Source organism: Microbacterium yannicii, assembly GCF_024055635.1.
Lineage (GTDB): Bacteria > Actinomycetota > Actinomycetes > Actinomycetales > Microbacteriaceae > Microbacterium > Microbacterium yannicii.
Window position 1 is genome coordinate 55,918 of the sequence record NZ_JAMXMB010000010.1, and the last position, 55,766, is coordinate 111,683.

At 69.1% G+C, this 55,766-nt stretch carries 56 protein-coding genes, 1 tRNA gene and 1 other RNA gene (2 of these 58 only partly in view); 29 read left to right on the forward strand and 29 right to left on the reverse strand.

What is annotated here, in order from left to right:
* Together NCG93_RS05110 and NCG93_RS05115 are read right to left on the reverse strand one after the other, a co-directional pair.
* Positions 1-128 carry the beginning of an RNA polymerase sigma-70 factor gene (locus NCG93_RS05110; RefSeq protein ID WP_194415116.1) on the reverse strand. The gene continues 781 nt to the left of window position 1, outside the view, so 128 of the gene's 909 nt are visible here — the first part of the coding sequence; its start codon is at positions 126-128; its stop codon lies off the left edge, out of view.
* 22 nt (positions 129-150) lie between these two features.
* On the reverse strand, positions 151-948 hold the full coding sequence (locus NCG93_RS05115) for an SDR family oxidoreductase (RefSeq protein ID WP_194415115.1): 798 nt from the start codon (positions 946-948) through the stop codon (positions 151-153).
* A 180-nt stretch (positions 949-1,128) separates the two neighbouring features.
* On the opposite strand from NCG93_RS05115, the gene NCG93_RS05120 reads away from it, so the two are divergent.
* Positions 1,129-1,869: an alpha/beta fold hydrolase gene (locus NCG93_RS05120; RefSeq protein ID WP_194415114.1), complete on the forward strand. Its 741-nt coding sequence runs from the start codon at positions 1,129-1,131 to the stop codon at positions 1,867-1,869.
* Between the two features lie 63 nt (positions 1,870-1,932).
* Entirely contained in the window at positions 1,933-2,865 is a 933-nt protein-coding gene (locus NCG93_RS05125) for an alpha/beta fold hydrolase (protein WP_206687818.1), read from the forward strand.
* 67 nt (positions 2,866-2,932) lie between these two features.
* Here NCG93_RS05125 and NCG93_RS05130 read toward each other — a convergent pair whose 3' ends face one another.
* Positions 2,933-4,012, reverse strand: coding sequence for a ScyD/ScyE family protein (locus NCG93_RS05130; RefSeq protein ID WP_194415112.1), 1,080 nt, complete (start codon positions 4,010-4,012; stop codon positions 2,933-2,935).
* Positions 4,013-4,201: 189 nt separating this feature from the next.
* Between NCG93_RS05130 and NCG93_RS05135 the strand changes: the two genes are divergently transcribed.
* Both NCG93_RS05135 and NCG93_RS05140 read left to right on the forward strand, forming a co-directional pair.
* Positions 4,202-4,723, forward strand: a complete 522-nt coding sequence (locus NCG93_RS05135) for a DUF1697 domain-containing protein (RefSeq protein ID WP_194415111.1) — start codon at positions 4,202-4,204, stop codon at positions 4,721-4,723.
* A gap of 100 nt (positions 4,724-4,823) precedes the next feature.
* Positions 4,824-6,023 (forward strand): saccharopine dehydrogenase family protein, encoded by a 1,200-nt coding sequence (locus tag NCG93_RS05140; protein WP_194415110.1) that lies wholly within the window; start codon positions 4,824-4,826, stop codon positions 6,021-6,023.
* Positions 6,024-6,075: 52 nt separating this feature from the next.
* On the opposite strand, the gene NCG93_RS05145 is transcribed toward NCG93_RS05140, so the two are convergent.
* The gene (locus tag NCG93_RS05145) at positions 6,076-7,743 is read right to left on the reverse strand and encodes an ABC-F family ATP-binding cassette domain-containing protein (RefSeq protein ID WP_194415109.1); all 1,668 of its coding nucleotides are present in this window, start codon (positions 7,741-7,743) and stop codon (positions 6,076-6,078) included.
* A gap of 138 nt (positions 7,744-7,881) precedes the next feature.
* Between NCG93_RS05145 and NCG93_RS05150 the strand changes: the two genes are divergently transcribed.
* The 6 genes from NCG93_RS05150 to NCG93_RS05175 all read left to right on the forward strand — a co-directional run bounded on the left by NCG93_RS05150 (position 7,882) and on the right by NCG93_RS05175 (position 10,633).
* On the forward strand, positions 7,882-8,103 hold the full coding sequence (locus NCG93_RS05150) for a hypothetical protein (RefSeq protein WP_194415108.1): 222 nt from the start codon (positions 7,882-7,884) through the stop codon (positions 8,101-8,103).
* A gap of 213 nt (positions 8,104-8,316) precedes the next feature.
* Complete coding sequence (locus NCG93_RS05155) at positions 8,317-8,463, forward strand: response regulator transcription factor (protein ID WP_194415107.1); 147 nt, start codon at positions 8,317-8,319, stop codon at positions 8,461-8,463.
* A 221-nt stretch (positions 8,464-8,684) separates the two neighbouring features.
* Complete coding sequence (locus NCG93_RS05160; protein WP_194415106.1) at positions 8,685-9,107, forward strand: DUF6855 family protein; 423 nt, start codon at positions 8,685-8,687, stop codon at positions 9,105-9,107.
* A gap of 135 nt (positions 9,108-9,242) precedes the next feature.
* A complete protein-coding gene (locus NCG93_RS05165; protein WP_206687811.1) occupies positions 9,243-9,632 on the forward strand; it encodes a P-loop nucleotide/nucleoside kinase family protein in 390 nt (129 codons plus the stop codon).
* A gap of 264 nt (positions 9,633-9,896) precedes the next feature.
* Positions 9,897-10,277 carry a RidA family protein gene (locus tag NCG93_RS05170; protein WP_194415105.1) on the forward strand — a complete coding sequence of 127 codons (381 nt, stop codon included), beginning with the start codon at positions 9,897-9,899 and terminating at the stop codon, positions 10,275-10,277.
* A gap of 98 nt (positions 10,278-10,375) precedes the next feature.
* Complete coding sequence (locus NCG93_RS05175; protein WP_194415104.1) at positions 10,376-10,633, forward strand: hypothetical protein; 258 nt, start codon at positions 10,376-10,378, stop codon at positions 10,631-10,633.
* A gap of 105 nt (positions 10,634-10,738) precedes the next feature.
* Here the strand turns inward: NCG93_RS05175 and NCG93_RS05180 are convergent, their stop codons facing one another.
* Complete coding sequence (locus NCG93_RS05180; protein ID WP_194415103.1) at positions 10,739-11,356, reverse strand: TetR/AcrR family transcriptional regulator; 618 nt, start codon at positions 11,354-11,356, stop codon at positions 10,739-10,741.
* Positions 11,357-11,452: 96 nt separating this feature from the next.
* On the opposite strand from NCG93_RS05180, the gene NCG93_RS05185 reads away from it, so the two are divergent.
* Complete coding sequence (locus tag NCG93_RS05185) at positions 11,453-12,922, forward strand: FAD-dependent monooxygenase (protein WP_194415102.1); 1,470 nt, start codon at positions 11,453-11,455, stop codon at positions 12,920-12,922.
* Positions 12,923-13,325: 403 nt separating this feature from the next.
* Here the strand turns inward: NCG93_RS05185 and NCG93_RS05190 are convergent, their stop codons facing one another.
* Positions 13,326-13,844 carry a TetR/AcrR family transcriptional regulator gene (locus NCG93_RS05190; protein WP_252787452.1) on the reverse strand — a complete coding sequence of 173 codons (519 nt, stop codon included), beginning with the start codon at positions 13,842-13,844 and terminating at the stop codon, positions 13,326-13,328.
* Between the two features lie 209 nt (positions 13,845-14,053).
* On the opposite strand from NCG93_RS05190, the gene NCG93_RS05195 reads away from it, so the two are divergent.
* On the forward strand, positions 14,054-14,788 hold the full coding sequence (locus NCG93_RS05195) for a GOLPH3/VPS74 family protein (protein WP_194415101.1): 735 nt from the start codon (positions 14,054-14,056) through the stop codon (positions 14,786-14,788).
* An 11-nt stretch (positions 14,789-14,799) separates the two neighbouring features.
* Positions 14,800-15,387 carry a small multidrug efflux protein gene (locus NCG93_RS05200; protein WP_194415100.1) on the forward strand — a complete coding sequence of 196 codons (588 nt, stop codon included), beginning with the start codon at positions 14,800-14,802 and terminating at the stop codon, positions 15,385-15,387.
* 195 nt (positions 15,388-15,582) lie between these two features.
* Here the strand turns inward: NCG93_RS05200 and NCG93_RS05205 are convergent, their stop codons facing one another.
* A complete protein-coding gene (locus NCG93_RS05205; protein ID WP_194415099.1) occupies positions 15,583-16,464 on the reverse strand; it encodes an aldo/keto reductase in 882 nt (293 codons plus the stop codon).
* A 319-nt stretch (positions 16,465-16,783) separates the two neighbouring features.
* On the opposite strand from NCG93_RS05205, the gene NCG93_RS05210 reads away from it, so the two are divergent.
* From NCG93_RS05210 to NCG93_RS05220, 3 genes are all read left to right on the forward strand, one after another.
* Positions 16,784-17,122: a DoxX family protein gene (locus NCG93_RS05210; protein WP_308212114.1), complete on the forward strand. Its 339-nt coding sequence runs from the start codon at positions 16,784-16,786 to the stop codon at positions 17,120-17,122.
* 96 nt (positions 17,123-17,218) lie between these two features.
* Positions 17,219-18,055: an SDR family NAD(P)-dependent oxidoreductase gene (locus tag NCG93_RS05215; RefSeq protein ID WP_308212115.1), complete on the forward strand. Its 837-nt coding sequence runs from the start codon at positions 17,219-17,221 to the stop codon at positions 18,053-18,055.
* Positions 18,056-18,129: 74 nt separating this feature from the next.
* The gene (locus NCG93_RS05220) at positions 18,130-18,744 is read left to right on the forward strand and encodes a TetR/AcrR family transcriptional regulator (RefSeq protein WP_194415096.1); all 615 of its coding nucleotides are present in this window, start codon (positions 18,130-18,132) and stop codon (positions 18,742-18,744) included.
* A gap of 324 nt (positions 18,745-19,068) precedes the next feature.
* On the opposite strand, the gene ssrA is transcribed toward NCG93_RS05220, so the two are convergent.
* Positions 19,069-19,439, reverse strand: a transfer-messenger RNA (tmRNA) gene (gene ssrA / locus NCG93_RS05225).
* Positions 19,440-19,734: 295 nt separating this feature from the next.
* Between ssrA and NCG93_RS05230 the strand changes: the two genes are divergently transcribed.
* On the forward strand, positions 19,735-20,244 hold the full coding sequence (locus tag NCG93_RS05230; RefSeq protein WP_194415095.1) for a DUF2231 domain-containing protein: 510 nt from the start codon (positions 19,735-19,737) through the stop codon (positions 20,242-20,244).
* Positions 20,245-20,265: 21 nt separating this feature from the next.
* Here the strand turns inward: NCG93_RS05230 and NCG93_RS05235 are convergent, their stop codons facing one another.
* The 3 genes from NCG93_RS05235 to NCG93_RS20300 form a co-directional block, all read right to left on the reverse strand.
* The gene (locus tag NCG93_RS05235; protein WP_194415094.1) at positions 20,266-20,550 is read right to left on the reverse strand and encodes a hypothetical protein; all 285 of its coding nucleotides are present in this window, start codon (positions 20,548-20,550) and stop codon (positions 20,266-20,268) included.
* Positions 20,551-20,624: 74 nt separating this feature from the next.
* Entirely contained in the window at positions 20,625-22,115 is a 1,491-nt protein-coding gene (locus NCG93_RS05240) for a phytoene desaturase family protein (protein ID WP_194415093.1), read from the reverse strand.
* A complete protein-coding gene (locus tag NCG93_RS20300) occupies positions 22,112-23,158 on the reverse strand; it encodes an SRPBCC family protein (protein ID WP_308212112.1) in 1,047 nt (348 codons plus the stop codon). The genes NCG93_RS05240 and NCG93_RS20300 overlap by 4 nt, the downstream gene beginning before the upstream one ends.
* Positions 23,159-23,331: 173 nt before the next feature.
* Between NCG93_RS20300 and NCG93_RS05250 the strand changes: the two genes are divergently transcribed.
* The 3 genes from NCG93_RS05250 to NCG93_RS05260 all read left to right on the forward strand — a co-directional run bounded on the left by NCG93_RS05250 (position 23,332) and on the right by NCG93_RS05260 (position 26,947).
* A complete protein-coding gene (locus NCG93_RS05250; RefSeq protein WP_194415092.1) occupies positions 23,332-24,009 on the forward strand; it encodes an SIMPL domain-containing protein in 678 nt (225 codons plus the stop codon).
* A gap of 38 nt (positions 24,010-24,047) precedes the next feature.
* Positions 24,048-25,379 (forward strand): M20/M25/M40 family metallo-hydrolase, encoded by a 1,332-nt coding sequence (locus NCG93_RS05255; RefSeq protein WP_252787453.1) that lies wholly within the window; start codon positions 24,048-24,050, stop codon positions 25,377-25,379.
* 80 nt (positions 25,380-25,459) lie between these two features.
* A complete protein-coding gene (locus NCG93_RS05260; protein WP_241742175.1) occupies positions 25,460-26,947 on the forward strand; it encodes an MFS transporter in 1,488 nt (495 codons plus the stop codon).
* 253 nt (positions 26,948-27,200) lie between these two features.
* Here NCG93_RS05260 and smpB read toward each other — a convergent pair whose 3' ends face one another.
* From smpB to prfB, 4 genes are all read right to left on the reverse strand, one after another.
* Entirely contained in the window at positions 27,201-27,677 is a 477-nt protein-coding gene (gene smpB / locus NCG93_RS05265) for an SsrA-binding protein SmpB (protein ID WP_194415090.1), read from the reverse strand.
* 129 nt (positions 27,678-27,806) lie between these two features.
* On the reverse strand, positions 27,807-28,721 hold the full coding sequence (gene ftsX / locus NCG93_RS05270) for a permease-like cell division protein FtsX (protein ID WP_194415089.1): 915 nt from the start codon (positions 28,719-28,721) through the stop codon (positions 27,807-27,809).
* Positions 28,718-29,929: a cell division ATP-binding protein FtsE gene (gene ftsE, locus NCG93_RS05275; protein WP_194415088.1), complete on the reverse strand. Its 1,212-nt coding sequence runs from the start codon at positions 29,927-29,929 to the stop codon at positions 28,718-28,720. Before ftsE ends, ftsX begins: the two co-directional genes overlap by 4 nt.
* A 128-nt stretch (positions 29,930-30,057) precedes the next feature.
* On the reverse strand, positions 30,058-31,170 hold the full coding sequence (gene prfB, locus NCG93_RS05280; RefSeq protein ID WP_194415087.1) for a peptide chain release factor 2: 1,113 nt from the start codon (positions 31,168-31,170) through the stop codon (positions 30,058-30,060).
* Between the two features lie 25 nt (positions 31,171-31,195).
* On the opposite strand from prfB, the gene NCG93_RS05285 reads away from it, so the two are divergent.
* Both NCG93_RS05285 and NCG93_RS05290 read left to right on the forward strand, forming a co-directional pair.
* Entirely contained in the window at positions 31,196-32,539 is a 1,344-nt protein-coding gene (locus NCG93_RS05285; protein ID WP_194415086.1) for an MFS transporter, read from the forward strand.
* Positions 32,536-32,880 (forward strand): hypothetical protein, encoded by a 345-nt coding sequence (locus NCG93_RS05290; protein WP_194415085.1) that lies wholly within the window; start codon positions 32,536-32,538, stop codon positions 32,878-32,880. The genes NCG93_RS05285 and NCG93_RS05290 overlap by 4 nt, the downstream gene beginning before the upstream one ends.
* A gap of 34 nt (positions 32,881-32,914) precedes the next feature.
* Here the strand turns inward: NCG93_RS05290 and NCG93_RS05295 are convergent, their stop codons facing one another.
* Complete coding sequence (locus tag NCG93_RS05295) at positions 32,915-33,889, reverse strand: MarR family transcriptional regulator (RefSeq protein WP_206687810.1); 975 nt, start codon at positions 33,887-33,889, stop codon at positions 32,915-32,917.
* Positions 33,890-34,010: 121 nt separating this feature from the next.
* Between NCG93_RS05295 and NCG93_RS05300 the strand changes: the two genes are divergently transcribed.
* From NCG93_RS05300 to NCG93_RS05310, 3 genes are all read left to right on the forward strand, one after another.
* A complete protein-coding gene (locus NCG93_RS05300; protein ID WP_194415084.1) occupies positions 34,011-37,853 on the forward strand; it encodes a S8 family serine peptidase in 3,843 nt (1,280 codons plus the stop codon).
* A gap of 210 nt (positions 37,854-38,063) precedes the next feature.
* Positions 38,064-41,153: an NPCBM/NEW2 domain-containing protein gene (locus tag NCG93_RS05305; protein WP_194415083.1), complete on the forward strand. Its 3,090-nt coding sequence runs from the start codon at positions 38,064-38,066 to the stop codon at positions 41,151-41,153.
* 113 nt (positions 41,154-41,266) lie between these two features.
* On the forward strand, positions 41,267-42,337 hold the full coding sequence (locus NCG93_RS05310) for a LacI family DNA-binding transcriptional regulator (RefSeq protein WP_194415082.1): 1,071 nt from the start codon (positions 41,267-41,269) through the stop codon (positions 42,335-42,337).
* Positions 42,338-42,358: 21 nt separating this feature from the next.
* Here the strand turns inward: NCG93_RS05310 and NCG93_RS05315 are convergent, their stop codons facing one another.
* The 8 genes from NCG93_RS05315 to NCG93_RS05350 all read right to left on the reverse strand — a co-directional run bounded on the left by NCG93_RS05315 (position 42,359) and on the right by NCG93_RS05350 (position 47,947).
* Positions 42,359-43,048 carry a serine protein kinase RIO gene (locus NCG93_RS05315; RefSeq protein ID WP_252787454.1) on the reverse strand — a complete coding sequence of 230 codons (690 nt, stop codon included), beginning with the start codon at positions 43,046-43,048 and terminating at the stop codon, positions 42,359-42,361.
* Positions 43,049-43,393: 345 nt separating this feature from the next.
* The gene (locus tag NCG93_RS05320; RefSeq protein WP_252787455.1) at positions 43,394-43,777 is read right to left on the reverse strand and encodes a pilus assembly protein TadG-related protein; all 384 of its coding nucleotides are present in this window, start codon (positions 43,775-43,777) and stop codon (positions 43,394-43,396) included.
* A gap of 62 nt (positions 43,778-43,839) precedes the next feature.
* Positions 43,840-44,382: a TadE/TadG family type IV pilus assembly protein gene (locus NCG93_RS05325; RefSeq protein WP_241742173.1), complete on the reverse strand. Its 543-nt coding sequence runs from the start codon at positions 44,380-44,382 to the stop codon at positions 43,840-43,842.
* Positions 44,357-44,791 carry a TadE/TadG family type IV pilus assembly protein gene (locus tag NCG93_RS05330; RefSeq protein ID WP_194415080.1) on the reverse strand — a complete coding sequence of 145 codons (435 nt, stop codon included), beginning with the start codon at positions 44,789-44,791 and terminating at the stop codon, positions 44,357-44,359. Before NCG93_RS05330 ends, NCG93_RS05325 begins: the two co-directional genes overlap by 26 nt.
* Before the next feature lie 4 nt (positions 44,792-44,795).
* Positions 44,796-44,984 (reverse strand): hypothetical protein, encoded by a 189-nt coding sequence (locus tag NCG93_RS05335; RefSeq protein ID WP_194415982.1) that lies wholly within the window; start codon positions 44,982-44,984, stop codon positions 44,796-44,798.
* Positions 44,985-45,015: 31 nt separating this feature from the next.
* The gene (locus NCG93_RS05340; RefSeq protein WP_241742172.1) at positions 45,016-45,930 is read right to left on the reverse strand and encodes a type II secretion system F family protein; all 915 of its coding nucleotides are present in this window, start codon (positions 45,928-45,930) and stop codon (positions 45,016-45,018) included.
* Positions 45,931-45,941: 11 nt separating this feature from the next.
* A complete protein-coding gene (locus NCG93_RS05345; RefSeq protein ID WP_194415078.1) occupies positions 45,942-46,802 on the reverse strand; it encodes a type II secretion system F family protein in 861 nt (286 codons plus the stop codon).
* Positions 46,799-47,947 (reverse strand): TadA family conjugal transfer-associated ATPase, encoded by a 1,149-nt coding sequence (locus tag NCG93_RS05350; RefSeq protein WP_194415077.1) that lies wholly within the window; start codon positions 47,945-47,947, stop codon positions 46,799-46,801. Before NCG93_RS05350 ends, NCG93_RS05345 begins: the two co-directional genes overlap by 4 nt.
* Positions 47,948-48,052: 105 nt before the next feature.
* Between NCG93_RS05350 and NCG93_RS05355 the strand changes: the two genes are divergently transcribed.
* The 3 genes from NCG93_RS05355 to NCG93_RS05365 all read left to right on the forward strand — a co-directional run bounded on the left by NCG93_RS05355 (position 48,053) and on the right by NCG93_RS05365 (position 49,248).
* A complete protein-coding gene (locus NCG93_RS05355; RefSeq protein ID WP_194415076.1) occupies positions 48,053-48,268 on the forward strand; it encodes a PLDc N-terminal domain-containing protein in 216 nt (71 codons plus the stop codon).
* A gap of 67 nt (positions 48,269-48,335) precedes the next feature.
* Positions 48,336-48,417: transfer RNA gene (locus NCG93_RS05360), tRNA-Leu, on the forward strand.
* Between the two features lie 45 nt (positions 48,418-48,462).
* A complete protein-coding gene (locus tag NCG93_RS05365) occupies positions 48,463-49,248 on the forward strand; it encodes a DedA family protein (RefSeq protein WP_194415075.1) in 786 nt (261 codons plus the stop codon).
* A 27-nt stretch (positions 49,249-49,275) separates the two neighbouring features.
* On the opposite strand, the gene ku is transcribed toward NCG93_RS05365, so the two are convergent.
* Positions 49,276-50,202 (reverse strand): non-homologous end joining protein Ku, encoded by a 927-nt coding sequence (ku, locus tag NCG93_RS05370; RefSeq protein WP_194415074.1) that lies wholly within the window; start codon positions 50,200-50,202, stop codon positions 49,276-49,278.
* A 68-nt stretch (positions 50,203-50,270) separates the two neighbouring features.
* Between ku and NCG93_RS05375 the strand changes: the two genes are divergently transcribed.
* Positions 50,271-52,799, forward strand: coding sequence for an ATP-dependent DNA ligase (locus NCG93_RS05375; protein WP_194415073.1), 2,529 nt, complete (start codon positions 50,271-50,273; stop codon positions 52,797-52,799).
* 27 nt (positions 52,800-52,826) lie between these two features.
* Here NCG93_RS05375 and NCG93_RS05380 read toward each other — a convergent pair whose 3' ends face one another.
* From NCG93_RS05380 to murI, 4 genes are all read right to left on the reverse strand, one after another.
* Entirely contained in the window at positions 52,827-53,738 is a 912-nt protein-coding gene (locus NCG93_RS05380; RefSeq protein ID WP_194415072.1) for a cation diffusion facilitator family transporter, read from the reverse strand.
* Positions 53,739-53,831: 93 nt separating this feature from the next.
* Positions 53,832-54,434, reverse strand: a complete 603-nt coding sequence (rdgB, locus tag NCG93_RS05385) for an RdgB/HAM1 family non-canonical purine NTP pyrophosphatase (RefSeq protein ID WP_252787462.1) — start codon at positions 54,432-54,434, stop codon at positions 53,832-53,834.
* Positions 54,435-54,517: 83 nt separating this feature from the next.
* Positions 54,518-55,273 (reverse strand): ribonuclease PH, encoded by a 756-nt coding sequence (gene rph / locus NCG93_RS05390; protein ID WP_194415071.1) that lies wholly within the window; start codon positions 55,271-55,273, stop codon positions 54,518-54,520.
* 102 nt (positions 55,274-55,375) lie between these two features.
* Positions 55,376-55,766, reverse strand: partial view of a glutamate racemase gene (gene murI, locus NCG93_RS05395; RefSeq protein WP_194415070.1) — the final stretch only. The gene runs 437 nt beyond the window's last position; the window shows 391 of its 828 coding nt (coding positions 438-828); its start codon lies off the right edge, out of view; the stop codon is at positions 55,376-55,378.

Genomic DNA, 55,766 nt, shown 5'->3' on the forward strand with positions numbered 1-55,766 from the left:
GCGTCGGCCACCGTGCCGAGCATCCGATACGCGATGCCGAAGATCCGGCGGCGGTGCTGGTCGAAGACAGCCACCGCCTGCACGATGTCGTCGACCTGCTGTTCCGTCCCGGACGCTTGCTCGGTCATGCCGCCGCTCCTCTCGCCGCGCTCAGCGTACGCCCGCGGCGACCGGCAGCAAGAGGTCGTCCCGCCTCCCGCTCGCCGCCACCTGCCAGTCGTGGAAGCGGGTGGGCGCGATCGCCGCGTCGTTGCCGGGCAGCAGCTCCCAGCGATCGAGCTGCGCACCGAAGTAGGTCGCGAGCGGGTCTGCGACCACCTCTCGCTCGTCACGACGGAACCGCAGCTCACGCTGGGCGAGATAGCCGAGCTCGAACACCTCCGGGCCGGCGTGCTCCGCGACCTCGCCGGTCGGCCGAGCAAGGGCGGCGCGTGCCACCGCCGCGGCGACATCGTCGGCGGCCATCGGCTGGATGAGTGCGTCGGCGACATGTGCGATCCCACTGCGGGTCGCGGCATCCGTGATGCTGCGGATGAATTCGAAGAACTGCGTCGCGTGCACGATCGAGAACGGGCGACCGGATGCCGCCAGCAGACGTTCCTGCTCCGCCTTGGCCCGGAAGTATCCCCCCTCCGAACGCGCGAGGCGGTCGGTGCCGACGACCGACAGCACGACATGGTGGCGGACGCCGGCTGCGGCGCCGTAGGTGAGCAGATTGAGGGTCGAGCCGGAGAAGAACTCGCGAGCGCCTTCCTCATCGGTGTACGACGAGTTGGAGACGTCGACGATGGTCTCGGCTCCGGCGAGCGCGTCCGCGAGGCCCTCGCCCGTGAAGGAGTTCACGCCGGCAGCTCTCGCGACGACGACGACATCGTGCCCGGTCGCCTGCAGTCGGGCCACCACTCGTGAGCCGATCAGCCCTGTTCCCCCGATGACAGCGATCCTCATGTCGAACCCTCTCTGTTCATCGCGCGCGGGAACGCGCACGTTCACAGCTGAGACCGGATGCCACGGCCAGTTGTGACAGGTCTGCTGTGTTTCGCCGGATTTCGGTTCCGCGGTCACAACCACGGACGGCGGTTGGTCTTCGCTGACAACACCGCACGTCCACCCTCGAAAGGAACAGACATGTCCGAGCAGAAGCCCACCATCGTCCTCGTCCACGGCGCGTTCGCCGAGTCCTCGTCGTGGAACGGCGTCATCGCCCAGCTGCAGCAGCACGAGGTCACCGCGGTCGCGGTCGCCAACCCGCTCCGCAGCCTGGCCGGCGACGCCGCCTACGTGCGCGATGTCATGGCGTCGATCGAGGGCCCGATCATCCTCGTCGGCCACTCGTACGGCGGACTCGTCATCAGCGAGGCGGCCGCGGACAATGACGCCGTCGTCGGCCTCGTCTACGCCGGGGCATTCGTGCCCGAGACCGGTCAGAGTGCGTTCGACCTGTCGGGCAGCGCGCCCGGCAGCACGCTGGGTGACGCCCTCGCCGCGTACCCGGTGTCGAGCGGAGGCGACGAGTTCGTCATCCGTCCGGAGCTCTTCCATCACCAGTTCGCGGCCGACGTCTCCGCGGAGGTTGCCGCTCTGATGGCTGCCACGCAGCGCCCGGTCACCCAGGCCGCACTGACGGAGGGCCTGCCCACCGAGCGCCCGGCCTGGCGCGACATCCCCTCGTGGCACGTCTTCGGCGAGAAGGACCTCAACATCCCCGTCGCCGTGCACCGCGCCGGTGCCGAGCGCGCGGCATCGAGGGGCACACACGAGATCGCCGGCGCGTCGCACGCGATCTCGGTGTCGGAGCCGGCTGCGGTCGCTGGGACGATCGCCGAGGCGGCCAAGGCCTACGTCGCGAGCCTCGTCGCGGCAGCGTGACCGACCGCGGCGCCCCGGATGACCGTCGGTCTCCGGGGCGCCGCCTCATCCGAGAGGCCCCACATGCTCACCTCATTCCGCACTCCCCTCCGAACCGTCGACGCCGGCGAGCTCAGCGTCGGCTACATCGACGCCGGTGATCCCTCCGCCGAGCCGGTGGTACTGCTCCACGGTTTCCCGTACGACATCCACAGCTACGTGGACGTCGTGCCGCTGCTGACGGACGCCGGCTACCGGGTGCTCGTCCCCTTTCTCCGCGGGCACGGTCCGACGTCGTTCCGCGAGGCGCGCACCATCCGCTCCGGCCAGCAGGCGGCGCTCGGGTCCGACCTGCTCGCCTTCATCGGCGCGCTCGATCTGGAGCAGCCGATCCTCGCCGGCTACGACTGGGGCGCCCGTGCCGCCTGCGTCGTCGCCGCGCTCTGGCCCGAGCGTGTGGCAGGGCTGGTGTCGGTCAACGGCTACCTGATCCAAGACATCTCGACAGCCGGCATCCCGCTCCCGCCCGGTCTCGAAGCCGGGTTCTGGTACTTCTGGTACTTCGCGACCGAGCGCGGCCGCGCGGGCCTCTCACAGGACCCGAAGGGGATCGCCGACGTCATCTGGCGCCGCAACTCCCCCGCCTGGACTTTCGACGACGCCGACCTGGCCCGCGCCGCCGCAGCGTTCGACAATCCCGACTATGTCGACGTGGTCATCCACTCGTACCGTCACCGGCTCGGTCTCGAACCCGGGGCACCTCAGCATGTCGACCTGGAGCGTCGCCTCGCCGCGTTGCCGCCGATCACGGTGCCCACCATCACGCTCGACGGCACCGCCGACGGCAACTTCCCCGCAACGGACGGCACGCAGCACGACCGGTTCTTCACCGGCCCGCGCAGGCATCGGCAGATCCCGGGGGCGGGACACCATTTGCCCGCCGAAGCACCGCACGCATTCGCCGAAGCGGTCCTCGACGTCGCCGAGCCGCCCGGCGACGGCGCCGGAACCCCCTGAACCGCGATCATACGAACGGTGCCCCGGCCGGCTGCTGCTCGATCGACAGCCGGCCGTCGGCCCGATGTCACCAGTCGCCGAAGTAGCCGTTCGCGAAGCAGCCGCTCCCGCGGTGATGCCTGCCTGCACTGGACACGTCGTCGATCTTCCAGACCTCGCCGTTGAGCGTGAGCACATACGCCGTGTCCCGCTTGAAGGCCACCGAGGTCGGGAGGTCGAGTCCCTGGGCCACGACGGCGAATGTGCCGTCGTGGTTGACCTTGAGCAGCTCGCCGCTGTCAGGAAGGGCGGGCGAACCTGGGGGCACCTCACCGGGCGAGTCACCCTGGGACACCGCGTAGAGCCCGCACGCTCCGAAGGCGACGTCCGTGATGACGCTGTAGCCCGACGCGACATCCCTGGGCTGGGGGTTCCAGAGGCCGAATGCGACGACCTTGCCGGTAGCCGGATCGTGCGGCACCGGGCCCGCCTCGGCCATGAAGACCAGCGGTCCGAGAGCCGTGATACCTGTCGGCACGACGTTGCCGAACTGCTCGACCTCGCTGATGTCGCCGGACATCGAGACCTTGAGGACGCGGTTGTGGTGCCCGTCGGTGACGAGGAATCCACCCCAGATCGGTTGCATCGCGTACTGCACCCCGCGGGCGAGGAAGAAGTCGATGTCGGGCGGCGGCGGGTTCTCCATCGACCAATCGCCGAGATTCGCGATGACAGTGAAGCTGTCGATGTCGTCGACGCGGTAGATGCCGTCGACGTCGTTGGTCGTATCACCCGGGATGTCGTCGCCGACCGTGGTGACGAGGACGTAAGCCGTACGGCCGACGAAGGCGACGTCGATTGCTCCGCCCAACGGCAGCAGAGTGATCGGCAGACCCGTCGCGAAGGCGGACTTCTCACCAGTGCGGACGTCGACCCGCGTGATCTGGCCGATCTTGCCCTCAGCGACGTAGAGCGCGCCGTCCGGGCCGATCGTACTGCCGATGGTTCCCTGCATCCCCGACGCAAGAAGCGCCGCGACCGGTCCCTCACCGCCCGGTCCGTGCCCGCCGGCGGGCGTGCTCGCGCTCGCCGCTGCGGGGGCGGAAAGTATCGATAGCGCGAGAGCGGCTGCCGTGGCACCCGCGAGCAGCGTCTTTCTGATTCTCATGAGAGTTTCCTCCGGTCGACCTTCGTAGGTCCCGGTCGCTCGCCATGCGTCACTCAGGTGCGGCCGGCGTGGGGCCGTCATGACAGATCAGAACACCGCTGCATGCTCCATCGTCATCGCGGCTGCGCTGCACCTTCCTCCCCGATGGTGGCGAGGTCAAGGGCCAGCGTCGGGCCCTATGCTCGGTCCATGCGCTGCGTCGCGTTCATGCGGAACGTCAATCAGGGTCAGCGCGGCCATCCCTCGACGAGCGACATCGTGGCGGGGTTCGCCGACGGCGGTTGCCCCCGCGTCCAGACCTTCCAGAGCAACGGCACCATCCTGTTCGACTCCGACGAGCCGGCTTCGGTGGTCGAACAGGCGATGGACGCCGTGGCGGCGCGGTCGGGCCATGAGCGGCAGATCCTCTGGATCCCGCTGTCCGAGCTGGCCGCGATCGTCGACGAGTACGGAGCCACGCCGGAACCCCGCCGGTTCGAGTTCACGCTGCACAGCGGCGCGATCATCGACGCTGACGATGCCGAGGTGATCAGCCGCGCCACGGACCATCGCTGCTCCATCGTCGATGCCGGCGAAGGGTGGGCTCTCGTCCGCAACCAGGTCGAGGGGGAAGGCCACGCCACCCCCGTGCTCGAGAGCCTCACCGGGCGGCCGGCGACTTCTCGCGGACTGCCGACGGTGATCCGGCTGGTGTCCCGCTTCGGTCGGTGAGGCGCATTCGCGCGACGCGGCATCTGAGGGTCGTAGGCGGTTCGTCGGGCGGACGCAACCCGGTGTCGACGCCGCTGGAGCGCACCTAGGCTCGCGTGACATGAGCGAGAACGCGCGCGACCACGACATCGTCCTGCTCGGCGCGACGGGGTTCGTCGGAGCGTTCACCGCCCGGCACCTGGCCCGATCGGCGCCGGACGGCGTGCGGATCGCCCTCGCCGGGCGTTCACGCGCGCGCTTGGAAGACGCACGCCGCGAGCTGGGCGTGGACTGGCCGATCATGGAGGTGGACACGACCGACGAGACGGCGATCACGCGAATGACGCGGTCGACATCCGTCGTCGCGACGACGGTTGGGCCCTACCTGCGCTACGGCATGGAGGTCGCGGCCTCCTGCGCCCGCGAGGGCACCTCGTACGCCGATCTGTCGGGCGAGAGCATCTTCGTGGCGCGCAGCATCCAACGCAACCACGACGCCGCAGAGAAGAGCGGTGCCAGGATCGTGCATTCGTGCGGCTTCGACTCGATCCCCTCCGACCTCGGCGTCGGCCTCTCCCATTCAGCCGCCGGCGGCGTGCCGATCGTCGCGGCCACGCTGCGGGTGCGCTCCCTCCGCGGCGGCATCAGCGGGGGGACGATCGACTCGCTTCGCCAGCAGATGAGAGAGGCGAGGACGGATGCCTCGGCACGCCGCCTCATCGCGAACCCCTTCGCCCTGACACCCGGGCCATCCGTCCGCCTTCCTCGCCGTGCCGGCAGCGGCTGGGGCAAGGAGCGGGGCGGCTGGCAGGCGCCGTTCATCATGGGCGCCTACAACCAGCAGATCATCCAGCGAAGCAACTACCTCACGGGCTGGAGCTATGGCCAGCTCATGCAGTACCGCGAGGTCGTGACGACGGGACGAGGGGTCGCCGGCTTCGCGGCGGCCGGGGCTATCAGCGTCGGCACGGCGGCCTTCGTGGGCGCGATGTCGTTCGCGCCGACCCGCGCGATCCTGGATCGTGTGCTCCCGGAGCCGGGCACAGGCCCGGGCGCGGATACTGTCGAGCACGGGCGCTTCGTCCTCGATGTCGACGTCTACCCGGTCGAGGGCGAGCCGATGCGCGCCCGCGTTGCTGCACCGTTCGATCCCGGCTACGGCGGAACAGGCGTCATGCTGGGTGAATCAGCGCTCAGCCTCGCGCTCGACGAGCTGCCCGACCGCGCCGGCGTGCTGACGCCGATGGTCGCCATGGGCGACAAGCTCGCGGAGCGGCTGCGGGCGCACCGATTCACGCTGGATGTCGCCCCGCTGAGGTGACCGCCGCCCACACCGACGGCCGACCCTCGTGCGCCTGCGAGCGCAGGTCGGCTCAATGAACCTCGGTGACGCGCCCCGCATCGACACGCCAGCGCCGGTCGAGCTGCACGGCTTCGAGCATGCGTCGATCATGCGTCACCAGGAGAAGGGTGCCCCGGTATGACTCGAGCGCCTGCTCGAGCTGTTCGATCGCCGCCAGGTCGAGGTGGTTGGTGGGCTCATCGAGCACCAGAACGTTCACGCCGCGCGCCTGCAGCAGGGCCAGCGCAGCGCGCGTGCGCTCGCCCGGAGAGAGCTCGTCCACCGGTCGATTCACATGATCAGCCTTCAGACCGAACTTGGCGAGCAGAGTGCGCACCTCCCCGGACTCCATCGCCGGCACGAGCTCCTCGAATGCGGCGGCGAGGGGCCGGGAGCCCACCAGCAAGGAACGGGCCTGATCGATCTCGCCGACCTCGACGTTCGCGCCGACGCTCGACGTGCCCTGGTCCGGCACCTGCCTCCCCAGCAGGGCGCGCAGCAGCGTCGACTTGCCGGCGCCGTTGTGACCCGTGATGCCGATCCGGTCACCGGCGTTCACCTGCACAGACACCGGCCCGAGCGTGAACGAGCCCTGCTCGAAGACGGCGGAGTTCAGCGTCGAGACGACCGTGCTCGAGCGGGGTGCCGCGCCGATGGTGAACTCGAGCTGCCATTCCTTACGCGGTTCCTCGACCTCGTCGAGCCGCGCGATGCGGCTCTCCATCTGGCGCACCTTCTGCGCCTGCTTCTCGCTCGACTCGGTGACCGCCTTGCGCCGGATCTTGTCGTTGTCAGGCGATTTCTTCATCGCGTTGCGCACACCCTGGCTCGACCACTCCCGCTGCGTGCGCGCCCGCGCGACCAGATCGGCCTTCTTGTCTGCGAACTCGTCGTACTTCTCCCGCGCGTGCCGGCGAACCGTCGCGCGCTCCTCGAGATAGGCGTCGTAGCCGCCGCCGTAAAGGCGGTGCGAATGCTGCGCCAGATCGAGCTCCAGGACTCGCGTCACGCTGCGCGCCAGGAACTCGCGGTCGTGGCTGACCAGCACGACACCGCCCCGCAGTCCCCGCACGAACGCCTCGAGTCGTTCCAGGCCGTCGAGGTCGAGATCGTTGGTGGGCTCATCCAGCAGCGCGATGTCGAACCGAGAGAGCAACAGCGCTGCGAGCCCGACCCGGGCAGCCTGGCCGCCCGACAGCGACGTCATCGTCGCCTCTGCAGCGGGCGCCCCGCCGAGGTCCAGCCCGAGGTCGGCGAGCACGACCGGAATGCGTTCCTCGAGGTCGGCAGCGCCGCTCGCGAGCCAGCGATCCAGTGCCGTCGAGTAAGTGTCTGCGGGGTCGACGCCGGGCTCGGACGACGCAGCGTCGCCCAGGGCGGCGGCCGCGGCATCCATCTCCCTGGTCGCCTGTGCACAGCCCGTACGACGGGCGAGGTATTCGGCGACGGTCTCGCCGTCGACGCGTTCGTGCTCCTGAGGCAGCCAGCCGACGAAGGCGTCGGAGGGGGAAAGCGTGATGGTGCCGGCCTGCGGTTCGTCGATGCCGGCGAGCAGCCGCAGCAGCGTGGACTTCCCCGCTCCGTTGGCACCGACCACCCCGACCACATCGCCCGGCGCCACCGTCAGATCGAGCGAGTCGAAGAGCGTGCGATGACCGTGACCGCCGGCCAGTCCGCGCGTCACGAGTGTTGCGGTCATGCCTCCATCCTCTCAGCGCGCGAGCGCCTGCTCGTTCGGCGGGCGCGCCCCGACGACGAATCGCCGCGGACGACGCACGTGACGGGCCGTCACGTCAAGGGGGTGCGTGCGACATGGTGGCCGCACCAAGGTGAGCGCATGAGCATCCACAACGAGGACCTCCACGTCGCGTTGGACGACGATCGCATCGAGACCATCGAGCACGTGGTCGCCGAGGTGGAGGACGACATCCACCACGGGAAGGTGTCGGATGACGTGAGTCACGTGCTCGCGCTACGGCTCGAGGCCGCGGGCGTCTCGTTGCCACCCGAAGCCGTCGATGATCTGGCCGAGGCCATCGAGAGCGACGTCTCGCTCTGACTTCTCCTGGGCGAAAACTGACCGTGGCGGCTACGCCCATGCCGCGGATGGCCCGCAGCTGTTTCCGATCTTCGGTGGCGTCGTCCGAGTAGCGACGCGGCGTCAGAGACGACCGCTGGCGTACCAGAGCAGCGCGGCTCGGCGATCCGGGGCCAGCTCGCGGGCGCGCAATCTCCGTAACGGGGGATCCCCTGAGTTCAGGTCGCCGCCGGCATGGCGAACAAACAGGTCGCGACCAGGCTCGGCATCAGCGAGCGCACGGTGAAAGCGCACCTCGGCAGCGTCTTTCGTCACATCGGAGTGACCGACCGCACCAGCGCAGCGATGTGGGCACGCGATCACCCGCACGCGAGTGGCTGAGACGGCTGTCCTGCCACAAGGCGCGCAGCCGCGTGCGGCCGCGCGCCCGTAGCTCGGGCTGCCGGGCGAGACCTCAGCAGGAGGTCGAGCAGTGCGGAGACTGCGGTGAGAGGAACGTCTCGGTCGAGCAGCCCAGCACGTGCCCTTCCCCGCTGCCGGATTGACGAGGATGATGTTGCCCGGGGCGCGACGCGATCCGCGACGCGTAGGGAGGGACAATCATGGGTGCCAACGAGTCCGGCAGCGGGACGAAGGAGGACCCGTGGCGGCTGAAGACGCCGCCGCTATCGTCCTCGTACGAGATGTATCGCGATGCCGAGGCCGATCCTGCGGTGCTGGTCTGCAAGGTGGGCAGCACCCGCCTCACGTATCTGGATCGCGCGGTCGATGACCTCCGCGAGATGCTGATCGCTCGCGGGGACTGGATGCCGTTGGGTGCCGCAGACGAGCAGAAGGATGCCGTGCCGGGCACGGTCGAAGAATGGGCGCGATCGCCGGAGAACCCCGTCGGCGGCTGGTACGGACAGCGCAAGGGCTACCGGGGCCGCTTCGCCATGTACGTGCCTCCGTTGCTGGAAGCACTGGGATACGTCGAACTGGAGCACAACCCCCGGGGCAACCGAGTCCGCGCCGTCGGTTCGTAGCAGCGCAGCACGCGGAATCCGGCCACCAGCGACGTCATCGCCCCGCCCCGCAGAAGATCCTCATTCGCGCCGGCGCACGCCGGGGACCCCGACCGGTCAAGGGATATCGTCGGAGCGGTGAGCAGAGTTGTTCTGATGTGCGGGCCCGCGGGTTCGGGAAAGTCGACCGTCGCCAGGCGGCTCGAATCCGAGGGCATGGTTCGCCTTTCGTTCGACCAGGAAGCCTGGCGACGTGGCATCCAGACGATGCCCCTACCGGCCGACGTGCGCGAAGACATCGAGCAAGAACTCCGCGCCCGCCTCGCGTATCGGGACCTCTTGCGCCCGCTTGGAGTAGTGCCGGAGACGATCTATCTCGCGACGCCACGAGCAGTCGCGCTCGAGCGAATGGATGCGCGCAGCCACGAGCACGCCGACGATTACGCGCTTCCCAACGACGTCGCGGCCGAGTACTTCGACCACTTCCAGCCCCCGACCGCCGACGAAGGCCCTTTGACGGTACTCGGTGCCTCCGCGCTGCATTGAGCGTCTAGTGGTGGGCGAGGCTGGACTCCGACGCCAGATTGACGACCGATCACCGACCGGTCTGCGCCGGGTTCGTGAGGGGAATTGATCCTGCGGCGGCTGTCACGTGCGGTTGTCGACCGCGTCCGCGGGCAGGCGGGCGGATGGACCTCGGTGTTCTCTCCGATGGCGCTCGTGGTGTGCACGTCGGGCCCTTGTTGCTGCCCATGATCTTCTGCCACCATGCACGGCATCAGCGGTACCTACACAATGAGGAGGCTCGCGATGCCCAGGGAGATCGTCACCACACCGGAGGCTCCTAGCTCCTCCCTCTACAGTCAGGCGGTGCGAGCGGGAACGCACGTCTATGTCTCAGGCACGGTCGGCGTAGACGTGAACACGGGAACCCTGGCCGGCGACACCATTCAGGAGCAGACGCGTCAGGCGCTCGCGAACTGCGAGGCGATCCTGAAGGCGGCAGGGGCGCGACTGGAGGACGTCGTCGAGCTCGGCATCCTGCTCACACGGCCGGAGGACTTCGCGGGGCTCAACGAGGAGTACGCACGCTGGTTCCCGTCAGCATCACCCGCGCGGTACGTCGCGAAGCTCGGCGTCGAACTGCCCGGCATCCTGATGTCCATCCGTGCGACGGCCGTCACCGCGTAGCGCAGCTTCGCACTGCTGAGCTTCCGGACAGGCGAACCCCTCTTACGCCCGTTTGCTCAGACCGCTAACGTTGGGCAACCCACGAATCGAGGCGTGCCATGACCGAGCCTTCGTCCGCCCTCGACGCGAAAGTATGGCTGCCTCTCGCCGCCATCGTCCTCGGGGCGGTGAGCATCTTCTTCAACCCCTACCTCTTGGTGTCGGTAGTCGCAATAGTGCTGGGCATCGTCGGCCTGATCGGCACGCGCCAGGCGAGCAATCAGCGGACGTACCGCCTGATCTCCATTCTGGGTATCGTCGCGGGAGCGATCGGAGCGCTGTCGGTGATCGTCAGCAATACGATCAGCACGATGTAGCGACGAGCGAGCACGGGTGAGAGTGTCGGCGTGTCAGCCGTCAGAAGGACTCAGACGCCCGGGTTGCTGGGCGGCCCCATGCGCGTATCGACGTCGGATTCCTGCTCAATCGGCCCACAACGCGCGCTCGGCCATCACGATCAGGCGCGCTGAGCTGTCCTCGACGCTCAGGCCGCGTCCGGTGAACAACTGGTCGAATGTCTCGAAGCTCGTGATGACCCACAGGATGTCGACCGCCTCCTCTACGGTGAGGTCGGCGCGTAGGTGCCCCTCTTGGGCGAGCCGTCGGGCCAAGCGGCGCTGTCCCTCGATGCGCCCGCGCTCGACCACCTCGAACGCACCTCGCACCTCCTCGGGTTCGAGTGCCCACATCGAATAGATCGTCCGCGAGACGTCGCGCTCGGCCGCGTAGACGCTGGCCGCAGCCCGGAGCCCCTCGCGCACCGCATCACGGGCGTCCGGAAGATTCACCGCCTCGACGATGCGGTTGAAGCCCGTACGTTCGAGCAAGTCTTGGCCGAGTGCTTGGAAGAGCCCGGCCTTCGAGCCGAACACCAGGTACACCGTGGAGCGGGCGACGCCGGCGGCCTGAGCCACCCGCTCGACGCTCAAAGCCTCGGCGGGGGTCGTGCGCAAATGATCGCGCATCGCGTCGAGGATCTTGCGGCGCGTTTCTTCGGCCGCCGCCGCCCGAGCCTGCTGCGAGTACTTCCGCGTTGTCATGATCCCATCCTACTTTTACTTGACAGCGCGTCCGATGAAAGACACACTGTCTAGCGAAAGACACAACGTCCGATGAAATGCGATGAGAGGTTTCCGATGCCCACGCTCTCCACACCGCCGACCGTGATCGTGGTCGGCGCCGGCCCCGCCGGGCTCACAGCGGCCATCGCCCTCGTCCGCCAGGGCATCCCCACACTGGTCGTAGAGCGACGGACAGCCCCCTCGCCGTTCCCACGCGCGACCGGAGTCAACCTTCGAACCATGGAACTCATGCGAGCCTGGGGCCTCGAACAGTCAGTCCGATCCGGCGCCGTCGCCGGTGAGACCACGGGTTGGGTGGGACCAACCCTCGTGTCGCCTGATGGCACCGAGGTATCCATGGGCTTTCCATCGGCAGCGGATGCCGCACTGCTCAGCCCCACGACGGGGATCATCGCGCCGCAGGACCATCTCGAGCCGGTGCTGATGGAGCACTTCCTCTCGTTCTCCGCTGCGTCGGTGCTCGTCGGCACGACAGTGATCGGGTTCACCGCCGACCAAGATGGCGTGATCGTCTCGCTTCGCCAGGGCGACGAGAGATCGACCGTTCGCGCCGCGTACCTCATCGGGGCCGACGGCGCCCGCAGCACGGTTCGTCGTCACTCCGGCATCCCGATGCGGGGGCCGGGAGAGCTGGCCGCGTATCTCGCCGTCGTTTTCCACGCTCCGCTTGCAGAGTTTGTGGACAAGCCCCTCCATGGGCTGTACATGCTCACTCGACAGGGACCTCCGTGGGTGTTTCTGCCCACCGACGCGTGCGACCGTTGGGCGTTTTCCATGACGTGGGATCCCACGCGTGAGACTCTGGCCGATTACCCGCCGGAGCGCTTGGCCGAACTCATCCGCTCAGGGGCCGGCGTACCTGACCTCGAAGTGGACATCGCATGGGTCAGCGATTTCGCATTCACCGCTGAGATCGCTGACCGGTATCGCGAGGGGCGGGTGTTCATCGTCGGAGACGCTGCCCACCGGATGACGCCTCGCGGCGCGACCGGAATGAATACGGCGATCCACGACGGCTACGACCTCGGCTGGAAGCTCGGCTGGGTCCTTCGCGGATGGGCCGACGAATCACTCCTCGACACCTTCGAGGCGGAGCGTCGACCAGTGGGCCTGAGGAACATGGAGCGCTCGACTCACTCTTCCGACCAGCGCGACGTGTCGAAGGACTACCTCGATGACATCGCCGACCGAGTCCCGCACGTCTGGCTGCCCGATGGCCACACGTCCACGCTCGACCTGCTCGGCGACGGACTGCTGATCATGACAGGCCCGGGCGGGCACGCGCCCCTCCCTGTCCCGACGCCTGCCATCCCGGTCGTCGTCCATGTGCTCGACCCGGCGACAGCGGATGCGCTGCACCTCGGCGTCGACGGCGCCATGCTCGTCCGGCCTGACGGTCAACCGATTGCTCGATGGGATGTCTCGCCAGATGCCTCCATCATCTCGTCGGCCATTGCCACGCTCGGTGTTGCAGTCGGAGAGCACACTCCCGTCGTCGAGCGCGCGGAGCTCGTGCTCGGGTAGAACCAAGTCAACGGTCACGGCCGTCATCGATAGAGCCACGGCTGCGCGCGAGCCGATCGTTGGGCTGTCCGATACTCCGCTAGCAATGGCCGCGTCGCCACCAAGCCAGTCGCTGCAACCTGCCGACTCCACCGTGCCGTCCCGGGCGGCAAGGACGCACGTGAGCGACTGCTGCGTGTCAGTCTCGAGGTGATATCCACGCCATCGAGCGACGCAATGGATCGCTGTTGCTGGGTCGACCATGACTGTGTCGGAATCGACATTGACGAAGTCCTCGTCTGTGGCGGGGACGAAGCAACTTTGGAGGATTCCTGCCCTCCTCCTCGGGGCGCTCGCCCGCTACGAGGCTGCTCGGCGCCACTTTGACGCTGGACGCTCGGCGCCAGGCAGTTCGCAATGGAGCTCAGTCGGGAGCAGCCTTCGTGAGGACAGCATCGACAGCGAACGCCAGCGTCGCGCGTTCGTTCTCGATCCGTGACCCCGAGGCGGCCAGCGCACGTTCGATCGAAAGACCGTCTACGACCGTAAGCAGAAAGCGGGCGCGGGCCGGGTTGTCACCCTGCTGCAACGCCCCTTCGGCCTCGAGAATCGCCAGCCATGCTTCGATGCGGCGGAGGGCCTCGCGCTCGAGGACCAGGTAGCCCGCACGAGCCTGGTCCGACGCGGACGCTCCGATGAACGACGAGAACACGCCCTCCCAGACCGCGCGCGCCTCAGCGGCCGAAGCGACCGGGTCGAGGATGCTCCACAGCGACTCGATGAGCCGCCGACGCGCAGGTGCAGAGGCGTCTCGAATGCGGTCGTCGGGGAGTGACTCGTCGTACACGGCGGTGAGCAAGGCGCTCATCAACGACTGCTGAGTGGGGAAGTAGTGCCGCAGCGTGCTGGCGCCGATCCCGGCGCGCGCGGCGACGGCTCGCACGCTGGGCTTTTCGCCTTCGCCGCCGTAGAGGATCTCGGTCGCCGCCTTGACGATGCGAGTGCGGGTGTCGATCGCGCACCTCCGTGGGCTGAGCCGGACTTGACAGGAATATCTTAATGGCACACTGTGTTAGCACACCGTACTAGCACACTGTACTAATCAGCAACAGGCCCCGACAGTGCGCACATATCTCCACGAGAGAGGCAATCATGTCGAACGACGACCCATCGAAGCAGCCCCAGGATCCGGCATCCATTTCGGCGGAATCGGACCCTGCACCGGGCGGTGCGCTGTTGGCGGAAGACCTCCTGCTCATGCTGTTCCAGCCGGATTCTGGAACGTTCTCGGGTGAGAACACGCTGTTCTATGTGCTCGGCGGGGCAGTTCTCGCCGAGCTCGCTGAGCACGGTGATGTGGAGGTCGGAGGGACGGGAATGGGCGGCGCCGTCGTCCGCGCCCGCGAGACACCGCCTGCCGACGACGTGCTCCGCGCCGCGTGGAACTACATCGCGGAGAAACCTCGCAACGTACAGACCGTGCTCGCCGCGGTCGGGCCTCCCCTGCGTCAGCCGGTTCTCGACCGGCTCATCGCACGCGGCGACCTTCGGCGCGAGTCGCGCAAGATGCTGGGGTTCCTCCCCTCTACGGTCCTCCAGCAGGTCTCCGAGCGACGCAACGAGCTGGTCGCCGAGGCGCGCGCGGTGCTCGTGGACGGTGCCGAACCCGACCCCCGCACAGCGGCCCTCGTCGCGCTGATCTCGGCCAGCGGCTCCCTGCCGACGCTGCACCGTGAGATCCCATGGACCACCCCCGTCATCGCTCGCGCGAAGCACTTCGAGCGCGGCGAATGGGGCGCCGAGGCGGCAGCCGCCGCCATCACCCGAACCACGACCGCGGTCATAACCAATGCCATTGTGGCGGCCGCTGTGCTGCCACGCAGCTGAACGAGAGAACCATGAACCCGTCATCGAACTTCGTCGAGAGCCTGCAGGACCTGATCGTGCAAGTACCCGACCTCATCCAACTCCTCATCGTCGCCGCCGTCGCGATGGTCCCGTTCCTCGAAGGCGAGCTCGCCTCGACGCTCGGCGTCTGGGCGGGCGTGAACCCCGTCATTGCGTTCGCGGTCGCCGCCGCGGGGAACTTCCTGTCGGTGTTCGTCGTCGTCATGTTCGGATCTCGCGCGCGCGATGCGATCTTCGCGCGCCGTGCGCGAGCCAAGGCTCCGGTCGCGTCCGGGGGCGCCATCCTGGTGGACGAACAGCCGGACTCCGAGGCCGCCGAGCGCGCAAGGTCCGAGTCCGGCAGAGTCGAATCGAAAGGCAGCCAGCGATTTCGCCGCTTCCTCGTCCGCTTCGGAGTTCCCGGTGCGAGCCTTCTGGGGCCGCTCGCCCTGCCCACGCAGTTCACCTCGGCCATGCTCGTCGCCTCCGGAGTGAGTAGGCGCTGGGTGCTCCTCTGGCAAGGCATCGCCATCATCATCTGGACCGGCGTCACCACCCTCGTGGCCACCGGCGTCCTCGCCCTCATCGAAACCACCTGACCGACGCCCGAGGCGGCACGTTCTGCCGCCTCGGGTGCGCAAAGGCGGCACCACGTCGATCTCTCAGGCCCGCAACAGGAGCCCGAGCCCGCATAGGCGCGCTCGGGCTCCTCAATCGGGCGGCGCGCAGCGGACGTGGTTGACTCCGCGCTCGAGGACCGGAGCCGCCGGCGACCACGCGCGCGGCAGTGCGTCCTACGCCTCGGGGATCACCCGGCCGAAGGTCTCGAGAGTGATCGCTTCGGGTTCGGGACCGCCGCGCTTGCCAGTGTCCAGAGCGTCGATCTGTGCGAGCTCGTCACCGGTGAGTTCGAAGTCGAAAACGTCGAAGTTCTCCGCGATGCGTTCGGGCTTGGTGGACTTGGGGATGACCTGGATGCCCTTTTGAATATGCCAGCGGAGCATCACCTGGGCCGCAGATTTGCCGTATCGCTCACCGATGCTGAGCAGCACCGGTTCATCGAAACTGCGCCGGCTGGATTCGCGGTAGGACGTGATTCCGCCGATCGGTGACCACGCCTGCGTGAGGATGCCGCGTTCCCGGTCGAGTGTCTGCAGCTGCTTCTGCTGGAAGTACGGGTGCACCTCGATCTGGTTCACCGCGGGCACCACCTCGGTGTGTTCGAGCAGGTCGGACAGGTGCTCCGGCATGAAGTTGCTCACGCCGATGGAACGAACCCTCCCGTCGCTCAGCAACGTCTCGAGCGCTCGGTACGCCGCAATCGTCTTGTCGAACGCGGACGGCAACGCCTGATGCAGGATGAACAGGTCGATCTGGTCGACGCCGAGTTTCGCGGCGCTCTTCTCGAACGCATGCAGTGTCTGGTCGTACCCGTAGTCGCTGATCCAGACCTTCGTCTCAATGAAGACGTCCTCGCGGGCCACGTCCGACTCCCGAAGGCCCTGACCAACCTCACGTTCATTGCCATAGGCGGCTGCGGTGTCGATGTGACGGTATCCGATCCGAAGAGCGGCAGACACCGCTGCCACCGTCTCGGCCGGCGGTGTCTGGAAGACGCCGAGGCCGATTGCGGGGATCTCGACTCCGTTGTTCAGGGTGAAGGTCGGTACGGTCATGTACCCACGCTAAGCATCGGATCCGCGCGGAGGGAGGCACTGACACTCACCCCGTGCGAGCGGAAGAGCCGACCGCCCCGGACGCGACAGGTGACGGGATCGCGCCGCGCTCCCCCCGCCATCCCAACCGCACAACAGATCCGGCGGCGCCGCCGGTTGCCGCATGTGCAAGTGGTCGGTGCAAGCAGACACCTGGGAATCTCGGTTCCTCGACGGTCGAGCTGCCCATCACCTCCATACCATACGGTAGGGTATTGCGCGTGAGAGCTATGTCGGTGCTCGTGTGCGGGAGGTGTGCGTGGCTGTTGTTCCTGACCCGGTGTGGCCGGTAGTCGTTCTCGCGCTTATTCAACTTGTGGACGGCTTGTTGTGTATCGGGCCGGTCCCATTTGTCGCCAGGTGCTTCGAGGACGTCGGATGGCCGCGCCGGTACTGGTGGATCATGCCTCCGCTCAAGTTCGCTGCGGCCGCAGGTCTCGTCGCAGGCATCTGGATTCCGATTCTTGGCGTGGTGACCTGCGGCGCTCTCGTCTTGTACTTCGTCGTCGCTATCGCCATGCACGTCAGAGCCAAGGACTTCGGTCGCAACCTCTACCTCAACGCGACCGTCATGCTCCTCATCTGCGGCGCAACGGGACTGTTCTGCTTCGTGATCTAGCGCTGAGGCTGCGCACGTCAGCTGCTGGAAACAATTGAGGCATTTGGAGGCTGGTCGCACGTGAAGGCCCAAGGTTCGCGCCGGGAGTCCCGTACGGTGCTGGTCACAGGAGCGGCGACGGGCATCGGACTGGCAGTCGCCCGCGCGATGGCAGATCGCGGTTGGAGAGTTCTTGGAACGGCCATGCCAGATCAGGATGCTTCTTCCTTGCTCCTTCTCCCCCGGACTGCGATTCTTCGAGTAGACCTTGCCAGCCCTTCGTCGCTGGACGACCTTGTACGCAGTGTGCTCGGTGAGCCACGGCTTGATCTCTTGGTCAGCAACGCGGGGATTGCCCTTCCTGGTCCGATGGCGGCCACCCAGGCAGCTGATCTGCGCCGCCAGTTCGAGGTGAACGCGATCGCTCCTTTGCTTCTCGCCTCAGCGCTGGCACCGAAGCTGCGCACGAGCCGCGGCAAGATCGTCTTTATCGGTGCGGGCCAAGGGAGGGTCGCTCTCCCGTTCGGTGGCGGATACGGTGCCAGCAAGGCTGCGTTGGCGTCTCTGGCAGACGCTCTCCGCGCGGAGCTCTCGGATACGGGTATCGCAGTGAGTGTCATCGAACCCGGTTCAGTGGCGACCGGCATCTTCCATGAGAGTCGACACACCGCAATGAAGGTCCTGGACGGCATGACACCAGAACTGTCCGCGCGATACCGGGCACCGCTCGAGGCCGTACTCGCGAAATCAGCCAGGGCCATGGCATCCGCCCTGCCGGCATCACGAATCGGCGACCTCGTCGCGGAGATCGCCGATTCCGCAGCACCTAAGCCGCGGTACCTCATCGGCAGAGACGCGTGGGCCCTGGCATCGATCGCGGTCGTACCTGCACGAATCAGGGCAGCGATCGTTCAACGCCTGATGAGGAGCACCGGCGGCGCGGATCAGCGATGATCGTCGGCGCCGGTGAGGCTGGCCTCGCCGCTGCGCGGGCGTGACGGCCACATACCTGATGGTATGGTCACGGGATGAGTGTCGCACGCGATCGCTGGTTGGATGAGGGCGTTCGTGTTCTGGAAGAGCAGGGATCCACGGGAATTCGCATCGACAAGATCGCGGCGCGTCTGGGATTGTCGAAGGGTTCGTTTCACCACCACTTCGAGGGCGCTGAGGCGTACAAGCTCGCACTCCTAGCTCGTGTTGAGCAGATGAGCACCGTGGCACTCCAAGAAGCAAGCGCGCACGCATCGAGCGTCGAAAACTCGCCCCGCGCGATCCTGACGGCCTTGATCGACCTCCTCGACCCCGCCGAGGGAACGATCTATCGCCCCGAGCTGGAAGTGGCTGTTCGTTCATGGTCGACCGTCGACCCGGACGCCCGAGCAGTTCAACAGCGCATCGACCAATCGCGCATCAGCGCACTCGAGGCCATATGGCGGCCGCTCGTCCCGACCGATGCCGAGGCGCACGTCGCAGCCCTGCTTCCCTATCTCCTCGCCGTGGGGGCCGCGATGGTCACTCCCCCCGTCCCCTCACCCCAGCTCCGCGAGATCTTCCGTCTCCTCGTTCCACTGATCCCGGAGCATCCCGACGCCGGCCAAGATCGCCGCGCGCCAGATGCAGGATCGTCCTGGAATATGTGACCGCGCACGCCGCTCGACTCCGACAGGTCTTGGCCGCGTCGTGACGCGCGGGAGCGCCGGCGCACGCGCAGCTTCGAGGGGCGTGCATCCGAGCGCGCTTTCCGCGCGCCGGTTCCAATGGTCGCTCAGATGGCTGGCAGGGTCCGAGTTTCCTACCACCCTGAGTGATGGCCGGCATCCTCGACACGGCTGTGTGTGACGGGCGGACCCCTCGCAACGTCACCCGCGGTGCGCCGAATCTGCGTCACCCCACACCCCGACGAACGAAAGCCCCGAGATCCGCGCATTCACGCGGTTCTCGGGGCCTCATTCTGTGACAGCGGTACGTGGAGATGGGGGGAATCGAACCCCCGTCCATCGCTGAGTAGCTGCGGTTTCTCCGGGCGCAGTCTGTGAAAGCGTTCTACTCGGCTCCGACCTTTGTCACAGACACCTAAGTCGACGAGCCCATCCTGATAAGAGTCCCGCGTGACGCTCAGGCGACGTCACGCAGCAAGATCCCTAGATGACGCCAATACCCGTGACGGGATCAGTCACGGATTGACGGCGTCGGGCTCGCTGCTCAGGCAGCGAGGGCGAACGCGGACTGCTTCTTTTCGGCAGTTATTGGTTTGCAAGGAGCGTTTACGAGATAACCCTGCATCCTCGGCCCGCTTCACGCAGATTCGCAGGCGATGTCGAAACCGATCATCCCCGTGTCCTCGAATCGAGGTGGTTCCTTCTCGCGAAGGGCCGCTGTCACGCTGTGGAGTTGTCAACACCCGGGCGCCGAAGCATCCGAGCACATCAGAATACAACGGATGCCGCGCCCCCGCCATTCCCGACAGCCGATGCGCGTGAGTCAGCCCGCGACGGGGCCGGCCGCGGGGGCGCCGCGTCGGTTCCGGCGGCGGGCCGATTGCGGCATCCGCTGTCGCATGTCAAGGCCCGTGCCGGACCGCGCGCGAGATGGTCGGCTGTTGCGACACACACCGAAGGAGTGAGAACGACATGTCGCAGAACAGCCCACAGCAGCGTGCCAAACAGCCCCGTTCGGCTCTGGCCGGACCGTATGGACACCCCTTCCACCCGATCCTGGTCACCATCCCGATCGGGGCATGGGTGGCGAGCCTCGTGTTCGACATCATCGGCCTGGTCTCGGACGACCCGGCGCCGTATGTGCAGGGCGCGTGGATCCTCATCGTCATCGGCCTGATCGGCGCCGTGCTGGCCGCGATCTGGGGCTTCCTCGACTACGTCCAGCTCGCCCGGGGCACCGCCGCCCGGCGGACGGCGACGATCCACATGGTGCTGAACCTCAGCGTCACGGTGCTCTTCGTCATCAACCTCCTCGTGCGACTGTCGGCCGATGACCACGACGAGGTCAGCATCATCGGGTTCATCCTCAGCATCGTGGGTCTCGCGGCGCTCGGGGTATCGGGATGGCTCGGCGGCAAGCTCGCGTACCACTACGGCGTGCGCGTCGCCGACGAGCGGACCCAACTCGACGGCTTCCGCTGATTCCAGGCCGGGCTCTACGGATCATGTTGACTGCCGGCCGGGCATGTTGAGCTCGCCGGGGTCGACGTCGACGTCTCCGGCATCATCCGGCCCACCGGTGCCGGGCACGGCGCGCACCTGACCGGGGTCGATGTCGGGATCCACCGTGTCGGGCAAGGGGTCGGCCTGCTTCGCCTGAGTCTCGCTCTCGCTCGCTGGGCTGTAGCTCATGTCCTTGCGCAACGACTCCTGCTCCGACAGCGGGCGGCGGCGCGACTCGTCGGAACCTGAGGACGCGGCATCCGGATTCTCGTGTTGGGGGTCCATGCAGCGACCGTAGGCGGCCCGAGTCACGGCGGTCCTCCCCCTTGACATCGCCCCGGCGCGCATCCTCCGGCGTGTCAGCGCGTGCCGGCGGTGCGCGGCGACAGATCGGGAAGGGTTCGGGTGCCGAACTGATGACGCAGAGCGCTGAGTGCGGCGAACCATCCCGGCAGGCCGGTGACGCCGGGTCCCGGGGCTGCGGATGCCGAAGCGAGGTACACGCCGGGAATCCCCGTGCGCCACGGATCGGCGCTCAACACGGGACGACCGACGAGCTGCAGGAAGTCGGGAGCACCGGCAGCGATGTCGCCGCCCGGATAGTTCGGGTTGTGACGCTCGACCTCACGCGCGGTGCGCGAGCTGGTGGCGAGGATCGTGTCGCGGAAGCCCGGCGCGAACCGCTCGATCTGCGCGGTGACCGCCTCCCGGCGATCGACGTCGCTGCCCGCCGGCACGTGCGTGTACGTCCACAGGGTGTGCATGCCGGCGGGTGCCCGAGTGGAATCGAACAGCGACGGCTGCGAGACCAGCACGTAGGGGCGTTCGGGCAGGCGGCCGCGGTTGACCTGGTTCTCGGCATCCGCCACCTCCGCGCGCGTTCCGCCGACGTGCACGGTGCCGGCGCGACAGAGCTCCGGATGCGTCCAGGGCACCGGCTCGCTCAGTGCGAAATCGACCTTCGCGACCCCGTCGCCGTAACGGAATCGCTGGAGCGCGCGGCGGTAGCCCGCAGGCATCGCGTCGCCCGCCAGGCGGATCAGTGCCTTCGGCGTGACGTCGAGCAGCGTCACCGTGGCGGCAGGCAGTGCCTCGAGCGCGGTCACCTCGTGATCGAGGACGAGCTCGCCGCCGTGAGCCTGGAGATCGTCGACCATCGCATCGATGATCGCCTGGCTGCCCCCGATCGGAATCGGCCAGCCGCGGGCATGCGCATATGCGGTGAGCGCCAATCCAGCGCCCGCGGCGGCGACGCTCGGCTGCCGCAGGATCGTATGCGCGGCGACGCCCGTGAGCATCGCCGGCGCGACGTCGCCCCGGAAGCGCAGATTCCACGCGGGACTGCCCTGTTCGAGCGCGCGCAGACCGAACGAGAGCGCGGTCGGGATGTCGGTGGGCACCCGCACGAGGGACGAACCCGTGAACTCCGCCACCCTCGTCGAACGCTCGACCAGCGGGCGCAGCAATTGCGCGTAGGCGATCGCGTCCGGCCCGAGCGCCTCGGCCGTACGCCCGAGATCGCGGTACGCGACGCCGGCATGGCGTTCGTCGAGCGGATGCGCGAACGACACCTCCGGCGTGACGAACTCCACGCGCTCCCGCAGGCCGAACTCGCGGAAGAACCGCGACTCGAACGCCATCGGATGCACGGCCGAGCACACGTCATGCTGGAAGCCGGGCAGGGTCAGCTCGCGCGTGGCCGCACCGCCGCCCGGCCGGTCGGCGCGTTCGTACACCCGCACGCGCAGTCCTGCGCGTGCGAGGGTGACCGCGGCGGCGAGACCGTTCGGGCCCGACCCTACGACGACGGCGTCGAGGTCGCTGCCGCCGCTCCGGCGGCGCGCGTTCACGTGGACGGCGCCTCGGTCGCGGCCGGCTTCGCACGGGTTCGCGGCGGCTTGGCGGCCGTGACGGAAGCCTCGTCCGCAGAAGCGCCTCCGGATGCGGCGCCCGTCGCCGAGCTCGAGGCGTCGACGTTCTCCGCTCCGTCCTCACTCTCGTGTGCGTTCTCGGCGGGCGAAGCGCCACCCTCGGACTCGACCGCGCGGACCGAGGTCACGGCGTCGTCGAGGTCCGCATCGCCCGCCTGCGTGCCCCCGGCGCCAGGCTCCCCCGCGCCTTCGGTCGGCGAGGTGACCGGCTCGGACTCGCCGGCGCCCGCGAGCGGGTTCCACGAGTCCTCGAGGCTGACCGGCTGCCCTGACGCGTCGGCCTGCTCGACGCCGTCTGTGCTGGTGACCGCAGCGGTCTCGGACTCCGGGCTGCCCTCCGACATCGCGTCCTCCGTTCGATCCCCGCCGCTGGCGGCGTCGGTCAACTGGTCTCCCTGCAGTTTGCCAGCATCGGCGGGGTCGGTACTCGCCGATGCCGCGTTACCGCGCCCGGCTTCGGCATCCGAGGCGCTCTGCTCGCCGGTGCCTGTCATCTCCTTCTCAGCCGTCGTCGCCTCGCGGCGGTCGGCGGCTCGGCCCTCCGCAAGGTATGCGAGCCGGTGCAGGGTCTCGTTGTTGCGCCAGTGCAGCGGGATGTCGAGCAGTTGCGGCGGAACGAACCGCCCCGGACCGGCGATCGCCTCTTCCTGAATGCGCACCACGCACTCGTGTCCGCGCGGCTTCACATCGATGGTCACGCGGGCTTCGCCGATCGGCCAGCCGCGCGCCCGCATCACCATCATCCGCGAGGGGATGAACTCCTCGACGACCGTCTTGTCGTCGATCAGTGCCGGCCAGACGCCGAACGAGTGATGCAGCTCGGCGCCCGCCATGGGCCAGGTCTCGTCGACCTCGCGCATGCGCGACGCCCCGACGACCCAGGACGGGTACAGCCAGCCGTCGCTCAGCACCTCGAACACGTCCTCGGGTGCGCAGTGCAGCACCCTCACGTTGCGAGACATGGACTCCCCCTCCATCTCGAGCTCTATCGATGCGTTCGACGCTAGACCGCGCCTCCGGCGCGCTGGAGCGGGTTGCGTTGCAGCTCGGCCTGTGGCAGACCGGCCCCTCTCGCCGTCCGCACGCGGGAACGGATGCCTCGGCCCGGCCGATCCGGTCACGTAGAGTCGGCGTCATGAGCGACGTCGTCATCACGGTCCGCGGGGAGCATGAGACCCGCATCGCCCCCGAGCGCGCGATCGCGCACCTCACCATCCGCGCCGAGGGGCCCGAACGCGGCGCTGTGGTGGAGCGCATGGCGGCGCTGACGGAGCCGGTGCGCGACGACCTCGCCGCCCGCAAGTCAGCCGGCACGGTCACGGAGTGGACCAGCCAGCGCGTCTCCGTGTGGTCGGAGCGCCCATGGAACAACGAGGGCAAGCGTCTGGCCCCCGTCCACTACGCCACCGTCGACTTCTCGGTCACGTTCACCGACTTCGCCGTGCTGTCGTGGTGGGCCGGCGAGGTGGCCGAGCGCGAGGGTGTGCAGCTGGGCTGGATCGAGTGGCAGCTAACGCCCGAGACGCGCGCGCGGACCGAACGGGATGTCGCCACGGAGGCGGTCGGCGTCGCTGTCGCCCGCGCCTCCGCGTACGCCGGAGCCCTCGGACTGTCGGACGTCACGGCCCTCGAGATCGCCGATCTCGGACTGCTCAGCCGCCAAGACCGACCGGAAGCGGCGCCCGGGCCGCGCATGCTGATGGCCAAGGCGTCGTTCGCGAGCGACGCCGCCGGCGGAGCGCCGGCGGTGCAGCTGCAGCCGGAGGACATCGTGATCTCGGCGGCCGTCGAGGCCCGCTTCGCCGCGCGATGAGCGAGAGCGGTTCCCCGGGCGCGGCGAACGAGACGCATGTGGCCGAGGCCGTGCGGGCCGGGATCGCCCAGCGGCTGTCGCGAATGATCCAGCTGCCGACGGTGTCTGCAGAACGTGCCGACCGGGGGCAGGCGCCGTTCGACGCCTTCGCCGACTTGCTCGTCGAGTTGTACCCCCTCGTGCATCTTCACCTCGAGCGCGAACGCATCGGCGAGCTCGGCATCCTGTACCGCTGGCCTGGACGGGTGACCGAGCAGCCGATCGTCCTCATGGCGCACTTCGACGTCGTACCCGTCGACGAGAGCGACGCCTGGACGCACCCGCCGTTCGAGGGGCGCATCGCGGGCGGCTGGGTGTTCGGACGCGGCGCGCTCGACGACAAGGGACCTCTGGTGGTGGTGATGGATGCCGTCGAGAACCTGCTCGCGGCCGGCTTCACGCCTGCGCGCGACGTGTACCTCTCGTTCGGCGGCGACGAGGAGACCTTCGGCGGCGCTGCCCGCGTCATCGCCGAGACGCTGCGGGAACGCGGCGTCGAACCCTGGCTCGTGCTCGACGAAGGCGGTGCGGTCGTCGACGCACCCCTGCCGTTCGTTCGCGGACGGGCCGCGATGGTGGGCGTAGGCGAGAAAGGGGTGCTCACGCTGCGGCTCAGCGCCCGCGGCGAAGGCGGGCACGCGTCCGCTCCGCCGGCCCGCACCGCGGTGAGACGCATCGCCCGCGCCGTCGAGCGCCTCTCCCCCGCAACGTTTCGGGCGCGGACCCCGGCAGCGGTCACGCGGATGCTCGAGCTGTTCGCGACACGGGCCGACGGCATCCCCCGCCGCCTCTATGGTCTGCTGGCGGCCGCGCCGTGGCTCACAGCACTCGTGTTCACCGCGATGGGCGGGGAGCCGGCCGCGCTGGTGCGCACCACTGTCGCGGCGACCATGCAGTCGGGCGGGACCGCGGCGAACGTGCTGCCCTCGCAGGCCTCGGCGACGCTCAATCTGCGGATCGCCCTCGGCGAATCCGTGCCCAGCACCGTCACGCGCGTGCGCCGGCGCATCGCCGACCGTCACGTCGCGGTGGAAGTGCTCGAGGGCGACGGGCCGTCGCCGGAGTCGTCCACCGAGAACGCGCAGTTCGCGCTGATCGCCGACGCGGTGAAGGTGTCGCATCCGGATGCGGCGACAGTTCCCTACGTGATGATGGCCGCGACCGATTCGCGGCACTTCCACCGGTTCTCGCCCGCTGTCTACCGCTTCGCGCCGCTGGAGATGAGCAAGGCTCAACGCGGGTCGATCCACGGTGTCGACGAGCGCGTCGAGATCGCGGCGCTCGAGCGCGGCGAACTGTTCCATCGCACGCTCCTGCAGCGCTTAGAGTGATCGCAGCCGCCCCTCGAGGAGCTCGAGAATCGGGGCGGCGAGCTCAAGACGGGTCTGGGGCCCAGAGGCAAGGAGCACGGATGGCGCGCAGCGCGATGTCCTCACGCGTCACGATCGGCACGCTGGCGAGCGTCGTCGGCTTCCTCGCGTTCGTCGAGTTCACGAGCGGTGTGATCCAGGGCTATTACACACCCATGCTCACCGACATCGCCCGCCATCTCGGCGTGCATGACGCGGACGTGAACTGGCTCGAGGGCACGCAGCTCATGCTGTCAGCGCTCGTCGTGCCGGCGTTCGCGAAGCTCGGCGACATGGTCGGCCACAAGCGCATGCTCGTCGTGTCGACGGCGATCACGGCCGCGGCATCCCTCGTGCTGCCGTTCACCGACTCGTTCGCGGTCTTCCTCGCGGCCTGGGCCATCCAGGGCTTCTACGTCGTCTGGCTCCCGCTCGAGATCGCGCTCATCTGGTCGCGCTCCCGCCGCATGGAGGGCCGCGCGACGATCACCGCCCGCGCCGCCGGATTCCTTGTCGCAGCACTCGAGACCGGCGCCATCGTCGGCGCGCTCGTCGGCGGCATGCTCATCGACACCCTTCCGCTGTGGATCGTGCTCCTGGTCCCGGCGCTGCTGGTCGTGGCCTGCTTCTTCGTGATCCTGTTCGGGGTGAAGGAATCGCCCGAGCCCACCGGTGGCCGCCTCGACAACGTCGGGCTGGTGCTCATCTCGCTCGCGCTCGTCGCCTTCACGGGCGGGCTCAGCCTGCTGCGCCTCAATGGACCCGCCGACCTCGTCGCGTGGCTGGTCACGGCGCTCGGCGTCCTGCTCATCGTGCCGTTCGCCCTCTGGGAGCTGCGTCAGGACGACCCGCTGATCGACGTGCGGATGTTCCGGTCCCCCGCACTCGGCCCGGTGTTCCTCACCGCCGGCCTGTTCGGCGTCAGCGTGCTGGGCGCGCAGGCGCCGCTCTCGACCTTCGCGCGCACGGATCCCGACGTCTACGGCTACGGCCTCGGCACGACGGGATTCCAGACCTCCCTCATCATCGGCGTGTACCTGATCGCGATGATCACGGGCGCCCTGCTCTACCCGCTGATCTCACGGCTCACCGCGCCGCGGCTCACCCTCATCGGCGCCGCGACGCTCGTCGGCATCGGCTTTCTGATGTTCCTGCCGTTCCACGCCGCGTATGGGCAGGTCATCGTCAACATGCTGATCGTCGGCCTCGGCTCGGGGGCCCTGGTCGCGGCGCTGCCGGCGGCCGCGGCATCCGCTGCTCCCCCCACGCAGACCGGGGTCGCGACCGGCCTCACCAACTCGGTCAAGACCGTCGGCGGGGCGATCGCCTCGTGCGTGTTCGGCATCGCGCTGCTGCAGGGCGCGACGGGTGCGGCCACGGAGGGCACCGCCGGGTCGCTGTCGGGCTATTTCACGGTGTGGGTCGTGTGCGGAGTGACCGCGCTGGCCGCCGCGGTGCTGCTGTGCTTCGTGCCGAAGACGGCCTTCAGCGATCAGGCCTCGCACGACGCGACGGATGCCGCGGCGCCCGTGGCGCCGCTCGCTCCGTGAGCGTGTCGGCGGGGCGCTTCGACAGGCTCAGCGACCGGACAATGCGCTTCGACAGGCTCAGCGACCGGACAATGCGATGCGACAGGCTCAGCGACCGGACCATGCGCTTCGACAGGCTCAGCGACCGGACAATGCGCTTCGACAAGCTCAGCGACCGGACCATGCGCTTCGACAAGCTCAACGACCGGACAATGCGCTTCGACAGGCTCAGCGACCGGACCTTGCGATGCGACGGGTCAGGCGGCGAAGCGGATCAGTCGCCCAGACGGTTGCGGGAGCGCATCGCGCGCTCGGCCTCGCGCTTGTCTTCGCGCTCACGGATCGTCTGGCGCTTCTCGAACTCGCGCTTGCCCTTCGCGACCGCGATCTCGACCTTGGCACGGCCGTCCGAGAAGTAGAGCTTCAACGGGATCAGCGTGTAGCCGCCCGCCGAGATGGCGTGCGAGAGCTTGACGATCTCCTCCTTGTGGAGGAGCAGCTTGCGCGTGCGCTTGGACGAGTGGTTCGTCCAGTGCCCCTGCGAGTACTCCGGGATGTGGACGGCGTCCAGGTAGGCCTCGCCGCCATCGATGTAGGCGTAGCCGTCCGAGAGGTTCGCGCGGCCCTCGCGCAGCGACTTCACCTCGGTGCCGGTCAGCACGAGGCCGGCCTCGTACGTCTTCTCGATCGCGTACTCGTGGCGCGCGCGACGATTGGTCGCCACGACCTTCTCCCCGCGTTCCCTGGGCATGCGACTCCCTTTCGGTTCCTGAGCTTGTCGAAGGATGCCGTCCAGCCGGCTCCTCAGCGTCCGGCGGCCCCTGAGCCTGTCGAGGGGCGCACGGCAGCCTGTCAGTCTACCCCCGCGCAGGGCGCGTGATCACGCGCGCAGCCATCTCCGGATCGCGAAACCTGCCGACAGCGCCGCGAGCAACACGCCGACCAGGATCAGCACGGGCACCACGATCCATGCGTCGCCGATGTCGACCCAGGTCGTCACGAAGTCCACGCGGTTGCGCAGATACTGGTCGACGCCGAAGTGCACACCGGCGATGACTGCCGCGCTCGCGAGGACCGACCCGAGCAGCGCCGCGAACACGCCCTCGAGGATGAACGGCGTCTGGATGAACCGATTGGATGCCCCGACCAGCCGCATGATGCCCAGCTCCCGCCTTCGCGCATACGCGGACAGGCGGATCGTCGTGGCGATCAGCAGCACCGCGGCGATCAGCATGAGCACGGCGATGCCGACGGCGATGTACGTGGCGATCGTCAGCGCGGAGAAGAGCGGGTCGAGGTACTGCATCTGGTCGTTGACCAGCTCCACCCCCTGCGTGCCGCTGAACGCCTCGATGATGACGTCGGACTGCTCGGGGTCGACCAGCGTGATGCGGAAGGTCTCGTTGACCTGGTCGGGCGTGATGACGCTGGCGTTCTCTTCGCCCGCGATCTGCAGCAGCTCGTCGTACGCCTGCTGGTGGTCGAGGAACTTCATCTCGCGGATGAGCGGCGCCAGCGCGCTGCCCTTGAGCTTCGCATCCACCTCCGCGACCTGCTCGGGTGTCGCCTCGCCGTTCGCACAGGTGGCGGGCGTCGAGATCGTGGTGCACATGTAGACGGCGACCTGCGCACGCTCGACCCAGAAGTCGCGCATCGTGCCGATCTGCATCTGCATCAGGATCGCCGCCCCGACGAACGTCAGTGAGACGAAGGTGACGAGCACCACCGACACGACCATCGAGAGGTTGCGCCGCAGACCCGTGAAGGCCTCCGACATGATGAGTCCGAACCTCATGACGTGGGCCCCACTTCGTCATCGGGGTCGGTCTCGCCGAGGCCCAGCCGGTCGGCGAGGCCGAGCTCGGCCACCTCGAGCTGGTCCAGGTCGACGACGGGAATCGACTGCGTGTGGGTCGGCGGGGAGGTCGGGGGCACGGTCTCCGGATCGCCTCCCGGTGTCGCCGCTCCGTCACCGGCGGACTTCGGCTCCTGCGCCACGGGGGGCGCTGCCGACGACTGCTCGAGCGCCTCGGCCTTCCTGAGCTCGTCGACGGCGAGCGCGGCGGCAGTGGCGGCCTCGGCGGCAGCCACCGCGGCGGCGGCGACACCCGGCGACATCGATTCGGGCGACAGCGCATCGGGCGATGTCACCTCCGGGTCCGCCGCCACGATCTCATCCTCGTCGTCGACGACGGCCGTGGGATCCAGCCCCGCGGCGGCCGCGATCGCGGCCTCGCGCTGCACCTCGAGCACGGCGGTGAGAGCGGCGACAGCGGCAGCGCCACGCTCGGGCTCGGGTGCCAGGCTCGGGAGGCCCGACCGGTCGCCGTATCCGCCGTGGCGCTCGTCGCGCACGATCTCACCGTGAACGAGCTCAATCACGCGCCGCTGCATCTGATCGACGAAACCCGCCTCGTGCGTGGCCATGACGACAGTCGTCCCGCCCGCGTTGATGCGGGCGAGCAGCTGCATGATGTCGATGGATGTCGCGGGGTCGAGGTTTCCGGTCGGCTCGTCGGCCAGGAGGATCTGCGGGCGGTTCACCAGCGCCCGGGCGATGGCGACGCGCTGCTGCTCGCCGCCCGACAGCTCGTGCGGGAACCGCTTCTCCTTGCCGGCCAGTCCGACGAGGGCCAGCACCTCGGGGACCGCCTGCTGGATGAAGCCGCGCGACGAGCCGATCACCTGCAGCGTGAAGGCCACGTTCTGGAAGACGGTCTTCGTCGGCAGCAGCCGGAAATCTTGGAAGACGGCACCGATGTGGCGGCGGAAGTACGGCACTTTGCGGTTCGACAGCGTGCGGAGATCGCGGCCGAGCACCACCACCCTGCCCTCCGACGGCGTCTCCTCGCGGAGGATCAGCCGCAGACAGGACGACTTGCCGGAACCGGAGGCACCGACGAGGAAGACGAACTCGCCGCGCAGCACCTCGAAATCGACATCGCTCAGGGCGGGTTTGGAAGTGCCGCGAAAGCGCTTCGTGACGTTCTCGAACCGGATCATGGCCTATCGAGCCTATGCGGCAGTACCGTCACCGTGTCCAGCGACACTCGCGGCCGCGGCATCCGTCCTTCGACGAGCTCAGTGACCGGAGACAGGGCCAGTCGTGTAAGCGTCGAGGACCGATCGGATCAGTCGTCGTCGTCCTTGCGCTTGCGCCAGCGGATGCCGGCGGAGATGAACCCGTCGAGGTCGCCGTCGAAGACGATCGCGGGGTTGCCCACCTCATAGCCGGTGCGGAGATCCTTCACCAGCTGCTGCCCGTAGAGGAAGTACGAGCGCATCTGGTCGCCCCAGCTCGCGGTGATCGTGCCGGCGAGCTCCTTCTTCTTCGCGGCCTCCTTCTCGCGCTGCAGCAGCAGCAGGCGGGTCTGCAGGACGCGCATGGCCGCGGCGCGGTTCTGGATCTGCGACTTCTCGTTCTGCATCGACACGACGATGCCCGACGGGATGTGCGTGAGCCGCACCGCCGAGTCCGTGGTGTTGACGGACTGGCCGCCTGGGCCCGACGAGCGGAACACGTCGACGCGCAGGTCTCCCTCGGGGATGTCGACCTCGACGGCCTCCTCCATCACCGGGATGACCTCGACCGCCGCGAACGAGGTCTGACGCTTGTCGGCGGAGCCGAACGGACTGATCCGTGCGAGGCGATGCGTGCCCGCCTCGACCGAGAGCGTGCCGTACGCGTACGGGGCGTCGATCTCGAACGTCGCCGACTTGATGCCGGCGCCCTCGGCGTAGGAGGTGTCCATGAGCTTCACGGAGTACTTGTGGCGCTCTGCCCAGCGCAAATACATGCGCAGCAGCATCTCGGCGAAGTCCGTGGCGTCGTCGCCGCCCGCGCCGGAGCGGATCGTGACGACCGCGGAGCGCTCGTCGTACTCGCCGTCGAGGAGCGTCTGCACCTCGAGCTGGCTGACGATGTCTTCGAGCTCGGCGATCTCGCGGCGCGCCTCCTCGGCGGCATCCTCGTCGTCCATCTCATTGGCGAGCTCCACGAGCACGTCGAGATCGTCGAGGCGCTGCTCGACGTCGGTGACGCGCTTGAGCTCGGACTGCCGGTGGCTGAGCGCGCTGGTGACCTTCTGCGCCTTCTCGACGTCGTCCCACAGATTGGGAGCGCCGGCCTCCTCGCTGAGTCGCGCGATGTCTTTCGTGAGTGCCTCGACGTCGACCACGGCCTTGATGTCGGCGAACGTGGAGCGCAGGGCCTGGATATCGGCGGAGGGATCGAAGTCGAGCATGACAGTCCAGACTAACGTGGAAGCGATGAGCGATCACGCCGACTCCGCCACCGCGCGGGACGTGCTGTGGCGGTTCGGCCCCATGGTCTACGGCCCCACCGTTCTCTTCGCGCTCGGCGAGGGCGCGGTCATTCCCTTGATCCCCGTCATCGCCGCGCAGCTCGGAGCGGATGTCGCCACCGCCGCCCTCGTGGCCTCGGCGCTCGTCGTCGGCCAGCTGTGCGGCAACATCCCCGCCGGCTGGGCCGTCGCGCGCATCGGCGAGCGGCTCACGATGGCGATCGCCGGACTGGTCTCGCTCGCCGGCATCGTGGGCATGGCGCTCGCGCCCTCGCTGGGCCTCTTCGCCATCGCGGTGTTCCTCATCGGCTTCTGCGCGGCGGCGTTCGGCCTCGCGCGCCACTCCTTCATGACGACGCGCGTGCCGCTGTCGTTCCGCGCCCGAGCGCTGTCACTGCTCGGCGGCACGTTCCGGCTGGGCATGTTCGTCGGGCCGTTCATCGCCGCGGGGCTCCTCGCCGTGTTCGGCGACGAGCACGCCACGATCTGGTTCTTCGGCGGATGCCTCGTGGCCACGGTGCTGCTGGTGGTCTTCGGTCCCGACCCGGAGAAGCAGTTCCTGGAGCCCTCCGACGAGGAGGACACCGAGGAGCAGGATGGCGTCGCTGCGGAGGACACCGGTGAGCCCGTCACCGGATCGATCCCGCTGCGCCGCACGCACGCGCAAGGATCGGCGACGACGCCGAGCACCGGATCGGATCCCGGCACCGGCGTGCTCCGGACGATGTGGCGCCACCGCCGCGTGCTCTCGACGCTCGGCCTGGCCGCGGCATCCCTCTCCGCCGTCCGCTCTGCGCGCCAGGTGGTGCTTCCGCTGTGGGGTGTGTCGCTCGGCCTCGACGCCCAGACCATCGCTCTCGTGGTCGGCATCTCGGGAGCGATCGACTTCGCGCTGTTCTACGCCAGCGGCCAGGTCATGGACCGCTTCGGCCGCCTGTGGGCCGCGCTTCCGGCCATGATCCTGATGGGCGCCGGATTCGTCGCCCTCGCCTTCACCCACGACCTTCCGCAGGCGGCGATGTGGTTCGCCATGTTCGCCGCCGTCCTCGGCGTCGGCAACGGGCTGTCGAGCGGCATCCTCCTCACGCTCGGCGCCGACGTCGCGCCGCGGTCCGACCCGGCGGCCTTCCTCGGCTCGTGGCGCACGCTCACCGACGCCGGCGGGGCGACCGCGCCGCTGATGGTCTCCGCCATCGCTGCCGTTGCATCGCTCTCCGTGGCGACCGGCGTCATGGGCGCGGTGGGACTCGTCGGTGCGCTCGCCTTCGTGCGCTGGGTACCGCGGTACGTGCCGCGGACGCGGCCATGACCGAGTCCACGCCCGACGTCGTGCGATTCTGCCGCAGCCGCAGCGCCGGCCGGCGCTGCACGCGCCCGCTCGCCCACGCGGGCCTGCACCGGCACCGCACCATCATGTGGACGGATGCCGGAGCCGACGCCGCGCACTGCCCGGGCTCCGGCGAGCGTGGTACCGCCGCGGCTCTGCTCGCCGACGGATTCCCCGATGGTCGCGCGCTGTGCCCCGTGTGTCATCGGTTCGTCGCGCTCGACGGCGACGGCCGGCTCGTCCCCCACGACGCTTCGGATGACGGCGAGACGGATGCGGAGGCCCGACGCCGTCGGGAGTGGTTCAACACCCACGGCTGGTAGCGACGCGCGGGGGCTGGTAGCGACGCGGCGGGGGTCAGACCCAGGCTCTGCGCACCGCCTCCGCACCCAGCTGCATGCGCGTGGTGACGCCGGCGGTGTCCATGAGGTCGGCGACCCGGCGTTGCACCGTCCGCAGCGAGATTCCGAGCTGTGCAGCGGCTGCGGCATCCGTCACTCCCAGCAGGAGCAGGCGGAGCAGATCGCGATCCACCTCCTCGGTCGTCGGCGTCGCAGCGATGGGTAGGAACTCGGTGGCGGCCCGCCAGTACTCCTCGAAGATCGAGGTCACAAGGTCGAGCAGACCGCTCGGGTGGATCAGGAGGGCGCCGAAGCCCTCGTCCTCATCCTGTGAGTGCATCGGCACGAGCGCCATCTGGTCGTCCGCGATGAACATGCGCGTCGGCAGGGTCGGCAGCACGCGGATCTCCTCGCCGATCTGCGCCATCTCCCGCGCAGCGGTGAGAAAGCCCGGGCGCTCCAGGACCGCGCTTTCGACGATCACGCGGTAGCGCACCCCTCGCGCGAGCGCACGGTCCTCCTCGATGTTGTCCTCGCCGCTCACCAGCGCGATCTCGTGCAGCACGAGTACGCGCACTTCATCGATCGAAGCGGCCTGCAGCTGCGCCACCCGCTGCCGCACCGCATCGTCGCCGATGACGACATCCACCACGTCGGCGACGCTGCGCTGTTCGACAGAGCGGCGGTACAGATCGCTCAGCTCGACGAGCGCCTCATGGGCGCGGGTGAGCCCTCGTTCTCGCTCGAGCAGCAGCGGCCGCAGAGAGATCGACGGCGGGGAGGCCACGAACCGATCACTGCTCGAGGCCTGGCGCGCGAGCAGCCCGAGACGCTCGAGCTCGACCACCATCGGCCGCACACGCGGCAGCGACATGCTGAGCGCCGCGGCGATCTCGGTCATCGAGGCCGACGGCTGCTGCAGCACGCACCGGTAGACGGCGGTGTGGGCCTCGTCCAGGCCGAGCGCATCGAGCACGGTGTTCTCCCCCATGCGCTCATCGTCACCCGCCGAGCGTGGCGGATGCAGGCCATGGCGTTTCTCCGCCACCCACTTTAGGCGAGCGGACGGCGAAGGTGGGGGGACACGGATCCCCACACCGAGAGGCTCGCGCATGTCACGAACCCAGCCCATCGGCCGCCGCCTGCGCCCGATCGTCGCCGCCACCAGCGGTCTGGCGATCGGTATCGCAGGCATCGGCCTCGCGACGATGCCGGCGGCGGCCACCCCCACGCCGCCCGCCGCACCCTCCGCTGGAGCCACGGCCGGCCAGGCACATACCGTCACCCTCATCACCGGCGATCGCGTCACGGTCACGGACATGTCGGACGGCACGCACACCGTGTCGGTCGACACGGCTGTCGAAGGTGCGGGCGTGCAGACGTACGAGGTGGGCGACGACCTGCACGTCGTGCCCCAGGGCGCGATGCCCTATCTCGCGTCGGGCGCCCTCGACGAGGACCTGTTCAACGTGTCGCTGCTGATCGAGTACGGCTACGACGACGCCTCGGTCGACGCCACCCCGGTCATCGTCGAGCAGGATGCCGCGGCCGCGCGCACCTTCTCGGCGCCGGTCCCCGGGCTGGAGGTCATCGCGCCGCTCGAGAGTGTCGGCGGCGCGGCCGCGACGCTCGGCCACGATGACGCCGCGGCCGCATGGCAGTCGCTCACCGCGCCGTCGGCCCGCGCGTTCTCGGCCACGCCGACGCTCGCCGACGGCATCGAGGCCATCCACCTCGACGGCAAGGTCCGCTCCACGCTCGACTCGAGCGTGCCCTACATCGACGCACCCGCGGCCTGGGCCCAGGGGTACACGGGCGAGGGCGTCACGGTCGCTGTGCTCGACACCGGCATCGACGACACCCACCCCGACCTGCAGGGCCACATCCTCGACGGCTCGAAGAGCTTCGTGCCCGGCGAGGAAGTCGCCTGGGATCCCAACGGCCACGGCACGCACGTCGCTTCGACGATCGCGGGCACCGGCGCCGCATCGGACGGCACCCACCGCGGCGTCGCCGACGGCGCCGACCTGCTGATCGGCAAGGTGCTCGGCTCCGACGGCTACGGCCAGGACTCGTGGATCATCGAGGCGATGGAGTGGGCGGGCCAGAACGCTCCCATCGTGTCGATGAGCCTGGGTTCGCAGTCGCCGTCCGACGGCAAGGACCTGATGGCCGAGTCGCTGAACCAGATCGCGGAGGAGACCGGCGCGCTGTTCGTGGTCGCCGCCGGCAACGCCGGCTCCCCCGAGACCATCGGGGCCCCGGGCTCCGCCGAGCAGGCATTCACCGTCGGATCCGTGGACGACCCGTCGGGCGAGCTCTCCTACTTCACGAGCCAGGGGCCGCTCTCGCGCTCGGGTGCTTTGAAGCCGAACGTCACCGGCCCCGGCAACGAGGTGACGGCGGCGCGTTCCGCCGACAGCGGCGGCGAGGGCTCGTACATCACCATGAGCGGCACCTCGATGGCCACCCCGCACGTGGCGGGCGCCGCAGCGATCCTGCTCGGCGCGGACCCCGAGCTCACGACCGCGCAGCTGAAGGCGGCGCTCGCGAGCACCGCGACCGACCTCGGCTACACGTCGTACCAGGGCGGCACGGGGGTCATCAACGTCGACGCCGCGCTCAACGCGCCCGTCGTCGCCTCCGGTTCGGGCGACTTCGGCATGCTGATGTGGGGCGAGGAGCCGACTCCCGTCGAGCGCACCGTCGAGTACACCAACCGCACCGATGCCGAGATCACCGTCGCCCTCGAGGCGACGCTGACCGACACGACGCCCGGTGGCGGCGAAGGCCCCGGTCCGCTCTCGGACGGGATCGCGTTCGACGCGCTGACGATCGACGCCGAGTCGGTGACGATCCCCGCCGGCGGCACCGCATCCGTCACGATGACGGTGGACCCCGCCAAGGTTCCCGCGGGCACCCAGCTGTCGGGCACGCTGACGGGCTCGGTGGACGGCGTGGCTGTGACGCGCACGGCGCTCGGCACGATCGCCGAGGCGGAGCGCTACGACCTCACGATCAAGGCCACCGGCTTCGACGGCGAGCCTGTCAGCGTCTACGCGATGCTGTGGGACGCCGCCGCGCAGTGGGCCGAGCCGATCCTCGTCGAAGGCGAGACGACGCTGCGCCTCATGAAGGGCGACTACACGGTGATGTCGTATATGGAGATCAATCGCAACGCCGACACCATGGCGACCGTGCTCACCGGCGACCCCAAGCTGACCCTCACGAAGGACGCGACGGTCGCCCTGGACGCACGCACGGCGAAGGAGGTCACGGTCGACGTCGGTCGTGACGACCTCGAACAGTCGTTCGGTCGCATGGACTTCCGCGCGGACGACTTCTCCGCGAGCGCGATCATGCCGGTGCTCATCGACGAGATGTGGGCGCAGCCCATGAAGGTCGACGACGCCGACTTCGCCCTTACGACGCGCTGGCGACTCTGGGAGCCGATGCTCTCCGTGACGGCGGGCAAGAAGCCCCTCGACGTGGTCCTGCAGGTCGGATCCACGTTCTTGGACGGTGAGATCAAAGCGGCCGCGGTGAACGCCGGCAGCGGCAGCGCCGACGAGTTCGCTGCGACCGACGTCAGGAACAAGGTCGCGGTCGTGACCCTCTCCGGCGAGGTCTCACCCGGGCAGGCCGCGGCGAACGCGGCTGCGGCCGGGGCCACGTTGATGATCCTCGTCAACGACGCCGACGGCGAGCTGAGCACGTGGGTCGGCTCGGACGACTTCACGACGGACGCCCCGATTGCGGTCGCCGCGATCAGCGGCGTCGAGGGCCGTCAGCTCCTGACCGACATGGCGAAGAAGAAGGTGACGGTGAGGGCCGTCGGCGACCCGTACCCCGACGTGGTCTACGACATCGCCCGTTACAGCGACGGCGAAATCCCGGCGAATCTCGCCTACGCGCCGAAGAAGCTGACGCGCATCGATACGACGTACCACGGCCAGAAAGAGCTCATGGGCGAATTCCGGTACGACTTCGTGCCGGGCGCCCAGTACGGCTCGGGTTACTTCATGCGCGCCGAGCGCGGCACCGTGCGCGAGGAATGGGTGAACACCCAGGATCTGCGCTGGAACCAGGGCGTCGGCGTCGAGTCCGTCCGCTGGGAGATGCGCGACATGCTGCGCGCCTACAAGCCGGGCAAGAAGCTCGAGGTCGAGTACTTCGGCGGCATCGTTCGCCCGTACGTCGCCACCGGCTACTGGGTTCCCTACCGCATCTCGGACTACGCGCAGGTGAACATCCCCAGCTGGGCCGACGGCGGCGACGCGGAGCACACCGGCAGCTTCGACACGTGGATCGAGCCCTCGACGGTGCACCAGACGGCCGACGTCTACATCGACGGTCAGCTGGTCAAGCAGGCGGATCACCAGGGTGTCAACGTGTATGACCTCCCGGACGGCGACCAGGAGTGGCGCGTGGTCAGCACCGCGACGCACGACGGGGCGCACCTCGAGGGATCGACCAAGACGGTCAGCGACTGGACCTTCCGCTCCGAGGGCAAGCTGGGCGACTGGACGAACCGGCTGCTGCCGATGATCCAGGCGTACTACGACGTCGACGTCAACGTCGACAACCTGGTGGGCGAGGGTCGCCGCAAGGGATCCGGCATCCCGCTCGGTCTCGAGCTCGGCCACGTCGCCGGCACCGCCCCCGCGGGCGCCATCACCGACGCGACGCTCGAAGCCCGCACCGCGGGAGGCGCCTGGGTGCCGGTCACGCTGAAGAAGGCCAAGACGGATGCCCCGACCGGCGCCGTCGAGGGCAACGGCGACGTGTTCGTCACCAGCCGCGCCTGGGTGAGCGGGTACTCCGCGCAGATCCCGGTGTCCGACAAGGGCGGCTGGGTCGACCTGCGGGTGACGGCGAAGGATGCCGCGGGCAACACGTTCTCGCAGGAGATCGAGCGCGCGTTCCAGGCGACGCCGGCCAGGGGCGTCCGCTAGTCCGATCACGTCACGGAGGGCCCCGGCGCACACGCGCCGGGGCCCTCCGTACTGTCCTTCCGCGGCGGTGAAGTCGTCAGTTATCGGGCGATGTTCAGTTGTGTTCAGTTCGATCGACTGAACACTCCGGCGCTGACACGATGACTGCGTCCCCGTCGATCCGGCGGCGGACCGTGAGATTCGAGGAGGAATCCCTTGCTGAGAAAACGGATGACGCTGCTCGCCGCGGCGACGATCGGCGCGCTCTGCCTCGCCGGCGCCCCGGCCACCGCGGTGGCGGCCGAGGACCTTGCCGGCGAGGTCCACTACGCCAGCGACCTGGAGTGGGCATCGGCCGAGAACGGCTGGGGTCCGGTCGAGCGCGACTACAGCAACGGCGCTAAGGCCGTGCCCGACACGACGCGGACGATTCAGTCGATCCGCGGCGTCCAGTACCCCAAAGGCCTCGGCACGCACGCGCCCGCACGCGTCGTGTACGACGTCTCGCAGCAGTGCACGCAACTGCTCGGCTATGTCGGCATCGATGACAGTCAGGCCGGCAAGGGCCGCGTCGACTTCGTCGTGAAGGTCGACGGCGCCGAGAGGTTCCGGATCGCCCGCAGCGGCGTCGATGCCGCAGGCCGCCTCAACCTCGACCTGCGCGGGGCCAGCACCGTCGAACTGATCGCCGAGCCCGGACCCGAGGGCAACGGCAACGACCACGCCGACTGGGCGGACCTGCGCATCAACTGCACCGACGAATACCTCGCGCAGCCGCTCACGATCATGCCCGACGACGTGGACCTGTCGCTGCTGGCCGCGGGCTCGCCGGTCGCCGTCACCATCGACGGCGCCAACCCGCGGGTTCCGGTGACCGTCGGCTTTGCCGGCACCGAGATCGTCGTCAACTCCGACGACAGCGGCCACGCCACCGCGTCGTTCGTCGTTCCGGCCGGCACCGCCGCCGGCGAATACCGGATCACCGCGCGCGCAGAGTCGCTCTTCGGCGCCGTGGCCGAAGGCGAGATCTCCGCGCACGTCGTGGCCGTCTCCGACACCGTGTACTTCGTCGACTGTTCGGCCTCCGCGGCCGGCGACGGCTCCGAGGCGACGCCTTTCCGCTCCCTCGAGGAGCTCGCGACCGTGCAACCGTTCCAGCCGGGCCAGTCCGTCCGTTTCCACCGCGGCACCGAATGCGTCGGCACTTTCGCGCCCACCGGTTCCGGCCTCGACGTCGCGCCGATCACCGTCTCGCCCTACGGCGACGGGGACGCGGCCGCCACGATCAACGGGGACGGCCGGCTCGCGGGCATCCATCTCCTCAATGTCAGCAACTGGACCGTCGACGGCATGCGCGTGATCAACCCGGGCACGCCCGACCAGCGTCGGGTCGGAATTCTCTACGAGATCAACGACGGCACCAAGCGCAGTGGCGTGGTGCTGACGCGCAACCACGTCGAGAACGTCGCAGGGTGGTCCGACAAGACCACGCTCGGAAACGCGTTCTCGCGCTCGGCGGGGATCTCGGTGCTCGGAGACGGCATCGGCTGGTTCGACGGCATCACCGTCACCGACAACGTCGTCAACGACACGGCCGCCGGCGGCATCAAGCTCTCGGCGCCCGACACCACGAAGCACTACAACACGGACGTGTACGTCGCCCGCAACGACATCCGCGCCGTGGGCGGCGACGGCATCGTGATCCACAATTCCGACAAGCCGGTCATCGAGTACAACTCGGCGATCGACCTCGGACACGGCGAGTATCCCTTCCTCAAGGGGAACTTCGCGGGCATGTGGCCGTACAACTCCGTCGATCCGCTGTTCCAGTACAACGTGGTGGGCAACAGCGTGGGCTCGACCTACGACTCCACCGCCTGGGACTGCGACATGAAGATCAAGGGCAGCTGCACCTTCCAGTACAACTACTCGTACGGCAACGCCGGCGGCTTCTACCTGGACTGCATCGCGGGCTGCGGAACCGCATCCACCACGGCCAACGCCATCCTTCGCTACAACGTGTCGCAGGACGACTGCCGGCTCGGTGGGGCGAGCGGCGGACCGGGACTGCACCTCATCTACAACAACACGTTCTCGTGCCTGAACCGGCCGTTCGAGGACGACATGACCGCACCGCGGCAGATGAAGAACAACATCATCATCGCTCAGGGCGGCACTCTGAAGACGACGAACGGGGTGTACGCGAACAACGCGTACTTCGGCGGCATCCAGCCTCCCGCTTCGGAAACGGATCCGGTCGTCGGCGACCCGCAGCTCATCGCCGCCGGCAGCGGCCAGCAGACGCGGGCGCTGCCCGGCTATCAGCTCGCCGTCGGGTCGCCCCTACTCGGTGCCGGCACGCCGATCGCGGATGCCGGTGAGCGCGACTTCTTCGGCAACGCGGTGCCTGCCACACCAAATATCGGCGCATATCAGGGCGCCGGTATCGAGGTCACCCCGCTGCCGTTCGCGGCACTGGTGAATCAGACGGCAGTGGCGTCCACGGCGAATCCGCGCAATGGGGCCATCACCACCGACTTCCGCGTGTTCTCTGCCGAGGCAATGGCGGATGCCGGTATCACGGTCGGTGAGAAGGTGACAGCGTTCGGGCACCCGCTCGACTGGCATCCGACGGCGGTCGGCACCCCCGATGCGATCAAGGCAGCCGGTCAGCAGGTGTCGTTGACGGGCGAAGGCGATGAGCTCATCATTGCGGGCTTCTCGACCGGCACCGCCTCTGCGGGGGTCGCGACGGTCCACTACCAGGACGGGTCGAGCGAGCAGGTGCAGCTCTCGCTTCCGCTCTGGAGCGACGCGTCGACGGATGCCGCCGACACGGCGCTGCTCGGCGGCGCAGCCACCTTCCTGCAGCGGACGCGGCCCTACCTGGGCGGAACGATCTCGACCGTGACGGCGCCGGCCTCGGTGTTCGCGCAGCGGATCCCGCTGTCGGGCAAACCGGTGGCCGGTGTGACGCTCCCCGAGGGCAGCCCGGTGACCGGTGAAGGCCTCAGCCTGCTCGCGATCGAGCTGGCGGGAAGCGCCGTGCCGACCTCGGTGGGCGTGCTCACCGAGTGCCGCGGTCCGAACGCGTGGGTGCACGTCGCCACCGTGAACGACCACGATGCGCGGGTGGCCATCGCGGTCGCCACGGAGCTCGGCGACGACGTCAGGGCGAACGTCGACCCGGGCAAGCAGGTCCGCTCGTCGTTCAAGATCAACGGTGAGCTCGTCGACGGCGAGGTGACGGTGGTGGCGACGACTGACGGCGGCGCACGGACCACCACGACGGTGCCCTACACGGGGATCGACTGCCGCTGAGCCTCGGCTCCGAAGCGGGGGCGGCGCAGGCGCCGTCCCCGCTTCGCCTTCCGCCCGGAGGGCGGCCGAACGCCCTCGCGCATGCTGGACACGAAGAGACTATGGTGAGCCCGATGATCGCCGAGGAACGCCGCGAACGCATACTGCGGGAGATCGTGCTGCGCGGCCGCATCGAGGTGACGGACTTCGCGGAGCGCGCCGGACTGACTGGCATGACCATCCGCAGAGACCTGTCGGTGCTGGCCGAGCGAGGCCTCGTCCGCCGGGTGCACGGCGGCGCCGTGCTCCCCGAAGCCGCCGACGCGCCGGCTGTCGGTGCACGCGGCATCGGCACGTCATCACGACCGGTCGCCACGATCGGCCTGATCGTGCCGGATGCCGCCTACTACTTTCCGCCCGTCATCCGTGGCGTGAGCGGGGCAGCCCACGGCGCCGGCATCCGGATCGTTCTCGGCACGACCAACTACGACCCGCGCGAAGAGATCCACCAGCTGGCACGACTGGACGCGGGAGGTGCGGACGCGATCATGCTGGTCACCGCTCGCCCCGGAATCGACGACGACATGACGTGGCAGGCGATCGCCGGCGTCCGCACGCCCGTCGTGCTCATCGAACGCTCGCCCGACGGTGCTCCGACAACGCTGCGGGTCGATTCGGTGCGCTCGGATCACGGGTTCGGCGCGGAACTCGCGGTCGATCATCTCTTCGAACGAGGACACCGCGGCGTCGGCCTCCTCCTGCGCGAGACGGCGACGGCGCCCTGGATCGCTCGCGGGCATGCACGCGCCATCCGACGCCGTCAGATGATGCCGGGGCCGATCGTCACCGCCCCCTCGCCGCGATGGGGCGACGGCTCCACCTCGGACGTGCTGAGGGAGTTCCTGGACGACTGCCTGGCGGCAGGGATCCGCTCAGCCATCGTTCTGCCGGACGACCTCGCCGTGGGACTGCTCGGCATCGCGGAAGGTCGGGGGCTCCGGGTTCCCGAAGACTTCGCGATCGTCGCGTACGACGACGAGATCGCATCGTTCGCCACGGTTCCGCTCACGGCGATCGCGCCGCCCAAACTGGCTGTCGGCCGCCGTGCACTGGAGACCTGCCTGATGCGCTTGGAGCAGCGAGACCAGGCACCGGCCCAGCACGTCCAGCTGACGCCGACGATCAACGTGCGCGCGTCGACCTGACACTCCCGAAACCCGGCGGGCTCACCACAGCATCCCGAGCAGGTGAGCGAACACCTCCTCAGGATCGTTCTCGAGCCCCCGCCGTGCGAACCACGTCGAGACGTTGACGACGTCGCGATGGAGGAAGTCGAGCCCCTGCGGGTTCGCGGCGACGTCGACGATCTGGGGCAGGTCGATCACGACGATGCGCCCCTGGTGGTCCAGCAGGTTGTAGGGCGACAGATCGCCGTGCGCGTACCCGGCCCCCGCGAACGCCTCGAGGATACCGACGACTTGGGCGAAGGCATCCCGCAGGTGCTCGCCGTGCAGCCTGCTCTGCGCGAGCCGCGGCGCGGCGGCTCGTCCGTCGCCGACGAACTCCATGAGCACCTCGGTGTCGCTCACCTGCACCGGATACGGGACGGGAACGCCGGCCTGCCAGGCACGGCACAGCGCCTCGAACTCGCTGTGCGCCCAGTGCCCGGCGGCGACAGATCGGCCATGCGCCGACTTGCGGCCCACCGCGCGGGCATCGCGGGTGTTCCGCATCGTGCGGCCCTCTTCGTAGCTGCCTGAGCGGTGGAAGTCGCTGTGATGGGTGTTGCGGTATCGCTTCGCGGCGAGCAGCACGCCGGCAGTACCGGGCACGGCGCGCTCGATCAGATGCACGTCGGCCTCCTTGCCGGTCTTGACGATGCCGAGCTCGGTGTCGAAGGCCGCCGAAGCGGTCACGAGCCAGTGAGGGTGCGGCAATGGACCGCGTTGGGTGGGAGATGAGGCCGGCCACGTCGACCAGCGCTGGTCGGCGCCGGGCTCGAGCTCGGGCGGAAGGAGAGATGCGGACGCGTCGAGGCGCACGGATGACATGGGATGGACACTCCAGGATGGGAGGCCACCGGATCAATGGGTACGGGCGACCTCGAGGGAAGGGGACGGGACACAGGGCGTGACGAAGACAGCCATCGTGGTCCTCCTTCCGGTCAGGGTGCCGTGGCACCGATTCGCTTCACTGTAGCGGAGGGTGGGATCGCCATGCCAGGTGCCGCCAGACGGTGGGCGAACCGGCGGGGGCGCGCGTCAGCGCAGCGCGGTGCGGCTCGTCGCCGTCGATTCCAGCGCTACGCCGTCGGGAACGAAGATGGTGACGATGGGCGGATGCCACTGCCCGGCGACCGTGACCCGCGCCGAGACGCCGTCAGGGCTCGTCGCTGCGACGAGGTGCGCCCTTTCTCCGATCGATTCGACCATCGCATCGGCTTCGCGGCGCACGCGGGCGTCGGTCAGCGTGGCAACGGGCTCTCCGCCGACGATCGACAGCTCGAAGCCGTCCGCCGCGGCGAGGGCCGCGGCATCCGCCACCGCATCGAGCTGCTTCTGTGCGAGGTACAGGCTGGTCGCCGCGGTGCACACCAGGATCACGGCGATCGCAAGCACCGCGTAGCCGAGCGTGAGGATCAGCACGCTGCCCTCGTCATCAGTCCCCGCCGGCGTCTCTGCGCGGGTCCACCACCGCAGCCGCGCCCTCACTGCTCGCTCCAGAACCGCGATACCTTGTGGGCGCCCGTCGCCTCGATCGGGATCGCGGCGATCTGCTCGAGGCCGAGAACCGGCGGTACGAGCGGCAGGGACACCGCGGTGCGGACGGTGATGCGCAACGTCGCGCCGGCCCGCGGGCAGGAGGCCCCCGAAGGGGTGCAGTCGATCGAGAGGTCGACGTCCTCGAGACCGTACTCCGCCGCGACGGCAGCCAGCACGGCATCGGCACGGTCGCGGGCTTCGTCGGCGCCGGTCGCCGTCGACACCGCGCGCGCGATGTGCCGCGCCGCCGCCTCTGCGCCCAGGCTCTGCCCCTGGATGAGCCCCAGCGAGACGATGAGGTACACCAGCGGCACCAGCATCAGCAGGCCTACCAGAATGAACTCGAGCGCCGCAGAACCGCGGTCGGTGTCATCGCGCCCAGTGCCATCGTCATCGGGGTCTCGCCCATCGGAGGCTGCCGCCACACCACGCTCGCCCGTCTCCTTGGGGCGGGCCGCGGGTTCAGTCGAACGACTCGACGGGCGCATGCGCCGTCACCTCCAGCGTGCGGGGAGCGCCGAGCAGACCTACCAGCGGAAGCGTTGCCACAACCCGCACCTCGACGCTCTCCTGACCGAGCGAAGACGTCTCCCGCACGCTGACGTCGGTCGCGTACCCGACCCCGATCGTGCGGGTGACGATCTCGCGTGTGCGCTGCGCCCCGTCCGCGAGCGTCGTGTCGGCAAGAGCAGCGTGATACGCGCCCTCGACGGCCGCGTCGTGCACGACGTTGCGCACGTACACCGCGAGGCCGAACTGCAGCACGCCCAGGGTGAGCACCGTGAGCAGTGCGCCGACGAGCACGAACTCGACGGGGCTCGCACCCGCGTCATCGCGAAGGTCGCGGACGAGCCGGGCACGCAGACCCGACGTCGCGCGGCTCGCGATGACGCGCATGACCTCAAAGCCCGGAGACGCGGCTGATCGCCTGCTCGAACAGGTCCGCGAGCGCCGGTCCAGCCATCGCCCAGATCACGACGACCAGTCCGGCCGTCATCAGCGTGATCAGGACCCAGCCGGGCACGTCACCCTGTTCGTCCTCCGCGAGGTCGTCCCAGGCCCGGGACAGCCGAGCTGTGAAGCGCTGCATCGGTTTACTCATCATTTCTCCTTCCGGCCGTTCAGCCGAGTCCGAGTCGAAGCATGAAGATGCCGGGGAACACCGCGAACAGCACGCTCAACGGCAGGATCAAGAAGACGAGCGGGAAGAGCATGTAGATCTCCTTCCGCCCCGCGCGTTCGATGAGGGTGCGCTTGGCGTCCTCTCGCGCATCGAGCGCCTGCGCCTGCAGCACGTGTGCGAGCGGCGCGCCGCGCTCGATCGCCGCGACGAGCTGATCGATCGAACGGGTCAGCGCAGGGATCTCGAGACCGGCCGCGAGGCGGGTGAGAGATTCGGACAGCGGTGAACCCGTGCCGACGGCGATGACCACGCCCTTCAGCTCTGTGGTGAGCTCCCCTGCGCCGACCTCGCTCACGCGCCGCAGCGAGTCGAGAATGCCTTCGCCGGCCGACAGGCACAGCGCGAGGAACTCGAGGACCGTCGGCAGTTCCTCCTCGATGCGCACCGCACGGGCCTTCGCGGCATGGGTGAGCCACGCGTCGTAGGCCAGCCCGGCTGCGACCGCCGCGACCGGCGGCAGCAGCCCGAGCACCGGCGATCCGCGCCCGGTGAGCACGAGGACGACGACCACGCACCCGCCTGCGCCGAGGCCCACGATGGCCCACCCGAGCTGACGGCTGCGGAATCTCGCGGCATCGATCGTCCACGCGGCACGGTGCAGGCGCCGGGTCAGCACCGCATCGCCGCCGGCGATGCGGGCGAACCGGCCGCGCGCCACCGCCGACCAGCCGAAGGGTGCTCCCCCGCCGACTGCCGCCACGTCGAGCCCACGCGGGTCGGTGACGTCACGGATGTACGGCGCGATGCGGCGCGCCAAGCTCGGCGCGCCCCAACGCGGCGCGAGCGAGATCAGCAGGCATACCCCGACACCGAGCGCCGTGCCGAGCACGACGGCGAAGGCGAGGTCGCTCATACCGGTGACGATCATCCGAACCACCGCCGAGGCTCGGGCAGGCGGCCGAGTCGGATCATCAGCCGGTAGGCGACCACCGAGACGGCAGCCCCGACGAGGATGAGTGCGATGCCCCCGGGGCTGCCGTACGCCCGCGCGCCCTCGGGGCGCATCGCGAGCAGCGCGAGGATGACCCACGGCGCGACCACTCCGAGCACCGCCGCGCCGCGGATCCACGACTGTCGCGATTCCACCTCGGCTCGCAGCGCGGCATCTGCGCGCACCGATGTGGCGAGCGCACGCAGCACCGAGGTGAGTTCCGTGCCACCCACCTGGCGCGCCATCCGCAGCGTCTCGACGATGCGATCGGCCACCGGGTCCGCCAGGCCGGTCTTGAGGCGCTGGATGCTCGAGTCGAAGTGACCCGATGCCGCCATGTCGCGTGCGAACCCGGCGAAGGCCGGCCGCAGCTCGGCGGGTGCGGAGTCGCCGAGGCTTGCGACGGCGTCGGGAAGCGACATGCCCGCCCGCACCGAGGCGATGAGCAGGTCGCAGACATCCGGCCAGAGTCCACGTCGGGTGCGCAGCAGCTTCGAACGGCGGGCGCGCAGCGCGGCAAAGGGCGCGAGCCCGCCGGCGACGGCCGCCACCAGTGCGAGAGCGGCGACGGGCGCGATGAGCCACGCGATCGCAGCAGCGACCACGGCGCAGACGATTGCGACGACCAGCAGGGACGCGACCGACACGCGGGACAGCCCGGCGTCTTCGAGCAGCCGGGCGATCCGCCCCCGGCGCACCGTTTCGGTGCGCTTGCGGGACCCTGCGGGCCACAGCCAGGGCGACGCCACGAGGAGCAGCCCGGCCGCCAGCACGGCGCCCCACACGAAGGTCACCGCTCATCCGCCCGGTACAGGGTGCGTGCGGTGACCACGCCCTCCGCCACGCCGGTCGGTGCGACGATCTCGACGACCCGTCGAGCGCCCGAGGCGTCGCGTTCGCAGTGTGCGACGAGCTGGACGGATGCCGCGACCGCAGGCAGGACGAAACTCGCGTCGATGTTGCGCCCCGCGAGGAGAGGCAGTGCGGCGAGCTTGCCGAGGGCCTCCCGCGCGGAGTTGGCGTGGATGGTCGCGGCGCCCGGGACACCCGTGTTGAGCGCCAGCAGGAGATCGAGGGCTTCAGCGTCGCGCACCTCTCCGATCACCAGACGGTCGGGGCGCATGCGCAGGGCTTCTTTCACGAGCCGTCGGAGTGTGACTTCGCCGGTGCCTTCCAGACTGGGCTGGCGCCCCTGCAGCGAGACGAGGTCGGGCGCCGCGACCGCGAGCTCGAACGTCTCCTCCACCGTCACGATGCGGTGCTCGGGCGGGCACGCGGCGATGAGCGCACCCAGCAGCGTCGTCTTGCCCGCATGCGTCGCACCCGAGACCAGCACCGACCGTCCGGCGATCATGGCGTCGCGGAGAAGGGTCGCGGCTTCCGGCGCGATCGAGCCCGCCGCGACCAGCCGGCCGAGGTCGCGGTACGCGGGAAGGAACTTGCGGATGTTGACGGCCCAGTGCCGTCGCGTGATGTCGGGGATGACGACGTGCAGCCGACTGCCATCGGGAAGGGAGGCGTCGACGAACGGCTGACTCAGATCGACCCGGCGGCCGCTGGATTGCAGCATCCGTTCCACCAGATCCCGCACGGCGGTGTCGGTGAGCATGAGCGGCACCCGCTCGGCGACGCCCCCGCGCGCCACGAAGATGCGGTCGGGGGCGTTGATCCACACCTCTTCGACGGTCGGGTCGTCGAGGTACGCCTGCAGCGGGCCGAACCCCGCCACGGCAGCGAGGACTTCCCGCACACACGCCGACTCATCGTCGACCGGTGCCATGCCGCGCGCCAGGGCGAAGTCGTTGTGGCGACGCACCTCGGCGCGGGCGACCTGGGCCGCGAACTCGGGGTCGCGCGTGGGATCCGACCGCTCGGCGCGGAGCCTCTCTCGCACGCGCTCCGCCACGAGACTCGCGACGGGAGCGGCGGGAGAGGTCACGTCAGCATCCTCGCAATTCGTCCCGGAGCCGGCCGAAAGTTATCCACAGGTGCGGCCCACGCCTCCGCGCGGCAGGATGGAGACACCGACGAAAGGACGACGAAGATGACCAAGATGACGAAGACGGAGCTGGCTCCGGCAGCGAAAGCCGGGCTCGGCATCCTCGGTATCGTGCAGGTCGCGTTCGCCTTCCTGGCATTCTGGGACCTCGCCAACCGCGACACCGATGAGGTGCGCGGACCCAAGGCCGCGTGGGTCCCGGCGATCCTCGTGAACTGGGTCGGGCCGGCGAGCTACTTCCTGTTCGGCATCCGCCGCTGATCGCCCTCGGAACGGGGGCCAGCCCCACAGCCGACGCTCATTCCCCTCAGTAGACTGAGAGCCTCTCGCGGGAGTGGTGAAATCGGCAGACACGCAGGATTTAGGTTCCTGTGCCTTCGGGCGTGTGGGTTCAAGTCCCACCTTCCGCACGCGAGATCTCGCATCCTCCGCCGACTGACGACGGGACATCCATCGTGCACGCAGTTCCCTCCGCGCTGATCCCCTGGCTGGATCCGGCCGCCATCATCGAATGGGCGGGCCCCTGGGCGCTCGTCGCCGTGTGCTTCATCATCTTCGCCGAGACAGGGCTCCTCATCGGGTTCCTGCTCCCCGGCGACACACTGCTGGTCATCTCCGGCCTGCTGTCGCACCCGCAGTCGTATGCGCCGAACGGCGTGTTCGGCATCAGCGTCTGGTGGGTGGCGCTGCTGATCGGCCTCGCCGCGTTCCTGGGCGGTGAAGTCGGCTATTACATCGGCCACAAGGGCGGCCCCGCGGTCTTCGAGAAGAAGGAATCCGGGCTGTTCAGCGTCAAGAACGTGGAGCGCACGAACGCGTTCTTCGAGCGGTTCGGCGGGCTGACCATCATCCTGGCCCGCTTCGTTCCGATCGTGCGCACGTTCGCCCCGGTCGCGGCGGGCGTCGGCCACATGAACAAGTGGAAGTACACGCTCTACAACCTCATCGGCGCGGTGCTGTGGGGCTTCGGTCTCACGATGTTCGGCTACGTCATCGGCTTCATCCCGCCGGTAGCCAGGTTCGTGGAGAACTACATCGACCTGATCCTGCTCGCCGCCGTCGGCGGCACGGCCATCGTGACGCTGTGGCACTACTTCCGCGAGCGCAGCAAGGCGAAGAAGGCGGCCGCCGCGGGCGAAGACGTCGTCACGGACCACTCGGAGGCCGAGGCGTTGGTACTGGATCCCGAGGTGTTCGACCGCGGACCCGAGCACCACGAGGATGGCGCGCCGCGCGCCTGACCGGACGCCGGCTGGCGCGTCGGACCGTCAGGAGGCCTTCTTCTTGGCGGCGGGCTTCTTGGCGGTCGACTTCGCCGCGGGCTTCTTGGCGGATGCCTTGGCCGCGGGCTTGTCGTCGGCTGCGGCATCCTTCTTCCCTGACGATCCCTTCGCGCCGCCTTCGCGAGCCGCACGCGACTTCTCGACGCTCGCGCGCAGGGCCGCCATCAGGTCGATGACCTCGCCGCCGGCCTCTTCCTCCTCCTGGTCGCCGAACGTCTCGGAGGTGTCGAGCGCGTCGCCCTGCTCCAGCTTCGCCTCGATCAGGGTGCGCAGCTCCTGCTGGTACTCGTCGGTGAACTCCTCGGGGTCGAAGTCGCTCGAGAAGCTCTCGACGAGGGATGCCGACAGCTCGAGCTCCTTCGCCGAGATGCGGACGCTCTCATCCAGCGCCGGGAACGCGGCCTCTCGCACCTCATCGGCCCACAGCAGCGTCTGGAGCACCAGCACGTCGCCGCGCACGCGCAGCGCGGCCAGTCTCGTCTTCTGCCGCAGCGAGAAGCGGACGATCGCGGTGCGGTCGGTCTGCTCGAGCGTCCTGCGCAGCAGCACGTACGCCTTCGGAGAGCTGGAGTCCGGCTCGAGGTAATAGGCGCGATCGAGAGTCAGCAGATCGATCTGCTCGCTCGGCACGAACTCGACGACGTCGATCTCGCGACTCTTCTCGGCGGGGAGCGCGGCCAGATCGTCCTTGGTGAGCACGACGGTCTTGTCGCCGTCGTCGTACGCCTTGTCGATATCGGAGAACGGCACGACCTCGCCGTCGATCTCGCACACCCGCTGGTAGCGGATGCGGCCGCCGTCCTTGTTGTGCACCTGATGCAGCGACACGTCATGGTCCTCGGTCGCCGAGTACACCTTCACCGGCACGTTGACGAGCCCGAACGTCAGTGCACCCTTCCAGATCGCCCTCATCCCACCAGTGAACACCAGTGCGCCGACACCGGGCCACCCCTTGTGCCCGTCGCCGATACTCTGTCCGCATGGCGGGCGACGAGCAGCTGGTGCGCATCGGCGGTCGACGCCTGCGGATCACCAACCTCGACAAGGTGCTCTATCCCGAGACCGGCACCACCAAGGGCGAGGTCATCGACTACTACTCGCGCATCGGCGAGGTGCTGATCCCCCATGTGATCGGTCGTCCCGTGACGCGCAAGCGATGGCCCGACGGGGTGGGCACGGAGAAGGATCCCGGCATGGTCTTCTTCGCGAAGGACCTCGAGCGCGGCGCGCCCTCCTGGGTGAGACGGATGCCGATCCCCCACTCGACCGGGACCAAAGAGTATCCGCTGGTCGGCGACATCCCCACGCTCGTCTACCTGGCGCAGGTCGCCAGCCTGGAGCTCCACGTGCCGCAGTGGCGCTTCGCACCGGACGGCGGTCGGGGGCCGGCCGACCGCCTCGTGCTCGACCTGGATCCCGGTCCCGGCGTCGGCCTGCAGGAGTGCGCGGTCGTCGCGGGCTGGGCTCGCGACATCCTTCTCGGCATGGGGCTGGAGCCGTACCCGGTGACGAGCGGCAGCAAGGGCATCCATCTCTACACCGCGCTGCCGCACGGCCAGTCGACCGAGCAGGCGTCCGCGCTCGCGAACGAGCTCGCCCGGGCGATCGAGGCCGACCACCGCGACCTCGTCGTCAGCAGCATGAAGAAGAGCGAGCGCCACGGCAAGGTGCTCATCGACTGGAGCCAGAACAACGGGTCGAAGACGACGATCGCCCCGTACTCGTTGCGCGGTCGCGCACACCCCACCGTCGCCGCACCCCGCGGGTGGGACGAGCTCGACGATCCGCACCTGCGCCACCTCACATTCACGGAGGTCCTCGAGCGAATGGAGACGATCGGCGACCCGATGGCGGCACTCGGCTTCCACGCCGGCGGACGCGAAGCGGAGTCCGGTCCGCTGTCGGCCTACATCTCCAAGCGCAGCGCGCAGCGCACCCCCGAGCCCGTTCCGGCCAACCCGCTCGGCGCGACCCCGTCAGGCGAGCGGCCGCGCTTCGTGATCCAGGAGCACCACGCGAGCCGGCTGCACTGGGACTTCCGGCTCGAGCATGACGGCGTGCTCGTGAGCTGGGCGGTCCCCCGAGGCGTCCCGCACTCCTACAAGCGGAACAACCTCGCCGTCATGACCGAGGACCACCCGATGGAGTACGGCACCTTCGAAGGCACGATCCCGGCGGGCGAGTACGGCGGCGGCACCGTGACGATCTGGGACGACGGCCGGTACGACCTCGAGAAGTGGCGCGACGACGAGATCATCGCGACCCTCGAGGGGCGCCCGGGCGGACCGCTGGGACGCGTGCGCCTCGCGCTCATCCGCACCGAGGGCGAGGGCGAGAAGTCGAGCTGGCTGCTGCACCGGATGAAGACGGATGCCGAGGGCCGGCCGCAGCCGGACGGCATCGTCGTCGAAGCCACGCCGCAGGCCGACGAGGAGCGCCCCCAGCGGCGCGCTGCGGACCCTCCTGCTGCCGGGGGAACGCCTGAACCCGCCGAGGCTGACTCCGCGGCCGGTTCGTCGCGGCCGCTCCCCCAGGCCGAGGAGCTGCGCCCGATGCTGTCGACGACCGCCACCCCCGCCGCCGCACGCGCCGCGTCGGAGCGGTGGGGTGAGCCCGCATGGGTCGAGATGAAGTGGGACGGCATCCGCGCCGTCGGCGTGTGGGACGGCCATCGGCTGCGTCTCTTCGCACGCAGCGGCAACGAGGTGACCCATCGCTATCCCGAGCTGACGGCGGTCGACGCCGGCCTCGGCGACGAACCCGCAGTGCTCGATGGCGAGCTGGTCGCGCTCGAGCCCGACGGGCGGCCGAGCTTCCCGCTGCTGCAGACCCGCATGAACCTCGAGCGCGCGGGCGACATCGCCCGCGAAGTCCGGCGGACGCCAGTGCACTACTACCTCTTCGATGTGTTGTCGCACGACGGAGACGATCTTGCCGACCTTCCGCTGCGAGAGCGGCGCGATGTCCTCGAAGCGGTGACGACCGCAACCGTCGACGCGATCGCGGTTCCCCCGGTGTTCGACGACGTGGACGCGGCGCTCGACACGAGCGTCCAGCTGAGGCTCGAGGGGATCGTCGTCAAGGATCCGGGTTCGCGGTACGTGCGCGGAGGCCGGTCCGAGGCGTGGCTGAAGGTGAAGATCACCCGCACGCAGGAGGTCGTGATCGCCGGCATCCGCCCAGGCAAGGGCGGCCGCAGCAACACCTTCGGATCCTTGCTGCTCGGCATCCCCGACGAAGCGGGTCTTCGTTACGCGGGGCGCGTCGGATCGGGCTTCAGCGACTCGACCCTCGCCACGCTCATGAAGAAGCTGCTGCCGCTGCGCACCGACGCCAATCCACTGGTCGGCGTGCCACCCCTGGACGCACGCGACGCGCTGTGGGTGCGCCCGGAGCTCGTGGGCGAGGTCGAGTACGGCGAGTTCACGCCCGCCGGCATCATGCGCCATCCGCGCTGGCGCGGCCTGCGCCCCGACAAGAGGCCGGACGAGGTGCGCCGGGAGGACTGACCCGCCCCGCGGACTGACCAGCTGCGCTCAGGCGTGCGCGTCGTGCTCGACGTGACCGGCGGGCTCGAGCTGGAAGGTGGAGTGCTCGACGTCGAAGTGCTGCGACAGGCAGCTCTGCAGACCACTCAGGATGCCGGCGGCCCGGCCGTCTCCGAGCGCGGCGTCGTCGACCACGACATGGGCGGTGAACACCGGTGCGCCGCGGGTCAGCTGCCAGACGTGGACGTCGTGCACGTCCACGACGCCCGGGGTGGCGAGGATGTGGTCGCGGATCTCTGTGACGTGGGTGCCCTTCGGCGCCGACTCGGCGAGCACCGACACGACCTCGCCGAGCAGCCGGATGGCGCGGGGAACGATCATGGCCGCGATGAGCAGCGACGCGATCGCGTCCGCCTGATCCCACCCTGTGGTGAGGACGACGACAGCCGCGATGATCACGGCGGCCGAGCCGATCAGGTCGCCGAGCACCTCGAGATACGCGCCCCGCACGTTGATGCTGTGCCGCTGCGCCGCACTGAGCAGCCACATCGCGACGGCGTTCGCCACCAGTCCGACGACGGCGACCACGAGCATGAGGCCACCCGCGATCTCACCCTCGCCCGGATTCAGCAGGCGGAGCACCGCCTCGTACGCCACCCAGGCCGACAGCACGAGAAGGATGACCCCGTTGACGAGGGCGCCGAACACCTCCGCGCGCTGATAGCCGAACGTGCGGCGGTCGTTGGCCGGCCGCGCGGCCACCGTGCTGGCGACGAGGGCGATCACGAGGGCCGCCGCGTCGGTGAACATATGGGCCGCGTCCGCGAAGAGCGCCAGGGATCCCGACAGCGCTGCGCCGACCACCTGCACCACCATCACCGTCGAGGTGATCGCGAGCGAGATCGCGAGCAGGCGACGGTTGCCCGCCCCGCGGATCCCGGTCGGCGCGTGATCGTGCATGCGCCCAGGCTAAGCCCGGCTGCAGTCGCGCGCCGCCGTTCGGCCTAGTCGGGAATGATCGTGATTCTCAGTCGCAGCGCACGTCCGCGCCGCTCAGAGCTCCGCGAGCAGCGGGGCGAGCGCCTCGAACGCGCGGGCGCGGTGGGATGCCGCGTTCTTCTCGAGTGCCGTCCACTCGCCGACCGTCCGCTCGGCATCCGCCTGCTGGCCGTCCGGGATGAAGATCGGGTCGTAGCCGAAGCCGCCCTCGCCCGCGGCCGCGCTGGCGAGGCGGCCGGGCCACACGCCCTCGACGACGCCCTCCCGCGACGCCTCGCCGGGCACCACGAACGCGATCGTCGAGACGAACTGCGCCGTGCGGTGCGGGTCCCGGATGTCGGAGAGCTGGTCGAGCAGCAGGTTCAGGTTGGCCGCGGCATCCTTCGCGTGCCCAGCCCAGTAGGCGGAGAACACGCCGGGGGCGCCGCCGAGCACGTCCACGCAGATGCCGGAGTCGTCGGCGAGCGCCGGCAGACCGGTGTGCTGAGCCGCGGCGCGTGCCTTGATCAGCGCGTTCTCGGCGAAGGTGACGCCGTCCTCGACGGGTTCGGGGCCGTGGTAGGCGACGACGACGAGGTCGGGCCGCGTGGCCGCAACGATCGCCTGGAACTCCTCGACCTTGTGACGGTTGTGGGTGGCGAGGACGATCTGGTTCACGGGACCCCCGACGTCGGAGCCGGCGACCGCCGTCTGCGCCTCCGCTTCGGCGATCGCCTCCGCCATGTCGTCCGGATGTGCCGTCACGCTGCGCCCTCGCCGGCTCCCTCACCGAGAGCGGCGAGCTGGTGCGTGCGCAGGTCGGCGCAGCCGTTGACGCCGAGCTCGAGGAGCGCATCCAGTTCGCGCTTGTCGAACGGTGCGCCCTCCGCCGTGCCCTGCACCTCGACGAACAGGCCACGGCCGGTGACCACGATGTTCATGTCGGTCTCGGCGCGGACGTCCTCGACGTAGGCCAGATCGAGCATCGGCTCGCCGTCGATGATGCCGACGGACACGGCCGACACCGAGTCGAAGAGCACGTTCGCCTTCTGTCCGATGAACTTCTTGCGCCGGCCCCACTCGATCGCGTCGGCCAGGGCGACGTACGCGCCGGTGATCGCGGCCGTACGGGTGCCGCCGTCGGCCTGGAGCACGTCGCAGTCGATGACGATCGTGTTCTCACCGAGCGCCTTCGTGTCGACCACGGCGCGGAGGGCGCGCCCGATCAGGCGGGAGATCTCGTGGGTGCGGCCGCCGATCCTGCCCTTGACGCTCTCGCGATCGTTGCGCTCGTTCGTGGCGCGGGGCAGCATGGCGTACTCGGCCGTGATCCAGCCCTTGCCCTTGCCGCTCAGCCAGCGCGGCACGCCGTTCGTGAACGACGCCGTGCACAGCACCTTGGTGTCGCCGAACGAGATGAGCGCCGAGCCTTCGGCCTGACTCGACCAGCCTCGCTCGATCGTGACGGGACGCAGCTGGTCGACGGTGCGACCGTCGGCACGGGTGATGTCGGTCATTTCTCTCCTCTGACGGTGCGCATGTCCCGGATCCGATCGCTTCCCGAAGCCGGGAACCGCGGAGTTCTGGACATGGTGGGGGGATTGTGGGACACGGATGCCTCAGCCCAGGCGGGTGGGCAGGTCGATGGCGCCGGTCTGCACGAGCCGCACGGCGCTGACCTCGCGGCCCATGAGCCGGTGGGCGAGGCGCAGGAACTCATCGGCCGACGCGCCGGTGGCTTCGTAGAGATGCTGGGGCTCGGCATCCGGGCCTGCAAGCAGATCGCGGGAGACCAGTTGGCGGTAGACGTCCTTCGCGGTCTCGGTGTCGCTCGACACGAGGCTCACCTCGGGTCCCATCACATAGCTGATGGCACCCTCGAGGAACGGATAGTGCGTGCAGCCGAGCACCAGCGTGTCGACCCCGGCGTGGCGGAGGGGTGCGAGGTATTCCTCGGCGACGGCGAGCACCTCGGGTGAGCCGGTGACGCCGGCCTCGACGAACTCCACG

Coding starts and splice junctions, on each gene's coding strand:
- NCG93_RS05135 (WP_194415111.1), top strand. CDS start 4,202: ATGCGCTGCGTCGCGTTCATGCGGAACGTCAATCAGGGTCAGCGCGGC.
- NCG93_RS05290 (WP_194415085.1), top strand. CDS start 32,536: ATGACCGAGTCCACGCCCGACGTCGTGCGATTCTGCCGCAGCCGCAGC.
- NCG93_RS05260 (WP_241742175.1), top strand. CDS start 25,460: ATGGCGCGCAGCGCGATGTCCTCACGCGTCACGATCGGCACGCTGGCG.
- NCG93_RS05120 (WP_194415114.1), top strand. CDS start 1,129: ATGTCCGAGCAGAAGCCCACCATCGTCCTCGTCCACGGCGCGTTCGCC.
- NCG93_RS05125 (WP_206687818.1), top strand. CDS start 1,933: ATGCTCACCTCATTCCGCACTCCCCTCCGAACCGTCGACGCCGGCGAG.
- NCG93_RS05220 (WP_194415096.1), top strand. CDS start 18,130: ATGAGTGTCGCACGCGATCGCTGGTTGGATGAGGGCGTTCGTGTTCTG.
- NCG93_RS05150 (WP_194415108.1), top strand. CDS start 7,882: ATGAGCATCCACAACGAGGACCTCCACGTCGCGTTGGACGACGATCGC.
- ftsX (WP_194415089.1), bottom strand. CDS start 28,721: ATGAGGTTCGGACTCATCATGTCGGAGGCCTTCACGGGTCTGCGGCGC.
- NCG93_RS05330 (WP_194415080.1), bottom strand. CDS start 44,791: ATGCGCGTCATCGCGAGCCGCGCGACGTCGGGTCTGCGTGCCCGGCTC.
- NCG93_RS05285 (WP_194415086.1), top strand. CDS start 31,196: ATGAGCGATCACGCCGACTCCGCCACCGCGCGGGACGTGCTGTGGCGG.
- NCG93_RS05230 (WP_194415095.1), top strand. CDS start 19,735: ATGTCGCAGAACAGCCCACAGCAGCGTGCCAAACAGCCCCGTTCGGCT.
- NCG93_RS05115 (WP_194415115.1), bottom strand. CDS start 948: ATGAGGATCGCTGTCATCGGGGGAACAGGGCTGATCGGCTCACGAGTG.
- NCG93_RS05335 (WP_194415982.1), bottom strand. CDS start 44,984: ATGCAGCGCTTCACAGCTCGGCTGTCCCGGGCCTGGGACGACCTCGCG.
- NCG93_RS05155 (WP_194415107.1), top strand. CDS start 8,317: ATGGCGAACAAACAGGTCGCGACCAGGCTCGGCATCAGCGAGCGCACG.
- NCG93_RS05340 (WP_241742172.1), bottom strand. CDS start 45,930: ATGAGCGACCTCGCCTTCGCCGTCGTGCTCGGCACGGCGCTCGGTGTC.
- NCG93_RS05140 (WP_194415110.1), top strand. CDS start 4,824: ATGAGCGAGAACGCGCGCGACCACGACATCGTCCTGCTCGGCGCGACG.
- NCG93_RS05375 (WP_194415073.1), top strand. CDS start 50,271: ATGGCGGGCGACGAGCAGCTGGTGCGCATCGGCGGTCGACGCCTGCGG.
- NCG93_RS05355 (WP_194415076.1), top strand. CDS start 48,053: ATGACCAAGATGACGAAGACGGAGCTGGCTCCGGCAGCGAAAGCCGGG.
- NCG93_RS05130 (WP_194415112.1), bottom strand. CDS start 4,012: ATGAGAATCAGAAAGACGCTGCTCGCGGGTGCCACGGCAGCCGCTCTC.
- ftsE (WP_194415088.1), bottom strand. CDS start 29,929: ATGATCCGGTTCGAGAACGTCACGAAGCGCTTTCGCGGCACTTCCAAA.
- NCG93_RS05250 (WP_194415092.1), top strand. CDS start 23,332: ATGAGCGACGTCGTCATCACGGTCCGCGGGGAGCATGAGACCCGCATC.
- rph (WP_194415071.1), bottom strand. CDS start 55,273: ATGACCGACATCACCCGTGCCGACGGTCGCACCGTCGACCAGCTGCGT.
- NCG93_RS05180 (WP_194415103.1), bottom strand. CDS start 11,356: ATGACAACGCGGAAGTACTCGCAGCAGGCTCGGGCGGCGGCGGCCGAA.
- NCG93_RS05200 (WP_194415100.1), top strand. CDS start 14,800: ATGAACCCGTCATCGAACTTCGTCGAGAGCCTGCAGGACCTGATCGTG.
- NCG93_RS05185 (WP_194415102.1), top strand. CDS start 11,453: ATGCCCACGCTCTCCACACCGCCGACCGTGATCGTGGTCGGCGCCGGC.
- ku (WP_194415074.1), bottom strand. CDS start 50,202: ATGAGGGCGATCTGGAAGGGTGCACTGACGTTCGGGCTCGTCAACGTG.
- prfB (WP_194415087.1), bottom strand. CDS start 31,170: ATGCTCGACTTCGATCCCTCCGCCGATATCCAGGCCCTGCGCTCCACG.
- NCG93_RS05195 (WP_194415101.1), top strand. CDS start 14,054: ATGTCGAACGACGACCCATCGAAGCAGCCCCAGGATCCGGCATCCATT.
- NCG93_RS05310 (WP_194415082.1), top strand. CDS start 41,267: ATGATCGCCGAGGAACGCCGCGAACGCATACTGCGGGAGATCGTGCTG.
- smpB (WP_194415090.1), bottom strand. CDS start 27,677: ATGCCCAGGGAACGCGGGGAGAAGGTCGTGGCGACCAATCGTCGCGCG.
- NCG93_RS20300 (WP_308212112.1), bottom strand. CDS start 23,158: ATGTCTCGCAACGTGAGGGTGCTGCACTGCGCACCCGAGGACGTGTTC.
- NCG93_RS05325 (WP_241742173.1), bottom strand. CDS start 44,382: ATGCGCCCGTCGAGTCGTTCGACTGAACCCGCGGCCCGCCCCAAGGAG.
- NCG93_RS05380 (WP_194415072.1), bottom strand. CDS start 53,738: ATGCACGATCACGCGCCGACCGGGATCCGCGGGGCGGGCAACCGTCGC.
- NCG93_RS05145 (WP_194415109.1), bottom strand. CDS start 7,743: ATGACCGCAACACTCGTGACGCGCGGACTGGCCGGCGGTCACGGTCAT.
- NCG93_RS05295 (WP_206687810.1), bottom strand. CDS start 33,889: ATGGGGGAGAACACCGTGCTCGATGCGCTCGGCCTGGACGAGGCCCAC.
- NCG93_RS05160 (WP_194415106.1), top strand. CDS start 8,685: ATGGGTGCCAACGAGTCCGGCAGCGGGACGAAGGAGGACCCGTGGCGG.
- NCG93_RS05165 (WP_206687811.1), top strand. CDS start 9,243: ATGTGCGGGCCCGCGGGTTCGGGAAAGTCGACCGTCGCCAGGCGGCTC.
- NCG93_RS05170 (WP_194415105.1), top strand. CDS start 9,897: ATGCCCAGGGAGATCGTCACCACACCGGAGGCTCCTAGCTCCTCCCTC.
- NCG93_RS05205 (WP_194415099.1), bottom strand. CDS start 16,464: ATGACCGTACCGACCTTCACCCTGAACAACGGAGTCGAGATCCCCGCA.
- NCG93_RS05300 (WP_194415084.1), top strand. CDS start 34,011: ATGTCACGAACCCAGCCCATCGGCCGCCGCCTGCGCCCGATCGTCGCC.
- NCG93_RS05175 (WP_194415104.1), top strand. CDS start 10,376: ATGACCGAGCCTTCGTCCGCCCTCGACGCGAAAGTATGGCTGCCTCTC.
- NCG93_RS05235 (WP_194415094.1), bottom strand. CDS start 20,550: ATGGACCCCCAACACGAGAATCCGGATGCCGCGTCCTCAGGTTCCGAC.
- NCG93_RS05305 (WP_194415083.1), top strand. CDS start 38,064: ATGACGCTGCTCGCCGCGGCGACGATCGGCGCGCTCTGCCTCGCCGGC.